The sequence below is a fragment of the Candidatus Defluviilinea gracilis genome, from assembly GCF_057138825.1.
On the sequence record NZ_DBNHEF010000018.1, the window covers coordinates 1 to 49,061 of the forward strand.

The window sequence follows — 49,061 nt, forward strand, 5'->3', positions numbered from 1 at the left end:
CTTTTTTTCAAACACAAAGGACACGACGGTCACAAAGGAAAACCCAAGGAATCTAGGCTCTTTTTTTGCCTTTGTGTACTTTGTGCCCTTCGTGGTGAAGCTCTTTCCCGTTAATTACGGGAGACCCGTTTTTTCTCTCAGTGTCTCCGTGACTCCGTGGTTCAAAACTTGCACAAGAGGATTAATTTTTTGAATCATCAAAAAGAATTCGAGCTCGCGCAATCCATCCTTGCAAAATCTCTTCAACGCGCGAGCGAGTCCAACACGAAGCAAATCACAACACTTCACATTGCCATCGGCGAGATCGCCGAACTCGATCGCGATCTGATCCAATCACACTGGCGCGAGATCGGCAAAGGCACGCTTGCTGAACAGGCGGAATTGCGCTTCCGCTTCATCACTGCCGAAGTTCAGTGTATGGCATGCTTCCAAAAATATCATCCTGAAGGCGGAGAGATTCATTGCCCCTATTGCGGAAGTTTCGGCGCGAAAATTTTATCGGGCGAGGAGTTTACTCTTGAAGAGGTTGAATAAAAAACAACATGGGACTGCGAGGGCTATCGCCTTCGCAATGACATTCATTCTATTTTCTGGATGTAACCTCCCCGCCGCTTCAACCCCGACGGCAGACCTGTTTGCCACTCTTCAAGCGTCTACGCCCTCCAACTTTACTCCTCCTCCCGCGACCGAATCCATTGCAACGCCTGATTTCAATTTTGCGACTCCCACGTTTACCGCGCTACCTCAAAATTCGATTCCATCCCCGTCGCCTTCCGATCAATTGACCGGGAAGATCGTCTTCACATGCCAGGTCAATAAAGTTCAATCCTCCGACCAGATCTGCATCATCAACGCGGACGGATCGGGATTCCGCCAATTGACCAGCGACAACGCGCGTCATTTTTACGCGTCCCTTTCACCGGATGGGGGAAGCGTGTTGTATTCGGCATTCCGCGAGAAAAATGTCTACGAGATTTATGAATTGAGTCTCACCGCGGGCAATACAAATCGGCTGACAGACCGACTCGGCGTGTCTAACGCGCCTGAAGTTTCGCCGAATGGCGAGAGTATCGTATTCATGCGCGGAAACCCAAACACCCAACAGAATCAAATCTGGGTCATGGATCGAAACGGCGATAACCCCGCGAATGTTCCGCAAGCGTTGGGCTGGGACCCGACCTGGTCACCGGATGGGAAATCGATTCTGTTCGCCTCCGACCGCGATGGAGGCGTTCAACTCTTCACGGTCAGCCTGAAGGGAAGCGCGATCAAGAGGATCACGAATCTGCCGTCCATCCGCGGAAGAAGCGATTGGTCGTCCGATGGGACGTTCATCGTCACGTACTCCGGCGAGCCGTGGAATCGCGAGGTCTACATCATGAGCGCGGACGGGTCGAACACGCGCCAGCTCACGCCGACGGGCGGCAACAGCCAGGGACCATCCATTTCACCGGACGGACAGTGGGTGGTCTTCACCGCGTACTTCGATCATTACGGCGACGATCATGGATGCGAGATCTATGTGATCCGCGCCAACGGCACAGACTTGCGGCGGTTGACGAACAACAGTTATTGCGATTACCAGCCGCGCTGGGGACCTTGATCAGTTTGTAATGTGATAATTCTCAACGAATATCATGTTGAGTGGCGCAGGTCGCCACTCAGCGTCCCCATCAGGTCGAGCGAGACCCTTCGGTCGCAGCGAGCGCTCCCTCAGGGTGACATATTGACACAGGAGTCTCTCATGGATCCAAAGGGCAAAGTTGTGATCGTGACCGGGGCATCGTCGGGGATTGGCGAGGCAACCGCCCGTCAGTTTGGACGCGAGGGGTCGAGGGTTGTCCTCGCCGCGCGGCGCGTGGATAAACTCGAAGCGTTGGCGAATGAGATCAAAGGTATGGGCGCGGGAGCAGATGTGTTGGTCGTGCAGGCAGACCTTTCCAAACTCGAAGATATTCAATCACTGATTCAAAAGACGCTGGAAAAATTCGGTCGCATTGACGTGTTGGTCAACAACGCAGGTTTCGGGCGATTGGATTGGCTGGAGAAACTCGATCCCGTGAAAGATATTCAAGGTCAATTCGATGTCAATGTGATGGGGGTGGTTCAGACCACGCGGCAGGCGTTGCCGGTGATGATCCAACAGCGGTCAGGTCACATCATTCAAATGTGTTCGATGGCGGGACTTGTCGGCACGCCGACTTACACAATCTATTCAGCATGCAAACACGCCGTGCATGGATTCTCCGAAGCGTTGCGCCGCGAAGTGAAGCCATGGGGCATTGACGTTTCGATGGTCTACCCCGGCGGCGTTTCAACAGAATTTGGTTCACACGCGGGCATCAAACGTAAAACAAAAGCCACAACCCCCAAGTTTATGTTGCTCACGGCTGAACAAGTTGCTGACGCGGTGGTGAGTCTCGTGCGCCGCCCGCGCGCCATGTGGATCATCCCCTGGCTGTGGACATTCACGATGTGGATGAACCGCAATTTCAATTGGTTTGTGGATTACACAACGATTAATCGGTTTACGATACCTGAACGGGAAGAAGAGTTAAGGGCGAAGTAGAGAGCGAACGTATACACGGAAACACGTACACACGTAGACAAGTACACAGGTTGTATCCCGTATCTCGTAACGTGTCTACTTGTTTACCTATGTACCTGTGTACATCCTCCCTAATCCGCCACCCCCGCCTCTTTTACATCTTTCAAATTCAATTGCAGAGATACCCGTCCGTTGTATTCGTTTGCTTCGAGCGTGTACATCACATCCACGCGCGGCGGCAGTGACTTTGCCACGTCGCCCATGCGGAAACCGATCGCATCGTATTTCAACGCGGGACCGTCTTCGAGTGTGAGTTTCAAGTGCCTGCCCTCCGAACCAACCGCGCGAAACGATTTCACTTTCACATTCCGCGAAACAAAGATGGCGTCGGGATTTCCGTAACCCGTCGGTTCGAGGAACGCGATGTGTTTCAAAATGCCGAAGTTCATATCCGCGAGGGAAACTTCCATATCGGCGGATAGTGTTTGGCGCAGGTCCTTCCCGTCCAATTTTTCTTTTGCAATTGTTTTGAGCCGCGCCACCAACTCGGTCAAATTTTCATTTTTCACCGTGAAGCCAGCCGCCGCGGCGTGACCTCCATGACGGACGAGCAAGTCTTTGCATTGATCGAGCGCGTCGGTGATGTGGAATTCGGGGATCGAACGGCACGAGCCGCGCGTTTCCTCGGCTCCCTTTGCCGCGACAACAGACGGGCGATAATACTTTTCCGTAAGCCGCGATGATGCCAAGCCGACCACACCCGAATTGAAACTTTCATGCGCGGCAAATAACAGAAACGCATTGGGGTCATCCTGCATGGCGATCTCTTCCGCTTGCTGTTGCATCGTCTTGGTGATCGTTTGTCGCTGGCGGTTCTGCACATCGAGTTGCTGCGCGAGTTGACCCGCGCGCATGAAGTCGGTGGTGGTGAGCAATTCAAACGACGCGAGCGCGGACTCGAGTCGCCCCGACGCGTTCAAACGCGGACCGAGCATGAATCCGATGTTGCCTGCGGTGATCTTGTCAATTTTGATCTGTGCCACGCCCGCGAGTGAAAATAATCCCTGCCGCTTCGTTTCGCGCAGTTGTTTGAGTCCATTGCGGACGAGTGAACGATTCTCGCCGACGAGGGGAGCGAGGTCGGCGACGGTTCCCAAGGCGACCAAATCGAGGAAAGAGGAAAGAGGAAAGATTTCGTCTTCTTTCGTCTTTCCTCTTTCTTGCGCTAGCGCCTCAACAATTTTATAAGCAATACCCACTCCCGCTAAATCTTTATCGGGATACGGATCGCCATGTTGTTTTGGATTGATGACTGCAAACGCGGGCGGCAGGTTTTCGCCGTCGGGGTGGTGGTGGTCGCTGATGATGAGGTCCAGCCCGATGGTCTGCGCGTGAAGCGATTCGTCTGGCGAGCGGATTCCGCAATCCACGGTGATGACCAACTTCACGCCGTCCGCTTTCAACGAATCCAACGCGTCTTTGTTGAGTCCGTAGCCCTCTTCGAATCGATTCGGGATGTAGCCGCGAACATCGGCTCCAAATTTTTGCAATGCTTCCACGAGCAAGGCGGTCGCGGTCACGCCGTCCACGTCGTAATCGCCATACACCGCGATGGGTTCGTGATGTTCAAGCGCAAAATTAATTCGATCCACCGCGGCTTGCATGCCGATCATCTGAAACGGATTCGTGTCTGCCAACGTTTTCGCGGCAACGAACGCGCGCGCTTGCTCCTCCGTGCCGATGCCGCGATTGAACAACACCTGCCGCAAAATCGGCGGCACAACCGTCAATGCTTCGGAGGCTTGTTGCGTGATGGTCTTTGCGATAACCCAGCGTTTGTTGTGTGTCATTTTGTGCATTCTAGATTTCGTGGCAGTTGCACTGCCGCGAAACTCGACGCAGTGCAACTGCGTCGAGAACTTAAACATGTTATTTTCTATTGATTCGATACAGCGTGTCGTTAATTTTTGTTACTTGATACAACTCGGAAAGTTCAGGAACATCAATGGCAAAATAAATCGGGCGCGTGTCAATGTTCGCGTCAATGTATTTCATCAGCGTCGTCGGCAAAATTTGATCTCCTTCATCGAGAACCTCGTGAAAAGAAATATCCATCTTGCCTTCCTCGATCTGCGCGGTGTATATGTACGAATACAGTTTATCCCAATTCGTAAAAACAATTGCGTTGTCTTCAACATTGTTGATAATTCGTTTCGCCTCACGGATGGCTTTATCAGGCGCGAACACGGGATAGATATGATTATCGCGGATGAACGATGTAAAACCTTTTTGGATCGCGAGACTCAAATCTTGCCGCGCATTCCAGATGGGCAAAATAATTAATACGATGGAGATGAGAACCCGCGTCATTCGCAGGGACGGCTGGTTCAGTTTCGTCAACCTCTCCCACGCGGACAGCGCCGCGCCTGCCCCCGCGCCGAACCACACCGACGTGACGACCGCCGCCGGCACATAAAACTCGCGATAGATCGAAAATGAAACCGTGATAGCGAGTCCCCAAATGAGAATGAACGCAATCAGTGGATACAGTCCCTCGCGCCATCTGCCGCCGAAAAACAACCAAACGATTCCGATGATGGTGAGAGTCAACTGCCACCATGGAAAATACGAAACATATTCGATCAGTCTATCGCGCATGTCTGTAGATGTGGCGGTGAAGTAGTACGACGATGCGCGGTTGGCAGGGAAGATGAACTTGAAACGATCCCAAGCAGAATCGTATTCGTCTTCGGTCAATCCCACCGCGCTCAAGTTGACTCGGAAGACCGCATTGTGAACGCTCGAAGGCGGGTCGTTGTAATCGAGGAAGAAAAAGAATCCGAGGAAGAGCGCCACGCCCAGGGTCGCTCCCGCCGCCGCGCTGAACCACTCCGCGCGTTTACGGGCGGTGAACGCCATCACTGCCAGCACGGACGCGCCTGTCATCACGACCGTACTATGAATACCTAAACTTAATCCGCCTGCCAAACCCGACAAGAAAAGATATTGCGGTTTACCTGTGCTTCTCCACAAAAGAAATAACAGCCACACCGTTGCCAGCATCCCTGCGGCGGGAGCGTAGGATTCGGCGACGAGCGCGCGCCACCAGAATCCGTCGGTGAGGGCGAGGACGAGCGAGGCGGAAGTCGCGGCGGTGCGTGAACCAGTCAACAAGCGGACGATGAGGAACGTGTTTGCCACCGCCAACGCGCCGAAAAACGCAGACATCAAGTTGACGCGCCATGCGATGCCGTTGATGGGAATCAGGGTAAAGATTTTTCCGAAGATGATCTGAGTCGCGTAGCCCGTGTGGTGAGTCATGCCGAGGGTGTAGGAAAGAGTCTGGAATTCGGCGGAATCTCCCCATAATAACGAAGGCGCGAGGGTGCGGATGTATAAGGCGAGGGCAGCGAGTCCGATGAGGAGGGCGAGGCAGATGTCAATGGGGGAAAGAGGCGAGGGTCGCCCGTTGCGGTCATCCATAAGGGTCAATCCGAGTATACGCCGGGATTGGAGGGGCGGGCAAGTGTATAATCCAATAAACTCGGAGGCGCCATGTATATTTTAAGACCCGATGAAAAATCGGCCCCTGTGATGCTATATTCGAACATGTCGTTCATTCGGGGGGATGTGGTGACAAAGCAAAGCGTGCGCGTGAATATCTGGTTGCGCACCGATGGCGCGCCGAAACATATCCATGTGTTGAAGCCGCAGACTTTGGTGTTCGGCGGAAGCCCAGCCAAAATGATGTCATTCGAGGAGATTTATTTTCCCGTGTCTGAGTTGGCGGCGTTCCATCCGCTGCCGCCATCCGATGAGCCGCTGGATTATGACGCTTCGGAAATAAACCGCCAGATGCAGGATATTGTGGTGATGGCGGGCACGTTTTTGATGAAGGGGAAGATTCGCATTTCGACTCAGACTGAAATGTCGCAAAGCCTTGAAGTGTCGCGCGTGTCGTGGATGTCGCTGTACGAGGCGGAGATTTCAAACCCGTTCCTGCCGCAGATGACCCCGCTGCATGTGCCGCTGGTATTGGTGAACCCTTCGCATGTGGCATTCGCCTTGCAATGATCGAGTGGCGCAAGGGTTCATGCGCAATATAAACACGGCGAGCGCAACTATACTGAAATCCTTGTATGAATCCTATTGACACCATCCTACATCATCATCCCGTTCTCGTCATCGACGGCGCGCTTGCCACCGAGTTGGAACGGCGCGGGCACGACTTGAAGAACGATCTGTGGTCGGCAACAATTTTGCTCGAACACCCCGAGGCGATTCAACAAGTGCATTACGATTATTTCAACGCGGGCGCAGATTGCGCCATCACCGCCAGTTATCAGGCAACCGTGGAGGGATTCAAGCGGCGCGGTTTGAATGAAAAAGAAGCCATCGCGTTGATTCAAAAGTCTGTGCGGATCGCAACAGCGGCGCGGGATGAATTTTGGGCGAAAGAATCGAATCGCGCGGGCAGGTCAAAGCCGTTCGTTGCCGCGTCGGTGGGACCGTACGGCGCGTTCCTTGCCAATGGCGAGGAATACGTCGGCAACTATGGGTTGAGCGAAACCGAGTTGATGGATTTCCATCGCGGGCGCATGCAAGCGCTGGTCGAAGCGGGCGCCGAACTGCTGGCGTGTGAAACCATCCCTTCCCTGACCGAAGCGCGGGCAATCGTAAAACTTCTCGATGAATTTCCGAACATCGCCGCATGGCTCAGTTTTTCCGCGCGGGATGAGGTGCGCATTTCCGAAGGTCAATCCTTTGCCGATTGTGTGAAACTGCTTGAGGGACATCCGCAGATCGCGGCCTTGGGCATTAACTGCACATCGCCAAAGTATGTTTCGTCACTGCTCCGCGAGGGCAAGCGGTTCACCAGCAAACCTATGTTGGTCTACCCTAACCTGGGCGAAGGATACGATGCGGCCAAAAACGATTGGGATGGGCATGCGGCTGTCGAATCGTTTGGAGAAGAGGCGCGGGTTTGGTATGAAGCGGGCGCGCGCATGATCGGCGGTTGTTGCCGCACCACACCGGAGGATATCCGTGTGATTGCGGGATGGGCGAGGGGATAAGTGAACTATGGGAAAATTAGTAATTGGCAATTTGGTGGTCTGAGGCTGGAGAAACGGAGGGGAGGAAAGTGGAGACTGGAGACTGGAGATTAATGTGAAAGTTGCGATGATGAAGGCAGTGCGGATGGTGGAAACTGGCAAACCGCTCGAGTTGCAGGAGATTCCCATCCCGAACATCAGCGAACGCGAAATTCTCACGCGCGTGCGCGCGGCGGGGATCTGTCACTCCGACGCGCATTATCGCGCCGGGCGTTCTGCCATGGGATTCATGCCGATCACACTTGGGCATGAGGTTGCGGGAGTGGTGGAAAAGATCGGCTCGCAAGTGACGAACGTCAAAGTGGGCGAGCGCGTCTGTTTGCATTACAACATCACATGCGGCGATTGTTATTCTTGCAGTACGGGCAACGAGCAATTCTGCGACTCGGTGAAGATGCTCGGTCATCATGTGGATGGCGGCTACGCGGAGTACATCGCCGTCCCTGCGCGGAACGCGATTCACTTGCCCGACGAGATTCCTTTCGAGGCAGGCGCGACGTTAATGTGCGCCTCAGCCACCGCCCTGCACGCGTTAACCAAAAGCAGGATCAAGGCTGGGGAAACTGTGGCAGTTTTCGGCGTGGGAGGACTCGGTCTGTCTGCCATCCAGTTGGCAAAAGCGATGGGAGCGGTCGAAGTCTACGCGGTGGACATCCAGCGCGACAAACTCGAACTCGCCTCTGAATACGACGCGATTCCCATCGACGCGAGCCGCGCCGACGCGGTGGAGGAGATCCGCAAGTTGACGAAGGGCAGGGGCGTGAATGTTGCGGTGGAGATGATCGGTTTGCGGAAGACGATGGAGCAGGCGATTGACTCTGTGGGCAATCTGGGACGCGCCGTGATGGTGGGATTGAATCAACAACCGATCTCGATCAACACGTACGCGCAGGTGCTCGGCAAAGAAGCGGAGATCATCGGCTCGAACGATCATCTGCTGAGCGAGTTGCCTCTGCTCGTGGAGTGGGCGCGGCGAGGGATTCTGGATACCTCGCGCGTGGTGTCGCAAGTGATACCGCTCGATGCGGGAAAGATCAATCAGCGACTCGATGATCTGGAAAAATTCACCGGCGATGTGCGCGTGGTGATCACCCCATAAGTTTCCGAACGCCGTCCAATTCGCGCGCCGCCCCCATCGCCTCAAAGAGTCGCTGCGCCCGCGCCAGATGTTCGGCTCGCGCGGCTGGGTCCGCGTCCAAGTGTTGCGCTAATTTCACCCGCACGATTCCCTCCTCGTATTGCAAATGAAATTTCTCCGCCGCCTCCAGCGCTTTGAACCACGATCGCATCGCGACGTTTGGTTTCGCGATCAATGATTCGCGCCAGCCTTTGAAATATCCAAAATATGCCTGACCGATCGGAAGAACATTTTTGTAGGAATGCAACAGGGTCAGCGCTTCTTCGGCGGAAGCCCTCAAGTCGGCGGCGTCAACCATTCCGTCGCGCGCGCGAAGCGTTTCATCCCACAACGTGAAATAGACTTCCGCCGCGGCGGAAAACCCGATGAGCATAGCGTAATTGGTCGGCGAACTTCCCCTCGCCAGCCTGAGCGCTTCCGCCGCGTGCAATTTCGCCTTTCGCGTATCGCCGGTCTTCAAGAGCGCCAGGGCAAATTGGGCATTCGTATTAATGGAGGAAGCGCGGTTCGGAATCTTCTCAAGGATCTGCAACGCCTCCTCCAGCATCGGGATGGCTTCCGCTTCGTTCCCCAACCTCACGCTGTTTGCCGCAACCCCAGCCAGCCCCCATTCGATATGAAGCGGGCTGTTGCGTTTCCGCGCATCGTCCAGCAACACTTTTTGGAGGTTCAGTCCAAAGTCGATGTCGCCGGCAAGATACGCGCTCTCTGCCAGCAAGACCGTGCTATCGCCCCACTGGCGAGAATCGCCAAGTTCCTCGCACAGCATTTTAGAGGCGGTCACCTGTTTGCGAATTTCATCCCACTGCCCCACGCTCACGCGGTACACGCTGGTCACCACGCCGACCGTAATGAGGTTCGACGGCTGGTTGACCTCATTTGCCACGGTCAACGCGCGATGCACGTATCGCTCCGCCTGCGGGTGCAAGCGGGCAAACCCGGACAGCACCGCCATCCCCGAATACGCGTTCGCCAGTTCGGGTGAAGCGCCGGCTTTCTCTGCCGAGTTGAGGAACTGCAAGATCGAGTACATGATCGGCAGGGTTTCGTTCGCATAAAAATACATTCTGCCGATCAATTCATATAACCGCGCCAATTCCAGGGATGCGCCCCGTTCGCTTCCGCGCGCCGAACCGATCCGCGATGGGACATACCAGTGAAAAATCTGGCGGATGACCGGCACGATCAACCCCAGGGCAAACTGCCACGGCGACTTCGGCAATGGCTTGCCCAGCGTGCGAAACGCCTCGCGGATATTTTTCTCGCAATCCGGCAACAGCCCCAAACCGTAATACGCCAGCCCGATCTGCCCGTACCAACGCGCCCGTTTCACTTTGCGGTCGCGGGTTTCGTTCGCGCCGGCAGGTTTGGGAAGGCGCGAGTCCCAGGTGAGCGCGTCTTTGAAGAATTGGATCGCCTCGCGGTTGGCATTATTTTCCACTGCCTGCGCGCCGGCTTTATCCAAATATTTCACCGCTTTCTCGATGATCTGATGATTCCGCGAGGTTTCAGGCGTTTCAGCCGCTTGCGACCAGTGATAAGCAAGCAGGGGATAATACGAATCAAGGTTGCCTTCATTGCTGGTTTCGATCCACTCCGCCACCGATTGATGCAGTTGCCGGCGTTGGGAGAACAACATCAAGTTGTATGCCACCTCTTGTGTGACCGCATGCTTGAAAATATACGCCAGGTCGGGCGTTTCCGATTCGACCAGCGTGAGGCTCAAGCGCGTCAGCGATTCCATATATTCGCGCAAAGCGGGCTTGTCCGAATCGATCGGGTACACGGCTTGAAGCACGCGGAAGGCGAATATGCGACCGATCACGCTCGCCACTTTGAGGGCAAGTTGTTGCGAGGGGTCGAGGCTGTCGATACGGTTGGTGATGGCGGCTTGGAGCGTATCGGGCAGGGTTAATTCGGAGAAGTTCGTGAACGATTCGTTGATCGTCGCCTCATGCTCACGGACGATTAAGAAGCCGCTCTCGCGCAAAGCATACGCCAGTTCCTCGGCAAAGAAAGGATGCCCCTCCGACTTTTCGCGGATCAAACTCCCAATGGCGGGCGGTATGGATCGCACGCCCAGCCGCTGGCAGACCAGCGCCTCCACGTCATCGAGCGGCATGGCTTCGAGCCGAATCAAGCGCGCGCCCGGCGCCGCGAGGATCTGTTTGAAAATTTCAGGCAGGGGTTCCGCAAGCGGGCGGGTATTCAACGTCAGCAAAAGCGGGCGCACTTTTTGTTGCGCATCGACGAGCAACGCCCAGGATGCCGAATCGAACCAATGCAGGTCCTCTATCACGATCAAGAGCGGGGCATCGCTCGCCACCTGGTTGAGCAGGCGCGTCAACAATTCGCGCGTGTTGCTCGCGCGAATTTCGCCCGCCATGGCGGAGGTGAGTTCGTTATCCGGGATGGGAACAGGCAACAGCACGTCGAGAAGCGGAGCGTAACGCGCCAGATCGGGGTCGACGCGGGTGAGCGTCTCGACTACTTTTGTATGAATCAGCGAACGGTCATCGTCGCTGAATTCCTGTTGTATGGTGATCTCATCCACGCCGAGGATGCGGTGAAAGATGGGCCTCCAGGCGTGATAGGGGCTGTTTTTTTCGATGGCATCGCCCTCGCCGCGAAACAGATTTACGCGCAGGGTTTCAGCCTGGCGAATCAAATCCTCGAACAAGCGCGATTTGCCGATTCCCGCCTCGCCTTGAAACACGATCGTCTGGCGCGGCGCGCCGCGCGATAGTTCTTGCAGGGCGTTGCCGAGCAGAATCTTTTCATCCTGACGCCCGATCAGTTCGGTCTTCGAGCGGATGATACTGCGCTTCACGTCCAACGGGTGGAAGACTTCCACCGGCTCCACGCGACCTTTGACCTGTTGGGGCCTGATCGTTTGGAATTCGATCGCGTCTTTTGCGCTGTCGTAGGTGGCGCGGTCGCATAGGATGGGTATCTTGTGCTCGCCAATGATCTCATCCTGAAGCCTCGCCGCGCCCATTAACCGCGCCGACATATTCACCGCATTGCCGATGGTCGTATATTCGCGGCGTTCTTCATTGCCCACCGAACCGCAAAAAATACGCCCCGTAGCAACGCCAATGGAACTGCGCACGCCGAGCGCGTTGAGCTCTTTACGGATCATGAGGGCGGCTTGCACTCCGCGCGCGGGATCGTCTTCGTGCGAGAACGGCGGCAAGCCCAGGGCGGCAACCAGCGTGATCCCTTTATCGTCTACGTTAATTTTGTTGATACTACCCTCGTAGCGATACACCGAACGCTGGAGCAGGCGGGCAATCTCCTGAGCAAATTCCAGTTTGGAAGTTTGATCGAGGTCGGGCAGGTTGATGAACAGCACGGTTACGCGCCGCAGTTCGGCGATCCACGCAGTTTGACCGGCGGCGAGACGGTTGATGATCGCGCCGGGGATATAAGGACGCAGGGAATTTTCCACGCCGCCGGGAATGGTCGGTTTTTCTGGGATGTTGAAGATCGAAGATGGTTTGTTCAGCCCATCCAGCCGCCCGCCCTGGGCTATTGTCTCTTTCAATTCAAATTCGATAGGTCCGCCAATGCTGTCATTGCGAATCAACTTCCATGCGGAGGGTGTGATGAGTATCTCGCCGGCTTGGGCGAGGTTGTTGGCGATGCCCACTTCCACGAGCGGGTTGCCGGTGAGCAGGAATTCCCAGCGGTTGAACACGCCCCCCACGTGGGAGGTGGTGATGTTCCCCATACTGACCGCAAGTTTGAGGTAGAGGTTTTGGTCTTCAGCTTTGTAGTTGGTGAGCTTCTCACGGACTTTGAGCGCGCATTCGGCGGCGCGCATCGTCCACTGCCACTGGTCGGCGCGGGTGGGCGAGCCAGCCGTCCCGTCGTCTGAGGCGATATTCCAGACGGCAATCACCGCGTCGCCGGCAAACTTCACCACATCTCCGCCATATTCGTGGATGATGTCGATCAGTTGCCCGAAATATTCGTTGAGAATGCGCGCCAGACTCTCGACGCCGGTCGGCCCTTTTTCGGCGAGGCGTTCGGTCAGCAGGGTAAAACCGGAAATATCGGCGAATAAAACTGCCGCTTGAAACTCCTCCGTCGCCGGCGAGTCGATGGGAACAGAGTCGGCAACGATGCGTTTTTGAATCAGTTTTGGGACGTAACTTGCGAGAACTTCCGCGAGCGCGGGATTAGACATGCGGAAATGATACCGCCGCATCACCCGTTTGCACAGGGAAACATGCCGGCAGGAATGTTATGTTGTGATGAAAGCGCCCGCCTCCTCGTGAGCGCGAGAAGGCGGGAATTTTTCGAATGGGTTTAGTTATCCGGATAGAATGCGTGGATGTTTGTCATTTCACAGCGAGTGCCGAAATCCTTATTCGTGCCGGAAAGCAGTGTAAGGCCGAGATTGCCGTTCAGGTTCTTGCTTTGCGAGAGAGTGTATTTGCCGATCATGGCATCATCGACAAGCACGTAGGCGATACCATCGTTGACTACCAGCGTGAAATCAGCTTCGACGGGCTGGTCGGCGGGATTATCGAACTTCACGCGCCCAGTGCCGCTGGTTACACCGACACGGCGGGAGAATCCGGCAGCAAGGTCGGCATAGAGCATAAGCACTTGTGTGCGGTCAAGAAAAACCGCGTAGTGATCGCCATTGTCCTGCGCGGCGAACACAAAACCGCACCCTGAGATATCCGCATTTCGATACGCGCTCGACCATTTCAAGTGCGCGCTCAGGGAAAAGTTCTGTGCCTTTTCACTAAAGTGCCAGCGCTGATACCACCCAAGTTGCGCCCATTCTTCGCGGAAATCATCGTATTCTTTGAAACTTCCCTCCGCGCTGGAGAGATAGCCCTCTTCCACATATTTCTGCGCTTCCGCGAGGATCTCCTCCGCTTTTTGGGTCGCCGCCAAATTGGGAGTGCGGGTAGGGCGAGGGGTGTTGGTCGCCGTGGCGGTGGCTGTTGGAACGAGCGTTTGGGTGGCTGTAGGATTTGGCGTGCTGGTAGCTGTTGGATCGGCGAGAGCCCCTCCGCAGGCATACGCCGTCACGCTTAGGATAAAAATGAAGAGTAGAAAAGGATTCGATTTGAAGGGTCTCATTGAATTCTCCGTTTGGAACAAATATGATGTGCCTACAGTACTTCTCCTGACTGCCTAAGAAAAGTTTTGCGCCGTCACAAACTGCCAAAATCACTCAGTATGAATGAACTGTTCGATAATTTCTTGATTTGCAACACGGGCATTGTCTTCGATCTGTACCTCCCGATCGGGTTTTTAACATAATATGACACGTTCGATAAAATTTCAAGAGGAGGGTCGTTAATAAAGAGTTACAAGCCTAGATGCAACACTGCCCACCCTTATATATGGCTACATATGATCCGTTATAAAATGGCTTACAATACAAACACAGCCTCAAGGAGACGACCATGCAACTTTCTGCAGACGTGCAACAAAAAATATTGGATTTTCAACGCGCCGAGATCACCGAATATCACATTTATAGCAGGCTTGCGAAACGGATCAAGTCGCCTGAAAACGCAAGGCTACTGGAAAAAATCTCGCAGGACGAACTGCGTCATTACAATGAATGGAAACAGCACAGCGGCGCTGATGTCCAGCCACAATGGCTCAAAGTGTGGTGGTATTACTTCGTCAGCCGCGTGTTCGGGTACACGTTTGGCGTCAAACTCATGGAACGCGGCGAGGAGAAGGCGCAAAAGAATTACGCATCCGTCGCGGAGGTCATCCCAGACGCGGCGCGGATTCAACACGAGGAAGACGAACACGAGGAACAGTTGATCGCCATGTTGAGCGAGGAGCGACTCGAATACGCAGGCTCGGTGGTGCTGGGACTCAACGACGCGCTCGTGGAACTCACCGGCGCTCTCGCGGGACTTACGCTTGCCCTGCAAAACGTGAAGTTGATCGCCCTTTCGGGTTTGATCACGGGCATCGCGGCGGCGATGTCTATGGCGGCGAGCGAATATCTCTCCACGCGTTCGGAGAACACAAACAAGAATCCCGCCCGCGCTGCGCTCTACACGGGTATCGCCTACATCTGCACAGTCTTCCTGCTTATCCTCCCATATCTTTTGTTCGAAAATTATTTTTTCGATCTGGCATGGGCATTGACCACCGCCGTGATCATCATCGCCGCGTTCAATTACTACATCTCAGTGGCGAAAGATGAATCATTCCGCGCGCGGTTTTTGGAGATGGCGGGGCTGAGTCTCGGCGTGGCGTTGTTCTCATTCATCATCGGGTATTTCATTCGGATGTGGTTGGGAATCGAGGTGTAACGACAAACTGAAGTTTGTCTTACGGGCAATATGAAAATTCTCACAGTAGACATCGGCACAGGCACGCAGGATATTTTCCTCTACGATTCGAATCTCGACCTCGAGAACGGATTCAAACTCGTCCTGCCTTCGCCGACCATGATGGTTCATCGCCGCCTCAAGCAGTCGCTTCTTTCGCGGACCCCGATCCTGCTCACCGGGCATCAAATGGGAGGCGGTCCTTCGGCGTGGGCAATCGAAGAATACGCGCGGGCAGGGATTCCCGTGTACATGACCCCGTCTGCGGCGACGACGATCAATGATGAGTTGGAGAAGGTGGAGGCGTTGGGGATAAAGATAGTTGGAGAAGATGAGGTTGAAGGTTTAAAGTGGAAAGTGGAAAGTTTGGAGTTGAGGGATTTTGATTTTGAGTTGATTTCCAAGACGTTCAGGGATTATGGTGTTTCACTTGATGACTTATCTGCAATCGCGGTGGCGGTGTTCGATCATGGCAATGCGCCTGCGGGGGTTTCGGATCGGCAGTTTCGGTTTGATTATTTGGATGAAAGAATAAAAGCCAAGAACTCACTTTCTGCGTTTGCTTATTTATCACACGATGTTCCAAAAATAATGACGCGCTTGCAATCGGTTGTCGATTCGGCGGGAGAGTTGCCATGTCCGCTGGTGGTGATGGATACGGCTCCCGCGGCGGTGTTTGGAGCAAACTTTGATCCTCAAGTGACTGCGCGGAAAAAGAAAATCATTTGCAACGTGGGCAACTTCCACACGCTGGCGTTTCGTCTGGGCAAAAAGGGGATCGAGGGAGTCTTTGAGCATCACACGGGCGAGATTGATTTGCAGAAACTCGAACAGTTGATTCATAAACTTGCAGATGGTTCCTTGAAACACGAAGATGTCTTCAATGACATGGGTCATGGCGCGTTGATGTACACCGATGAGGTGTTTGAGTTTGGGAAGGATGAATTCGATGTGGTGGTGACGGGACCGAGGCGGAGCATGTTCTCCCTCACCCCTACCCTCTCCCACAGGGAGAGGGGGAGTCTGCGACCGTATTTTTCTGTCCCGTTCGGGGATATGATGATCGCGGGGTGCTTCGGTCTGCTGGCGGCAACAGGGGAGGTCCTGCCAGGGTTGGGCGAGGCAATTCAAAGGTCGTTGAGAGGCGAGGGCAGGCGCGGAGTCGCTCCGTGGGACGCGGGATAAAACAGTTGTATAATTCACAGCATCAGGAGTATTGACATGGAAACTGTCACGCTTGAAGTCCCCGAACCTCAACTCGTTGAATGGGTGCGGCGTTTATCACCCGCCGTCAAACAGTCCCTTTTGCGCGTCTTGATTCCCGAAATGGACTCGCTGGAGCAATTGCTTGAATACGGCGATGACCGAATTCGAGAGATTGCCTTGCAACGCGGCATGGACTGGGATCGTTTGAACGAAGAGCAACGCGAAAAATTGGTCGGCGATATTTTGCATGAGGCTTGATGGCGGATCGCGTTGTTTTCGACACAAGCGCAATGATTTCGGGTCTATTGTGGAAAGGAAAATCCTATCATTGCCTGCTGTTGGCGCGGACTGGGGTAATTCGATCTGTGTATTGCAATCCGATGCTGGCTGAGCTCACTGAAAAGTTACGCGAAAAATTCAAGTATACAGAAAATCAAATCCACACGGTCGTTGCCGATATTCGTAAATATGGGGAACAGGTTGAAATACCCGGAGAGTTGAAAATGGTTCACGCAGATGCTGATGATGATAAATTTATCGAATGCGCGATTGCAGGGAATGCATCCTTTATCATATCAAGCGACAACCATTTGCTGACGATTGGCGAATATCAAAAAATCAAGATTCTTTCGCCTGGCGAATTTATTTCTCACTTTGCATAAAGCAACAAGCGGGCAAGCGTGGCATCGCGCCGTGGGATAATCCAGCATCGAGGAGTCAGGTCATGAAACAACGTTTACATCTTGTCACTTTGGGCGTGAGGGATTTCGAGAAGTCGAAAAAATTTTACGAGGAAACTCTCGGCTGGAAGCCAGCCAGCGCGAGCAGTGACGATGTCGCTTTTTTTCAGGCGGGAGGCGTTGTGTTTACGATTTATCCGCGCGAGAAGTTGGCAGAAGATGCGTTGACATCCGCAAAAGGGAGCGGCTTTGCAGGGTTCACATTGGCATACAACGCAAGAAGCGAAACGGAAGTGGACGAGATCATCGCGGACTTGAAATCAAAAGGCGTGAAGATCGTGAAAGAACCGCAGAAGGTCTTTTGGGGCGGGTACAGTTCTTATTTTGCCGACCCCGATGGGTTTCTGTGGGAGGTGGCGTACAATCCGTATTTTTCATTCGATCAAAGTGGAAATTTGCTGCCTACCTGATAGTTCTAAAAATAGGACCCAGACACTTGCGCCGAGCGCCAGTGCGGCGTGAACGCTGAAAACGCTGATCAATGTTTGCTTGTTTTTTTGAAACCTCCGCGTTCATCTGTGTTTCTCAGCGCCCAAAAAAAGAAAAGTGTCAGGTGGCTAGGAAATTTGACGTTGGAATAAAACATACAGGAGTGACACTCTCATGATTGCCAGGCGAATTACATTTTGTTTCGTTTATATTGCGTTCGCGTTGCACCTTATTGTTGCATGTTCCTCCCCTGCTCAGAATTTACAGGGCGAACACTGGACGATCTTTCCTGAACAACAAGCAAGAAAATTAGGCGTCGCTGGTTGGGTAACAACGAGTGGTCATACCGCTGACTATTGGACGCCTGCTCAAGAGAGCGTCTTTGCCCTTGAAGATGGCGTAGCCGTTTTCCTGCAAGAAAATTCAGATCGCTTTTATGAGCAAGGAACGCCTGTTTGGGAAAGACTCGATGAGTACAACCGCCAATACATCGGCATCGTTCTGGATGAAAAGCGAATCGTCTACGCCAATTTCTTTTGCAGTAGTTTTGATATCGATTGGCGAGAGGAGTTTGTTATGGTGCTCGATGGCGGCGATTGTTTTTTTCAATTCAAGTATGATGTCGATTCGGATACCTTGTTTGATCTGCAAGTCAACGGAATAGGATAAACAAGCCGACGCCATCGTCAACGCTGGCAGTACCGCATAGCCCGTGTTTATGAACACGTGCGCGGCCGCAACCTTACAGTGGCGATGGAATATAATGCGAGAGTCTGCGCAATCGGCAGGCAGAAACGAGCGCAACATGGCTTCTCGGGCAAATCGCATGTTGACGGTGGCGATCATTTGGATTGTGATCGTATTCGGTTGTTACTTCTTCACTGTGGCGTTCCCCGGACTGGGGACGAAATGGGAGCGACTCTCACCTCTCCCCGAACGAGCCATCACCATCGAATTGACCGATTTCGGGTTGATCCTTGCCGCCACGGAAAGCAGTAACGTGTATAGAAGAGGTCTGTGGGCTAATGAGCCATGGAAGTTATATGACGAGGTAACCGAAGACATGAATGCCACACCCTGCCAACTCGACGATCAGAGCCGATTCAGCGTCTCTTCGCCGCCAGGGAAAGTCGTTGCGCGCTCAAGCAGGAACTGCGTCGTGTCTGCGGAGAATTCGGCGCATGTGGAAGTGGCGCTGCTCGAAAACGGCGAGGTCTGGCTGTGGACGTATCTGTATGGCGGAATTGGCGGAGCATTCACACCGTTGCTTCTGCTTGCGGGAGGCGCTTTGGGGGTGATCCTTTTGGGGCTCGGTGGGATCATGAAGTTTTGGGAATCATAAGACGACGAGATGTTTGAACTATTCACTGCTATTACGCGCCATCCCGATGGTTTGGATAAAACCAGACTTGATTAACGAGAACCTTCGGGACGTTCTGCGTACGGCGAGCTGTTCATTGAGATTCTCATTGCCTTTGATTGCAGATTTACGCCAGACCGAAGCGGCATCAACTCTTCGATAAGAACAATGGTGATCGATCATCGCCACCTTGCTCTTATGCCGGATACGCCAAGACCCGATCAACGATAAAATCTCCTACTGAACTTGTCGAAAATATTGAGATGTGGATTGATGCGACCGATTTTTCCCTATGCGCTCCGCCTGCTGGGTATTCTTCTTGCGCCGCCTCTGCTGACGCTGATCGTTTTAACCTGTAGACTGCCGATAACAAGTTCGGGAGCGCTGTATCTGCTCGTCGGCTCACTGCTTGTGCTTGGATTGATCGCTGTCCCTCTGTCATACAAACAATCCCTGAAATTGATCTTCGCCGGTGCGCTCGGATTCTGTCTAGTCATCGCCGCCCGATCGATTCTCATGGGGCAGAATCAGTCATCCGAAATTCGCATGGTCACACTGCCCGAAGGGCACGGTCCGCGCTGGCTGGGTTCTATCATTGACGAACAGGACGCTCTCATTTTTGGCGAGGAGTTGTTTCATTTCATTGGAGGCGATTCCACTCGCGAGCATGAGGGTCTTGTCCCTGCTTTCGAGGCGGCATACTCCGAGATGAGAACTCAAGGCATGTACCCATCTCCTATCATCAGCACGTATCTGAACCTTCAACAACCAGACGCCTTCGATGCGGTCATTATTCAGCCGCGGGAACAGCCGACATTTGGAGTGATCTTTCTCCACGGCTTCATGGGAAACGTCACAGCGCAGTGTTGGGAAATTGCGCAAGCCGTAAAAGACATCGGCGGCATGACCGTTTGCCCATCCACAGAATGGACAGGTCAATGGTGGAAACCGCGCGGTCATCAGATCCTGAAACGTACTTTTGAGTATCTTAGAAGGCAAGGTATAACAAGATTCTATCTCGGCGGTTTTTCCAATGGGGGCTTCAGTATGGGGCGTTTGGCTTCCGAATTGGGGAACGAAAGCGGACTTGTCGGCTTGTTCTTTATTGACGGCTTCACGAACGGGACCGGTGTCAGAGGGATGGGTTTGCCTGTTCTCATCATTGAAGGCGCGCGCGATGAACGAGTCCCACCTGCGATGGCGCGTCAATTTGCGGCGGAGGTTGGAGAGTTGGGAACCTACGTGGAAATAGATAGCGATCATTTTCTGATCGTGAAAAAGCCCGAGGAAATAGAGAACGCCATCCATACATGGCTGAACGGGCAAATGAATCCTTGATTGGCACATGAGATCATATTACAAGTAAATGGTTCGGTTCTCCAAGGAATTGGTCCACGAAGCCGACTGTAGACCAGGGCGGAATTCTGCATGTTCGGTAGCGCCTTGACAAATAGACAAACTTCCATATAATGTCATATAGAAGATTGTCTATGTTTCATTGGAGTTGGATTTAATCAAGTTTTCAGTTCAATTGCACGGGAAGATTCTGCAAAATTTTTAGAAAAGGAGGAACCATGGAAAGAGGGTTGCTTTTTCTATTAACCCGCGGCGCATCGCTTTGCGGGTTCTGCAAATGCAGGCGCAAATCCGAAACGCCGCGAACGACGGACCACTTCTGAACGCGCTTTGCCTTTCCTGCCTGACACGCAAGGCTCAGAGGCGCGTGTCGGGCTATTTTTTTGCCATTACACATAGACATACATCTATATAAAGGACTTCACCCATGAACCTGTTCGAAACATCTCAGTTTGCCTTCAGTAAAGCCACAGAGACCTTTTTCGGTCTTTGGCCCCTTCTCTTATTGAGCGTTGTCATCAGTGTGGCGCTCAAACTCTTCATAGACCAAGACCGCGTGGCGGCCTTCCTCAAACGCAACCAACGTAACAGTGTCGTTATGTCCACCGCGCTCGCTGTGGCTACCCCATTTTGTTCGTGCGGCACCACAGCTGTGGTTCTCGGCATGATGGCTTCCACCATTCCATGGGCGCCCATTGTGGCGTTCCTTGTCGCATCTCCGCTGACCTCTCCTCAACAAATGATCTATAGCGCTGGGTTGTTTGGCTGGCCATTCGCCATTGCCTTCATGGCATCCTCCATCATTTTGGGATTGACTGGCGGAGCATTCGCCGGATTTGTCGAATCGCGCGGCTGGCTGAAGGATCAAGCCCGCCTCTCTTCCCAACGTGAAACTGCCTCGCCAGCGCTTGAGCCACTTCCCCGCCCCGGCAAACCAAAGGTCACTGTTCGGGCGACTTTGCGTGAATTTTTTGAGGTGTCGTGGAAATTAGCATTGATGTTCTTTGGCTTCTCCTTCATTGGCTATTTTCTGAACGAGTTGATTCCGCAAGACTGGATTCAAAATGTTTTCGGTTCCGGAGAGACCTTCAGCATTCCACTCGCGGCATTACTCGGAATTCCTTTCTATCTCAATACCGAGGCTTCCATGCCAATCGTCCGCGCCTTCATGGATTCGGGCATGAGCGAGGGGGCAGCGCTGGCATTCCTGATCACGGGCGCAGGCACGTCCATAGGCGCGCTGACCGGCGCGCTCACCATTGCCCGCTGGCGTGTGATCGCCATCGTGCTCGGGACATTAGTCGCCGGCGCGATCATCATCGGGATGGTATACGATCTGCTTACCCCACTCATCATGATCTAGGAAATCACAATGCAAAATATGAAAGTGAAACGCGCGATTATCGTCGGCGCTTCCAGCGGTATCGGCGCGGAACTGGCGCTCACACTCGCCCGCGAGGGATATCAACTCGTTTTGCTGGCGAGGCGCGAAGAGAAACTCAAAACGCTTTGTCAGCGCATTCGATCCGAGATTCGGGAAGGACTTGCTCGCTTCATCGTTCACGATGTTACCGATTTCGATTCCGTTCCGATGGACTTTCTACAAGCCATCGAACTCCTCGGCGGATTGGATTTGATCGTCTTCAACTCGGGAGTTCTAATCCCCACAGGAAAACACGAGTTCAATTTTTCGAAAGATATGGAGGTCATGCAAACCAACATTCTCGGCGCGATGGCATGGCTCAATCAGGCGGCCGCCTATTTTCAATCGCAAGGCCGCGGGCAGATCGTAGGCATCAGCTCGGTCGGCGGCGAGCGCGGACGAAGCGGCGCGCCTGCCTACAACACATCGAAAGCTGCGTTCAACACCTATCTCGAATCGCTTCGGAATCGCCTGTCCCGATATGGCGTGCATATCTTGACCGTAAAACCGGGTTTTATTTCCACCGACATGCTTCAAAATGCCGGCGCAAGTTTCTGGGTTGCGCCGGTAGAGACCGCAGTGTCGGATATCTGGCGCGGAATCCGTCAACGGCGGCAGGAGATATACACGCCCGGTCGTTGGAGATGGATCGCATGGTTTTTGCGCCATGCGCCATCCTCCCTGATGAGGCGGCTGGCGGTCTAGTACTGCCACAAGCCCAACAGAGCATCATCCAACATGATCGAGACCATCAATCAGCCTGTGGAACTCGGATACTACAACATCCATAATGAGAATGAAGAGTCAGCAAAAATCCTCATCTTTCGGTTGAAAAAAAGATTCTTTTCGAGTATTCTTGAAGCATCGACGCGCGAGAAGAGCCGCGCTCGAGCCAACCAAGGAGAAGATGCAATGACCAAGAGAATCGTTCAAATCGCGCTGGTTTTCATGCTCCTGATCGCGTCCTTCGCTTCGGCGGGAGGAGCGCGGGCATGGGCGCAATGTCCCGCCTACGTCACCGTCCAATGGGGCGACACGCTCGGCGGCATCGCGCTGACGTGCGATACCACCGTGGACGCCATCCGCGCCGCCAACCCCGGGCTGGGATGGTGGCTCTACGCCGGGCAGACGCTCTACATCCCCACTGGATATTCCCAGCCGCCCGTTTCACAACCGACGTATGGCGGCACCTACACCGTGCAATGGGGCGACACCATCGGCATTATCTCCCAAAAGACCGGGGCAAGCGTAGCCGCGTTGCTTGCGGTGAATCCGCAGATCACGAATCCAGGTCTCATTTACGCGGGACAAGTGATCTACCTGCCTGTCGGCGCTGGCACGCCTCCGCCGAATTATCCCCCGCCGCCTCCGCCATCCTCCCCCACCCAGCCTCCAAGCGCGGACTTCTTCAAGCTGGTGAAGATCACGTACAAAGACGGGTTATACATCCGCAATGCGCCCGGCGGGACGAAGATCCTTTCCTCCGCCATGCCGAACACGTATTGGTACGTCAACACTAGCAAGGTACAACGCCTCGCAGACGGCTCGGTATGGATCGAGGTCAAACTCGGCGAACAGATCGACGGCTGTTGGACCGGCTGGATGCTGGTGAAAGATTTCCTCGGCAGATACTTTACCTCGCCAAAAATCGAGTGACGTTTCAGGATTTGTAACTCACCTTACGCGCCGTCCCGTCAAACCTGCGGGACGGCGCGTAACATCAGGCACGAGGACAGGGAGAATCAACTACTTGCATGATTCGCGAGAGATTCTTATAATTTGATCCAAGCGAAAGAGAGACCCAATGGAAAAGTTAATCACTGAAACCGTGGGGAACGAACCGTATCAATACTATCCGCTTGGAGAATACGTTGTCCGCGCGCCTGGGGTTTGTAATGGGCGTCCCACGTTCAAGTACACACGGATCGAGATCACTGGAACATTAGACCGTTTAGCCGCAGGCGAGAACATGGACCAAATCGTTGCGGGGTACCGCAATACAATTTCGCGCGAGGCGGTCATTGAAGCAATCCAACTGATCGCCAGTCAATTCGTCAAGTCATTGCCTCAATTGGAAACAGCCTGATGATCGTCCTCGACGAACAACTGTTGGGTCGAAATATCGAAGAACAGATCGCTCGCTGGTATCAGGGAGCGATTTGTTTCATTACGGACTTGCGTCCTAACACGGTCATCAAAGATGACGCCATACCAAAACTCCTTCAACAGGAAAATCAACCCACCTTCGTCACGATCAACGAACAGGATTTTTGGCGAAAGACTGCAATCAGCGGGCAATTTTGCATGGTCTGCTTTGCCCTATCCGATTCGCGCGCGCGTGAAATCCCGCAACGGCTGAGGAATTTGTTCGACCATTCGTTATTAGATTCAAAACAGAAACATATGGGCAAAATGATTCGAGTTGCAGAAAAAGAAATTAGCTACTATAGCGCAAATGATATGACCGTGAGAAATTTATCACCTCATTGAAAAACACAAAGGAGACCCATCATGCCTGCCCCCCTACCCCGCGCAAAAGTGAAGAGGAACCAAACGTGGAACGCTGAAAGCGTGTTTGCATCCTCAAGTCAATTCGATGCTGAGGTGAAAAGTATCCTCGACGCGCTGCCTTCGATCCAGAAATACAAAGGACATCTCGGCGATAGCGTGGATATGTTCCTCGAAGCGATGAACGCGATGGACGCGCTCGAACAACGCTCGATGAAAGTCCGCGTGTATGCGACGATGTCGAGTTCGGTGGATGCGAACGATGAACAGGGCGCGGCGATGAACGGGAAGGCGATGTCTGCGCTGGCTCAGGTGGGCGCGGCGGCGTCCTATGTGGAACCAGAACTCCTGTCGGTGGGTGAAGCGAAGTTGCATCAGTGGATCCAATCCGAGGCGCGGATGAAAGTCTACGAGCATTTTGTCAACGATCTCTTTCGCAAGCAGGCGCACGTCCGCAGTGCTGAGGTGGAGGAGTTGATGGGCATGTTGCGCGATCCTTTTGGCACAGTGCGCAACACGGCGAGTTTGTTGGCGAATGCCGATTTCAAATTCAAGCCCGCGAAAAATAGCAAAGGCAAAAAAGTGGAGTTGACCCAAAGTACGTTCGACGCGATCCTCAATGAGCCAGATCGCAAGGCGCGTCAATCGGCGTGGGAAAATTACAACGATAAATATCTTGAAGCAAAGAACACGCTGGCGAGCAATCTCACCGCGTCGATCAAAGCCAACGTGTTCAACATGAAGGCGCGTAAATTTAACTCCGCGCTCGAAGCCACGCTCTTCAACGGCAATGTGCCAATCGAGATGTTCCATAATCTCATCAACATCTTCAAAAAGAATTTACCGCTCTGGCACAAGTATTGGAAAATTCGCCGCAAAGCATTGGGCGTGAAGACGTTGAATCCATATGATGTGTGGGCGCCGCTCACAACGAAGACTCACAAAGTCTCATTTGAAAAAGCAGTGGATTGGATCTGCGAGGGACTCGCGCCGATGGGAGAGGAATACGTCCGCGTCATGCGACGGGGATGCCTGAATGACCGATGGGTAGATTGGTCGCCCAACGCGGGCAAACGACAAGGCGCCTTCTCGACGCGCGTGCCAAGCGACACGCATCCGTTCATTATGATGAGTTACACCGACGATGTGGGCAGTATGAGCACGCTCGCGCATGAACTCGGTCACTCGATGCACGCATATTATGCGAGCCGCGCTCAACCGATGATCTATTACACCTACCCTTCGATCATTTCGGAGACCGCGTCGAATTTCAACCAAGCGATGACGCGCGCGCATCTGCTCAAGACGAATCAAAACAAATATTTTCAAACCGCCCTGCTCGAAGAAGCCATGGACAATTTCCATCGTTACTTCTTCATCATGCCCACGCTCGCGCGCTTCGAGTTGGAAACGCATCAGCGCGTGGAAAAGGGTCAGCCGCTCACGGCAGACTCGATGATCGAACTCATGGCGGACTTGTTCAGCGAAGGCTATGGCAATGAAATGAATCTGGACCGTCAACGGGTCGGCATCACGTGGGGAACTTTCACCACGCATCTCTACATTGACTTCTATTCGTTCCAATACGCCATCGGCATCTCTGCCGCGAACGCCATCGCCAAACGGATTCTCGACGGAGTCCCGAACGCCGCGCAAGATCACATCAACTTCCTCAAGGCAGGTTCATCGAAATCGCCAATGGATGTGTATCGCGTCGCTGGGATTGATATGACCACTACTCAACCCATCGAGGACGCCTTCGCCGTGCTGGAGGAGTATGTGGATCGGCTGGGAGTGTTGACAAGCAAGTAAGCGATCAGACCTCCGAGGTTTTGAAAACCTCGGAGGTCTTTTATCACTTGACAAATAGACAACCTTCGATATAATCTCGCGCAGAGAGAGTTCTCATCATGAAATTCGATCCCGTCCTGTTTGCCAAAGCCATCGCCGACGATACGCGCCAGAAGATCATGAGCGCGTGTTGTTGTCGCGAACTCTCGGTCAATGAGATCGTTGAAAAAATCGGCTTCACTCAACCCACCATCTCTCATCATCTCGCCATCCTGCGCGATGCCGGTCTCGTCAACGTCCGCGAGGAAGGCAAGCAAACATTCTATACACTCTATCAGGAACGTATCGCCGTGTGCTGTGGTCAGATCATGCTCAAGTTCGCGCCCGAATCGGAGACCACGCTGACCGTTAAACAGACCATTCAAAGCTAAACGCGGGATGCCATCCCAGGCGGCATCCCGTTTATTATGCAAAAACATATAGATAGGCTTCGATACAAGGAGACAAAATGACTACGAATACTTCCATTCACGATGCCGTCCGCGAGCATTACGCGGAACGGATCAAGAGCAACGCTTCCTGTTGCGGAGGCGGCTCGGCTTGCTGTTCCACATCCGAGAGCGCCCTCTACCCCGCCGAATTGCTCACGACCCTTCCCGAAGGCGAAACGGCTGTCAGTTACGGATGCGGCGACCCAATCACGCTCGCGTCTCTGCAAGCGGGACAGGTCGTCCTCGATCTCGGCTCCGGCGCGGGGCTGGATTGTTTTTTTGCGGCGAAGAAAGTCGGCGAGACCGGTCATGTGATCGGCGTGGACATGACGCCTGAAATGATCGAACGCGCCAAATCCAGTGCGCAGCGGATGAACCTCACCAACGTTGAATTCCGACAGGGATACATCGAAGACTTGCCCGTCGAATCGAACACGGTGGATGTCATCATCTCGAATTGCGTGATCAATCTTTCACCGGACAAGTCGAAAGTTTTCGCCGAAACGTTCCGCGTACTCAAGCCCGGCGGCAAACTGGCGGTTTCAGATATTGTCACCGAGGGTCTATTACCTGAGGCGGTAAAACAAAGCCTGAGCGCGTGGGCGGGATGCGTGGCAGGCGCCGTGCAAGCGGGCGAATATATCGGCATGATGGAAGCCGTCGGCTTCACGGATGTTTCGGTTACGCCGGTGTTCTTCGATAAAGAAACTGTGGATTCCGCGCTCGATGAAATGAAATTGGACGTGAATCAATATCCGCGCGAGGCAGTGTATCGGGCGGTCTACAGCGCGAAGATTACCGCTTACAAGCCCAAGTGATTTCCCTTGGAAAAATCATCCACGAAAGGAGGTGAACGATATGGAACTGGACGTGATCTGTGACGAAACCTGTTGCGGCGGTAGTGGCTGTGGCGGCGGGTGTTGCTAACTCGCACATGAAAAATAACAGGCTGAGGAGTCTAGAGTCTTCAGCCTGTTTGATTTTATGCTGTTCATCCATCAAGGTGTGGTGGTCTCGAGAAAGAGCGACATGAATGTCGCGTTACGGAAATCAAATCAGCATTATTTTTTCGGGCGGGGTTTTGCGGCGCGTTTCTTTTTAGCGGGGATTTCAGGCTGAACAGGGTTTGGGATCTTCGGCAGGGTATCGAAATCGGGCAGGATCACATCCACATCGCGGATGGCGCGAACGAAGTAACCGGAGAGTCCCACTAGCGTGCCAGCCATGCCACAGAGGAAGATCATCAAGCCGAAGCCGGAACCGGGCCCCGTGCCGACGATCCAGCCGAAGTAGCGCGCGAGTTGTCCGCCCGCTTGCATGGCGGGTTCAAAGATTCCTTCGCCTAAAAAACCAGCCACAAGGGGCGTAAGAGGTATCATGGCTTGCGCTAAAAATTCACTGGCAGCAAAGACGCGTCCTTGCACGTCGGGGGGAACTTTCGCTTGCAGGAAAGAATCTAGCGAAACATTGACCATCGGTTCGAATGCCGCATCGACAACGGCGGCGATTACCCAGAAGACCAATATTTTTCCGATGCCCAGAAGCGACAGCCCGAACAGGCTCGACAACACCCAGCCCAAAATAATAGCGCGCACCGGGCGTCGAATCCCGCCGAGGGTGGTGAGGACAATTCCTACAGCCAGCGCGGCAAATGCCGCGGCAGATTGCGCCGTGCCCGCCGAACTGGGGTCGCCGCCTGTGCGGAGCGAGACCATGGTGAATAGGGATGTGACCGAAAGCGCAACCCCGGAGAAAAAGTTTCCAAAGAAGAAAATGAGCATTACACCCAACAAGCCCGGGCGTTGAAAAATATAACGGATGCCGTACATCGCTTCTTTGAGGAAACCGTGTTGCGCGCGCTCCCCTTCCTCGGTGTGCGGGGTTAGCGGAACGTCGACGCTTAACAACGCTGTGATGGAAACGGCGTACGAGAGCAGGTTGACGACCAGGATGCCCGCCAACCCAATGGACCGAAACAGGAACACGGCGAGCAAGGGCCCAATAATGCCGGGCGCGCTATCGAGCAGGGCAAGGAAACCGTTGGCGCGCACAAAATATTTTTTCGATACCATTGTGGTGATCGCCGCAGAGTAGGATGGCGATTGGAAAGCATAGCCGATCCCTTGTAACATCCCCGCCAGATACAGATGCCAGATGGAAAGAGTCCCCGCTCGCTCAAAGACCAACAAAAGCACTGCCGCAATGAGCGAGAGCACATCGTACACCAGCATCATAGCTTTACGCGGATAGCGGTCAACAAATACGCCGGCAAAAAGGATGACAACAAGGTAGGAGGCGAAGTACAACGACTCCCACGAGCCGAGAGCGTTGCCGCTCGATTCGGTGTTGCTCAAGATCCACGCGGGGAGCGCAAAAAAAGCGATGGCGGAGGCGGTTCCGGAAACCATCTGCCCAAACCAGATGATGAAGATCCCTCGCAGTCCCCGCGGACGCTGGAAGGGCAAAGCCCAATTCGATAATGACATCTGAGCGGGAGAATAACACAGCCCAAAAAAGAAAACAACCCTTGACCAGGGTTGTTCGTTGTAAATTCCTTGTAAAATTTAACTGGCGTCAAGCCATCTGCCCGTCTGTCCTTGCAAGGCTGTCGTGGTCAGGCAAAATGGTTTCGGCGTTGCGGATGGAATTGAAAAAGTAACCAGCCAGACCGGTCAATGCGGAAGCCAGCCCGCAGAAAACGATCAAAGTTCCCATCCCGGCTCCCGCTCCCGCGCCAACGAGGTCGGATAACGCGGAAGGCAAACCGGTCCCCGCCATTGCGGCGGGTTCAAGCACAAAGTCTGCAAGCGCGCCGCCGATGAGCGGAGAGATGGGATTGGTAAGCCATGCAATTAAACGGCGGGCAGAGAAAACGCGCCCTTGCAGGTCGGATGAAACTTTCGATTGCCAGATGGCTTGGTTGGATGCGTTCACCAGCGGGCTAAAAAGCGACGCCAGCGCAATACCCACGATCCAAACGGGCAACCCTCCGGCAAACCCAGCGATTGCCATGCCCACCCCGCAGAGAATCCAACCGAAGAGCACGCCATGCACGCGGCGTTTGAATCCGCCCCACGCGCTCATGAGAACGCCTCCCGCCACAGCGGCAATGGCTCCCGCCGATTGAACCGTTCCGAACGCCAGGCTATCGCCGCCCGCGCGCGTCAGGATCATGGGCGCGAGAACGGTAAAGCCGATGCCCGCGAAGAGATTCCCAAAGAAAAAAACCATCTGCAAACCCAACAGGCTGGGGCGGGCAAAGATATATTTGAACCCATACGCGGCTTCGCTGAGAATTCCTCCAGCCTGCGATTTCATCCCTTCTTCCGACCGCGCTGGTTGCGGAATATGGACAACCATCAACGCGCCTATAGCAAACAAAAAAGTGATCACATCCAGAAACAAGACGCCCGTGAGCGTAATCATGGGCAATAACGCGCCAGCCAAAATTGGCGCAATCACCTGGGGTCCCGCTTCGATCAGCGACATCATGCCGTTTGCCTTGCCCAGTTGTTCCTTCGATATCATTGTGGAAATTGCGGCGGAATAGGCGGGCCATTGGAATGCCATGCTCAACCCATAAATAATAGACGCGCCATACAAGTGCCAATATTCAAGGATTCCCAGCGCTTGCAACACCAAGATGATCATTGTGGCAATGCCTGCGCCAACGTCGCTGACCATCATCATCATCTTGCGGTTGTAGCGGTCCACCCACACACCGGCGAGCGGTGAGATCAATAAAAATGGCGTGATGAAGAACACCTGCATCGTCCCCATCGCGAGCGCGCTGCCGGTCTCATTGAACATGTAGATGGTCAACGCAAACTGACTCATCGAACTGGCAAGCACCGAGACGATCTGCCCGATCCAGACGATGGTAAAACCGAACATGCCGCTTGGGCGGTTGGATGTGTTCGCCATGCGCGTTTCTCCTCGATTGAAGTTGCTCCGGCTACTCGACGTAAATCTCCACGTGTTCGCCGTCTTCTCCGTCGGTCACGTCGATGATCTTGCCGGTCATGCCCGAGCGGATGGCTTCCATCACGTTGGACATATCGACGCCTTCCACCTCGGGGGCAAAATGCGCGCCGATCTTCAGACCCGCGTCTACCAACGCGAGCGGGATCTGCACCGAAGCCTTCGACCTGCCCGTGCGCGTGTCGGTGACGCGGATCCTCAGCCACTTGGCGCCGCCAGGCATCCCCGGCGCGCGAGGCGCAAGCGGACGTTTGGCGCTCAACGCCGCGAGCAGTTTCGTCCCTTCCTCCGCGCTGAGTTTGCCTTCCTCGATCATTTTCAAAATTTTCATTCGTTCTTCTGTCGATGCCATGACGACCTCCGTTACGACCCCAGTTCAGGGGTGAGGGTAGATTCTTTGACAGGTTCTTCCGCTGTAGTTGCCGACGTCTCCAATTTTGGAAGTTTGAACTTCAACCAGATCGGAACGACCGTCAACAACAGGGCGATCGCGGTGATTGTAAACGGGAATTGCGGGCTGACACGATCCCATAATTGCGCGCCGATCCACGGGGCGGGGAGCGAAACGATGCCCAAGCTGGTGCTGAACAATCCAAACGCCGTTCCGCGCAAATGTTGCGGCACAGATTTGCTGATCAACGATTGATAGGCGGGAGACATGAGACCGACTCCCGTTCCTGCCATGCCCCAACCTATGAAATACAATGCCGAATTTCCCTGCGGGATGTTGATCAAAAGAAACAACGCGGCCGCCATCAGAATCATACCAGAGGCAATCCCCACGCGCTCGCCTACTTTATCCGAAAGCCAGCCGCCGGGAATCATGGTCAACATCATACTCAAGCCGAATAATGAATTGACCCAGCCGATCTGCTGAATACTCAAGCGGCCGAAATCCTGCATGTAGACCGGGAACAAGTTCCCTGAGAGTTGAAACGAGACATCGCGGAAACCATCGGTGATCAAAATCCATGTCATGAGTCCGCCAGAGAAGATCAAGCCGAACATTGCGCCGAGGTTCGATTTCAACCCGGCGAGAGACAGCGTCGGCTTGGAGGTCTGTCCCTTCGCGGCTTCGCGCGCCATCCCGATTCTCATCACCGCGCCGATCAAGTAAAAGATACCCGCAGTGAGCAACATGAATTTGAATCCATAAGAACCAGCCAACCACGCGCCCACCGGCGGACCGACAACCATCACAATCATAAAGATCGCCTGCGAAACGCCATATACTTTGCCGCGATTCTCCTCTGTGGAATGTTCCGCAATGAACGCGTCGAAACTCGGTCCCACCAGCGCGCGCGCTACCGAACCGACAGCCGCCGCCAGCAACAGCCAGTGCCAGGTATCTGCCAACACCAGCGGAATGAAACCGATCACGCCGAACACGCTTCCGATGGCGATGGCGCGCAAGCGCCCGAGCGAATCAGAGACCCATCCGCCGAGGATTTGCAACAACAGCGGCACAACTTGTGAAAGCGTGAAGAACAAACCGATCTGAGGAATCGACGCCTTCAAATCCTTCAAGTACAACGGCAACAAGCCATCATACATGTTCCCACCGATGTTCGCAAAGATCATCGCGGTGAGGAACAAAATTAGCAAGCCGCTCAACAACGGTTGTTTTTTTACAACATCTGTCATTTCAACTCCTAGCCAATATAAACCTGCACATGCGTATCGTCATCGTCCACGTTGACCATCAACGGCTCGTCGGAGGTCATGGCGGCTTCCATCAGATGCGCAATTGCCCTGCCTTTGCCTTCACCCATGCCTTCGATGTTCTGACCAAACGTGCTGAAGAACCAACCCAACAAGCCCAGCGGCGCGGGAAGACCCAACGTGATACGCCGCGGTCCATCACCGGGCTTCGCGTCGCGGCGATCCACATCAACATAAATCCAGCGCGCAGAGCGCCCGCCCGAACCGAGCGCGATCAACAACACGCCCAACATCAATGGAAGAATCATGCAGTAAAACCAAAAATTTACGCCGGCATTTTGCTGAATAGCATAAATCGCCCATGCGCTAAACACAGTGACAACAACACCCACCCACAACGGGATCAACGCGAAGCGACGCGCCCGCATTTTGATCTGATCGAACTCGGGAGCCGCGGTTCGCCTCGTCTCGCCCGACGCGTCGTTCTCCCAGCCTGAGCTTGGTTCGGGCTGGATGACTTCCATCTCAGCCCCGGCGTCTTCCGCGTCCTCATCGAGGGCGCGCATCAGGCTCGCGGCATCTTCGGCAGAGATCTTCCCCTCTTCCACCATTTGCAAAATCTTCTGGCGTTCTTCCGATGACATTATTTACCTCCATCGAGGGCGTTCAACAGTTCCTCGGCTTGCTGGGCGGTGATCTTTTTCTCGGCGAGCATTTTCAAAATCGCCATGCGTTCCTCCTCTGAAACCGGTTCAGAGGGAGGTTCGGGAGGAACCGGCGGTTTCGGCGCGCCTTTGAAATCCCAATTCCAACGACCGATGACCAACCCTCTTTTTGCATGACCAGCCTGCCGCGCCGCGTGACGCTCCGCCCGGCGCACCGCTTCATCTGCCCGTTTGGTTGCGCGCGCCGTAGCCTGCTCCACCTTGCGTGAAATGCGTTCGCCAAAATCGGACCAGTCGAAGTTCAGGCCCGCAAAGTTGCCCCACTCGTCGGCTGATTCGCCGGCGTCGGCGCGGTTCGAAACCCGCACCTCCCCGCCCGCATTGAGCAAGAGCTTTGCCGCGCCATTGCCAAGCACAACCACGCGCTCGGTCGAATCATCGTTTTGGAAGCCGTTCCAATCCATGTAAATTTCATCGGCGCGGATATCGAGCGTGGCGTTCGTATTCTTCGGCAGCACCACTAGAATATCCTCCCCGGCATTAATGGAGTACTCAGCCTCCGACTGCGGGTCAAGGTAGACGACCACATCCTCCCCCACATTGACCCGCACATCGCCGCGCGTACCGCGCAAGGCAAGATCGTCCGCCACCGAATCGAGAACGACACTGCCGTCCACGCCATGGATGGAGGCGTCGCCGTGCAAGTTGATGACGCGCAAGTTGCCTCGCACCCCGCGCAGGGAGAGATCGTCAGCCAGCATTTCAATCGTCACATCGCCATCCACTTCGCGCAGAGACGCGTCGCCGTGAATGTTTTTGACGAACACGTTTCCCCGCGCATTCGATAGTGAAATATCGCCCTGAATCGTATCGATCGAGATCGAACCGACATCACGGACCGACAGATCGCCGCTCACTTCTTTGAGTTCGCATCCCCCGGCGACACCTCGCAGCGACACATCCCCGCCAACTTTGACGAATTCGATGTACGCTGAGCGGGGAACGCGTAAGGATAGATCGTCGGTGGAGGAAACGGTAACAGCCTCACCCGTCGATTCGACGCGGACTTCTTTATCGTCCCCTTTAACCAACAGCTCGTTCCCCTCCCAGCCGACAACGCTGAGATCGCCGCCAGCCAACTCCACTCGTATTTTTGTATTGCCAGAAATGGGGTATGAACGCGACATGGTTTATTGCTCCTCTCCACGCAACATACGCATGGCTTCATCCGCTGAGATTTTGCCGGATTCCAGATCTTCGAGCACAGTGTTCCGTTTTTCCGGGGTGATTTCGACAGGCTCATCCTTGCCCGGTTCATACCCGAGCGCGCGGATCACCTCGTGCAGTCGGTTGCGGATGGTCGGGTAGGATAGGTCAAGTTCTTGTTCCATGCGGTTGATCTTGCCTTCGCAACGGACAAACGTGATGATGAAATCGAGATGTTCGGGCGTAAGGTGAGCGATCGGTCCGCCGCTGAAACGACCCTCGATGGAGGTATCGCATGTGGAACAGTGCAGACGGGCGATCTCTAGTTCAGATTGGCAGACCGGGCATCGAGTGGGCGCAGAATACATTTTGAACCTCCAGATTTTTTCTATACCGTATCAGGGATGACCTGCGATTGTGCTTGATCGCCCCGGCGGCGCGCAATTGCGCGGTTGAGATTGAGGAAACCAAACGCGGAGAGTACGCCGATGAAACCGGCGATGTACCATAATTGTTCCGGGCGCGGTCCGTCGATGATCAGGCCAGCCAGGTAAGGTCCAATCATAAAAGGGATGCCCCACGCCAAACCGGCAACCGCCATGTAGCGTCCGCGCATCTCTTCGGGCGCGAACTTGGCGGTGATGGCTTGTTGCACCGGCGCGGTGATCATTTCGCCGATCGTAATGACAACCATTGCGACAATGAACATTGTATAACTGGAAACGTATCCATACATGCTAAAACCAATCGCATACAAGAAGGTTCCCAACGCCATCATCAGCATGGGCGGATATTTCTCCACACGGCGCGTGATCGCAAATTGAAAGAGTACGACCATTGCGGCGTTGATGCTAAGGAGCAATCCGTATTTGGTGGGGGGTGTGCCAAATTGATCCCGCAAGTAGACGCCTAATGTGGTGTTCATGTTCATGTAAGCCAATACCTGCAAGACCACAAATCCGAGGAAGAGCATGAAAGCCAGGTCACGAAACACTTTGCCGTAGCCGGCAAACGTCTTGGCAACAGTTTCTTGAGGAGCGTCAGCATGGCGCTGCGGCTTGGTTTCCGGCAAAAGAGTGGCGACCAGCACAACCGTAAGCAGGGAAATGACTGCATCCGAGATGAATAACAGCAGATAGGAAACACCCGCAAGCAAACCGCCGATGGCTGGTCCGATCGTAATCGAGAGGTTGAAGGCAATCCGCAGGATGCCATACCCCGCGGCGCGTTTTTCTTCCGGAAGAATATCGGCGACCATGGCGTCGCGCGCGGGTCCAGCCACATCCGTGAAAATTCCGATGAAGAGGGCGAGCGCGAAAAAGGTCTGAAATGAAGCGGCAAAGCCCATGGCAACCAGGCTGAACGAGGAGGCAATCAGCCCAAAGATAATGATTTTCTTCCGTCCGAAGCGGTCTGTCAATGCGCCGCCGATGGCATTCCCGGCGAAACTGGAGAGGGAGAAGGTGGCAAATAAAATGCCCACATCTGCCATGCCAACGTTGAATTTGCTGGTAAGATACAACGCAAAGAACGGAAAGATCAACGCGCCGCCGACTCGGTCAATAAAGGTGATGAAAACCACCTTCCAGAATGTCCGCGGGTATTCGTTGAACGTGTCGATCGCTTTCTGTATTTGTGTTTGAAACATGATCAATCTTTCTGAAGTTGGAGCGGTTCGGCGTCAAAAGAAAACCACACATCTTGATTCTTTTGAAAACCGGGTGAAAATATCAATATTTTTATCCTGATCTTCATAATTCATAACTGCATTTTACCCATTATTCATAAATTGTCAAGGATAAATCAATAAAATGAAACAATGTTTTGAAATATTGAATTTGTCGTAAAAATATGAAAATTCTGGAGAAAACATGATCCGTTCGCTATATTACTCACCAGGAAAGCCTATACGCAAGGATATTCCCCCTCAGGAATTTACAAAACTTATCCGTGATCGCCGCTCGTTGCTTTGGGTGGATTTCGTCAACGAGCCGGATGAAAACTCCCTCCCCATTTTGCAGGGCTTCGGCTTTCACTCGTTATCCATCGAAGATGCTCTGCAACAAACCCACTCGCCCAAACTGGACGACTGGGGAAATTACCTCTACATCGTCATGAATTACATGGACGTGAAAGAGAACGGCAAACTGTGGGAAAGCGATGTGGACGAACTGGATATTTTCCTCGGACCCAACTATATCGTTACCCATCACGAATTTCCAATCCCCGCCATCGATGAAACTTGGGCGTCGTGCGACCGCGATGTCCGTAACGTGCAAGAGGGTGCCGATCACCTGCTCTACAAGATCATGGATTTCCTCGTGGCAGGGTACATGCCCACCGTCGAGCGGATCGACTCCGCGATCGACGAACTCGAAGACCACATCTTCGATAAACCCTCGCCTCGAACGCTGGAGAGGCTGTTTGCCCTCAAACGCGTGTTACTCGCCATGAGGCGGATTCTCCTCCCACAGCGCGAGGTCTTGAACAAGCTCGCCCGCGACGATTATCGCGTGATCGATCCCAAGGACCGCATCTTCTTCCGCGATATTTACGACCATCTCGTCCGCCTACACGATCTGAATGAAAACCTGCGCGACCTCGTCGGCGGCGCGTTGGATACGTATCTCTCCGTGGTCAACAACCGCATGAACGATATTATGAAGACCCTGACCATCATCACCACCATTTTCATGCCGCTAGCATTCGTCACAGGCTTCTTTGGAATGAACTTCTTCGAACCCCAGGGAAGATTGACCAACTGGACAACCAACCCCATTTTCTATATCACGCTGGCGATCAATGTGCTTTTACCCATCGGCATGTATCTCTGGATGCGCCGCCGCACGTGGATCTAGCCTGTAACCTTGCGCCTTCAAAATCGGGCTTGACACAGAACAGGCGTTCGGGTATTATTCATAGCACAAATGAGCGAAGAATGCCCTCAATTGGGCTGGAGGTTGCTATGATGATGGTTCGAAAAAGCAAAGGTTTAGGCGAACGCCACCAACGGATTTTGGATTTCCTTGCGTCGTATCAGCGTGAAAATCGCTATCCGCCTTCCATCCGCGAAATCGGCGAGAAGACCGGCATTACATCCACGTCGGTTGTGAACTACTACCTCGACCAACTCGAGAAAATGGGAAAGATCGAGCGCGACCGCAAGATCTCGCGCGGCGTGCGCGTCTCCGGATACCACGCTTCGGCAGACACACTACGGGTACCGATTCTCGGACCAATTGCGGCTGGCATCCCCCTCCCCGAACTTGACCCCAACGTCAGCTTCATCTCCGACAACGAAGCCAATGCCGTAGATATTGCGCGGACTCTCCTCCCTTCCAAAGAAAAGGGCGACAATCTCTTCGCCCTCGAGGTCAAGGGAGATTCCATGATCGACGCCATGATCAACGACGGCGATATCGTCGTGATGAAGCCCGCCAGTGAGGCGCGCAACGGTGAAATGGTCGCTGTGTGGCTTCCCCGCGATAACGAGGCAACTTTGAAATACTTCTTCAAAGAGAAGGAACGCTTCCGCCTGCAACCAGCCAACCCCACCATGAAGCCGATCTTCATCAAAAAGTCTGAGCCACTGGAGATCAAAGGCAAGGTGGTCATGGTCATCCGCAAAATGGAACGACCGCTCGCTGCGTAACATAACCCGCTACCATCAAAAGAGGCGACTCAACCGAGCCGCCTCTTTTGAATTGCCTCTCCAAGAAAACGACTGGTTTTTTATGCCAGTCGTTTTTTTACATTATTAGGACTTTCGCTCACAGGCGGTCTTAGAGCAGTAAAAGCGAAAGTCCTGATTATTTGAGTTTGATTCGTCCGCTTGCTGGTTTGGCTTGTTGTTTGCCAAGCCCGAATCCTGAGCCTTGTTTCCTTCCGCCTGCCAGGTTGGCGATGCCGCCAATGAGTCCGGGCAGGAATAGCAGAGCCAGCAAGCCCGCAAGAATGGACAGGAACAGCGGTAATGAACTAGCGGTAACTTCCGGCAACACGCCGCCGGGGTTGTAGGTCCCTTCCGCAACTGTAGGCGCTCCAGTCAGCGCAACTGAGAGGTTGCGGTTAACGCCATCGCGCAAAGTAAACGGAGATACATATGTGACCGCATATTCGCTTTGATATGCCTTGCCGGTTTGTTGGTACAGCGCGGTCAAGGTGGCGGCATCCGTAACATAGGCATATTGGCCACCGGTGCGACTCGTCAAGGACTGTAGCCCGGCTTCGTCGATGCCAGCCTGCCCGGTGCCCGATGGATCGCCGAAGCCGATCGCGGAGACGGTCAATCCGCTGGGTCCAACATTGCTGACGATGCTCTCTTCCGTGGCGACGCTTTGATTATCCAAACCATCCGAAAGAACGAGGATCGCTTTACGGCCCGAGATACCTTCGAGCGCTTTGGTGGCTTCCATGATGCCTTCATACATGGCGGTATCACTGCCGGTGCGCAGACCATCGATGGCGGCGGTCAGCGCGGATTTGTCTGACGTGACTTCTTGAATTCGATACACTTGCGTATCGAAGGCGATCACGCCTGCCTGGTCAACAGCGCGCATTCCGCTGATGTAGGTCTTTGCCGCGTCTTTGGCGGCGCCGATCTTATTTCCCTTATCCATACTGCCTGAGATGTCGATCACCAGCATGGTGGTGATGGGAATAGCCTCGCCACCCAGCGCTTCCCCACCGCCCCTCACGTCTGTCAACTGCATCAGTTGTCCGTCTTCATGAATCTGGATGGTCGACGGGTCTATGCCGACGGGTTCGCCTGCCGCATTCGTGGCAGAGAGGTACACGGTGACGTTGGGGAAGTTGGAATTGTCCACTTGCGTGATGCGCACTTGCGGGGTTTCAGGCTCCTGCGCGTACACCGTCAGGGCGGGAATAAAAATCAGGGTGAGAATCAGGCTCACATTGAGAGAGAAACGAACGATCCTACTCATGTTATCTCCTTTCGTGGTAGACCAGGTCGGTATTGCCCATGCGAATCTTCTGTCCATTTGTCAATTGCGCGATTTCGATCTTTCGGTTGTTGATAAACGTGCCGGCGAGACTCATATCTTTGAGCGAGAAAGCCGCGCCGTTTCCGGTGAGCATGGCATGTTGCGGGGCTACATCGGGGTCGGGCAAAACGATTTCCGATTTGAGGGGCGAACTTCCGATGGCGACGGCGGGACCGCCTGCGCGCATGAATTTGTCGAGGATGAACTCGGTTCCTTTGAGTTTGCCCGATGCCACCTCAAGCCAGGCGCGCGAGAGCAGGACGACGATCAACGAGATGAAGGCGCCTACCGATGCGCCGAGCAAAACCAAACCGACGGCTTTGCCGGTTAACGGGTCTTGCAGGCGGCTGTGTACTACCTCCAGCAAGATGCCGCCCAACACGCCGCCCAACGAGCCGCCCAGCATGCCTTTCCAAGCTTGTGATTTGCCAACGATGCCTTCGGCGAGACCGATCAATAGACCGAACACGCCCCAACCCAGCGCGCGACCAGCAATGCCCGCGCCGACCGATTGGAAGAGAAACTCGCTCAACGGTAAACCAAGGGCGCCGGCGCCCGAGCCGAGTAATCCGCTAAATACTCCGGATTTGATGGCTTGCACCGGGTTGCGTGTGACCGCGCCTTCGGTGAGACCGATGAACAGCCCCACGCACAAGCCAACCAGCGCGCCGACAACCGCTTCGCTGAGATATAGGTTCGAGGAGAACGAAAGACCGATCTGATCGCTCACCTGCCAGCCGAACAATCCGCCCAATGCTCCGAGTAACGCATAGTAATAGGAACGCATTCGTCTATTCATAGGGGGTACCTCCTTGGTCTTCATTTTCAGGTTTATGCAAGTTCTGCCAGTGGACGACGCTCCTGCGCCCATTGGCTCCATCCATTTCGTAAAACCCAAAGTAACGGGTGGGGTCGAGCGAACCGTCGTTCTGGCGGATGAAAAACCCAGCCACCGAGGAAAACGGCTCTACAACCAATGCCACCTGCCACGGGTCGGGGAAAAAATTATTGTGCAGGAAGGTATCGTAGTGCGAGAGGAAAACTCCCATGCGCGGGTGGGTGTGATACCACCCCACAATTTTTTCGCCGGGGTAAAGGTTTTCAATTTGATCATGAACATCGAGCAGTGTGTCTTTGGTAAAGGTCAGGTAGACCGCGCCTTGCCGGGTATGGCGGGCGGGGATCATGTGATTGATCACAATAAATTGACTGCCACCGGGTGTTTCTTCACACCACTGACCGATCAACACGCCGCCCACTTCCACCTCCGCGCTCTCTGCATGAGCCGTGATACGGAAATATGCGAGCCGGTTCAAAAAGACGGCTACGGTTGGCTGAAGGTCGCCGCGGTCGAAGGGAGAGTCCCAGCGTCGGGCAAACTCCATTGGCGGCGGTGTGGTGTCGGGCTTTCCAACTTCGGGCGGGGCAATTCGAATAAGGGCTGGCATAGGTGTTCTCTTCATGAAGGTAATCAGTGGAAGGTTGCGCGGACCGCTCCGTTTGTGGCGAAGCGGTCCGCGCGCAGGGAAATTACCCCGCGGTGACATCGGCGGTCATCATCAGACGGTCGCCTTCAGGGATTCCTGCCTGGGACAGGGTCTCTTCTTCTTTCAATTCGCGACCCAGCGCTTTGCTATCCAGGCGATAGGACATGGGGCGACCATCCGGACCAGTGACGGGGAGTTCGAGCGAGGTCGTCAACTCGGGGATCAACTCCTTGACCGCCACCTCAGAGGGTACCTCCGCATTGCGGCTACCTCCGGAGGGAAGCACGATCGTAACGGGAATGTCTGCCATTGTTTATCTCCTTTCTTGCTAAGTATGGTTTAGGCTGAACCACAGCCACGTCAATGTTCCGCTATTGCGAGGCAGTGCGCACTGTCAACGCAATTTAATTTTGGGTTTGTCGATCGCTTTCGGCGCGGCAGGCTGAAGTTTCACCTGTACGGCTGGTTTGCTCTTCGCCGGTTCGGATAGATTCAGTTTCACGCGCTCCGGTCGCAACAATTCACGATGGTCCACCGGGAAATCGTTGGGATGTTTCTTGCGATATTCACGGCTCCAGCGCGCCGCTTCGGCGTCCCAAGGGAAGGGCGGTTTGGTCGGGTCGTCGTGGAAGTTCTTCCACTGGAGCATTTCGCCAAGCATCAATACGAGCCTGTCAAGCGAGCGGCTTGCCGCCCACCATGCGGCGTCGATACACACGCTGCCGTTGACGTGGTTGATATTCGGATGCCAGATCGGGGTCAACCACTTCATGCCGGGCCAGCGTTGCGGGTATTGATTGTGCAGGTAAATTTCCACTTGATGATGCTCGGAAAATTTCGGGTTGCCCTGCCGGTCCACATTCGAGATGCTCTTACACTTGAAGGTGACGATGTAGCGCTCCGGCGGCAAGTTCGGGTTCGGAGAGGAAGCGACGAAGGAAATCAAATCACTGCGAGAGGACAGTTCCATCATCAATTCATAGTCGCCGCGCAACCGCCGCATCCGCGGGGTTTCAGCCACCGACATCGCGCCGGCGGTAATATCCGCCGTCAACATCAAGCGATCATGATCCGGGATACCGGCCTCCGTGAGCGTTTCGTCTTCTTTGAGTTCGCGCCCAAGAGCCTTGCTATCTGCGCGATAGGTCATCGGGCGCCCATCGGGACCAACGATTGGGAGGCTTAATACCGATACAAGCTCGGTCATTAGGTCTCGCATTTTCACATCGGCGGGCACCTCGGCGGCGCGCGCGCCTCCGCTCGGCATAACAAGAGTTACATTCAGATCAGCCATAATTCAACCTTCCAATTCAAGAATTTAGATGCGGCACCTGGCAAAAGCCGGTGATCGCCCAACAATCCGCGTGATGAAGTGTGTGACACACGTCGCATTCCTGCACGCCGCGCGCATCGTTTCGAATGACAGGGTCGAGACAATACGGACAGCGATGCTCCTCCACCACCGCCAACTGGATGTTCGGTCGACGCCGCGAACGGCTCTTTCGTGGAGAACTTGCCTTCGCCGCCTTCCGCACCTCGGTCCTGCTTCTGTTCTTCGTGCGGATGCGGGGCCTCGGCGGCGCGCTCGGCGCAGGACTGCGAAACCAGGTGACAGGCTGGTGGACGCGCGGCTCGCGCGATTCCACCGGCGAAATACTCACGCCGATGTTTCGCGGCTCCACCTCGATCTGCGCATGACCCAGCGGCTCCACCTCGATCACCTGCCGCGACGACTGCCTCCAAGCCTGCAAAGACAGCAGGGTCAACAACAAACTCACGGCAAGGTGCGCCGCATCGCTCGCCTCCATTTTGCTAACATCAAACAAGGTCAGCGGGTCGAGGTCCAAGTTGCGCAGTTGAGTTGATAACGTGCTGTCAAAACTGAGCCCGCGAATCTGTGTGGAGGCGTCGCGCCCAAACCTCAGGGGACCAATGCCCAACACCGATTTTGTCAACGATCCGATTAAGATCATTCCAACGAGCATTGCAAGGATGGCAGTGATATACTGCGCCGCCAAGTTCCAATTGCGATAGACGATGCGCGAGCCATACCCGGCGACCAGACCAATGCACGCATCTGCAAAAAACGTGGGGAGAAGCAACGGCAGGTTACGACCAAGGCGGAACCACAGCACAATACCCAGCGAAACGTTGACGACCAGCAAGATCAAGATCGTCAGCTTGCGCATGAACGAATCGGATTCTCTTGCATACATAGGAGCATGAATGGAACTCATCGTCGCGGCATGGGTCGCCATCGGCTATTCCTTCGCGGGCTTCGGCGCATCATCTGTTTTGGCTAAAACGATCTTCTTCGATGAATGTCCTTCGCCTTTCGCCTGAGCCCTGGCGGGTTGGGCATCGGCAAGTTTGACGAGGCTCTTCTTGCGGATATGAACCGGCTCGGAGGTCACGGGTCGGATAGAAACAACTTCTTGCGCCGCATGATCCTTGAACCGAATTCGGTCCCGAACCGCGCCGCTTACCGGGTCCATACTTCGAATCTCATCCTTCAACCGCACGCGCCCGCCGATCTTCAAAGAATCTGCGCCAGCCAGTTTGATCGTCTGTTCGAAGTGACGGAAGTGAAGCGCCTCCGGCAGATCGCCGGTCAACTCGTAGAAGCGGTATTCCATCCCGTTTTGCGCGCGGATGATATGCAAAGACGGGATGCCCACGCTTGCCAGAGTCCGATGCAGGAAATTTTCCTCGCCGGTGATCATGTGCGTAAAGCTCGCTTCGCGCAGGGTGCCGCAGGTTGGGCAGTGCCCCGCCTCGAAGGTGATATCGCTCAGCGGTTTCAGCACATCTTCTTTCGTTTGGCATTTTGGGCATTCCAGCGAGGTGACCAGTTCCTGATCGAGTTCAATAAAGGCATTCTGTCCCAGGTCGGCGCGGGCAATTCGAAGCAGGTCATGAAGCGTGGCGCGTTCGGCGCGCGCAGGGAGTTCGGTAATATCGCCATACGTCCAGTGGCTTTCGCAATCTTCGCGCGGCACGTAGGCGGTCGTGTGCATGTGATTGGTGAGACCGTTGAAATGCGTAACTTTGCCCGGCTCCACTGGCATGCTGTGAATCAACTTTAATCCTTCCTGCGATTGCATGCCGCCGATGATCGAAGCGATCGTCGGCGTCGTTGGCACTTTGCCAAGCAAAACATTCTGCCGCGCCAACAATTGGCAGGAATAGCGCAAAGACAGATCGCGCAAAGCGGCTTCAGTGAGCGTGCATTCGTAGCACGCGCCTTCGCCGGGGACGAACACGCGCATCAGCCCAAGCAGTTCTTGAATCGCGCCGTCCACCCAGGATTTGTTCATCCAATAACAGAAGCGGTTGACCGCCAGCCGCGCTTCGCGGTTATCGAGACAGCCGATGATCACATCCATGCGGCGGATGACCCCCAACCCCAGACCGGTCGTCACATCGGCGTTCAAATATTGCACCCGCACATCCGGGTTCACCGACTTCGCGCGCGCCGCCGCCACTTCGGCTTTACTGCGATTGTTATCTGTTTCGCGGAACAACACCGAACGGCTAAGGTTGGCGGCTTCGATCTTGTCGAAGTCGATGATAAAGAGATTGCCCACGCCCATCAGCGACAGGTTCTTGATCACTTCATTACCGAGCGCGCCAGCGCCGATCACCAACACCTTCGCATTCTTCACTTTCTCGCGCTCCCACCACGAGATGAACTCAAACGTGCCAAGCCGATCTTTTTGAAGGTTGGGAATACGGATCGGCTTCTCCGGCGAGACCGGGATTCGGCGCGGGCCCGTCAACGGCTCGCTCGCCGCAGGATTCGACGCTTTCATATCCGCGCCTCCAGCCAGTTCTTTTGCCTGCATAATGTTCGACTCCTCGATCGTTCGCGCAAACCACCCCACATGCGGGCGCGACTCAACCAAACGACTTTCTTCCATCATCTTCAACGCTTCGCGCAACGTAGTGCGGCTGATTCCCAACTGACTCATCAACTCGCGTTCAGGAGGGAGTTGCGCGCCCTGCGGCAGTGTGCCATCCAGCAGGGATGCGGCAAGCCTGCCCGCCGCAGTTTTGACAAGTGACTTCTGTGAAATTTTTTGTATTTTCATATTTTTTTCTCGTGGTCTTGTGGTCAGACCAATTGCAGCCATTATAGGAATCGCAAGATCGAAAATCAACCAATTTCGTAGGACATGTGTCGTGGCAACGCGCTTGCAGAAATGAAAAGACGACCCGATGGTACTGGGTCGTCTTTCCTTGGTCCTTCTTATGAAGAAGGGATTTTCTTACTCGAGCACAACGTTCGCGCCGGCTTCTTCCAGTTTCTTCTTGGCTTCGTTGGCGGCATCCTTGCCCACGCCGGCAAGCACTTTCGAGCCCGCGGTTTCCGCCATGGTCTTGGCTTCGCCGAGACCGAGGTTGGTCAATTGACGGATCACTTTGATCACGTCGATCTTCTTCGCGCCGGCATCCTTGATGACCACATCGAATTCAGTCTTCTCTTCGACAGGTTCAGCGGCAGCGGCGGCGCCGCCAGCCACAGCGGCAACAGCCACCGGAGCGGCGGCAGAAACGCCCCACTTCTCCTCGAGTTTCTTGACGAGGTCAGCGGCATCGAGCACAGACAGTGTGGAGAGTTCTTCCACGAGTTTATCGAGCTTTTCAGACATTTCTTAATACTCCATTACTATGAGATAGATTTAGTTTTATTGCGCAATAAACTTGCCGATTACGCCGCGGCAGATGCCTTCTCGGAGAAAGCCTTAATGACAGCCGCCAAACCGCGAGCGGGTTCAGCGATCGTGCGGACCAGTTTGCCAGCGGGCGCCTGCAACACACCCAGCAATTGGGCGCGGACAACAGGCAACGGCGGCATATCCGACAGGGCTTTCACCTGCGCGGCATTGAGCGATTTACCGCTCATGAATCCGCCTTTGACCTTGATAAAATCCTTGCCTTTCATCGCGTCGGTCAGGGCTTTCGCGGTGGAAGCCGGGTCGGTAAAAGCAAAGGAAATTGCCGTGCTTTTAATAAGATAATCGGCCGGGAGTTCCATTCCGCTTGCGGCAAAAGCGCGACGGGCGAGAGTATTCTTCACCACGTGGAATTCACCGCCGGCTTCACGCACCTTGGCGCGAATACCGTCCAGATCTTTCATCTTGGCGCCGGTATATTCCACAAGGATCACCGCCTGGCTCTTCTTCAACCACTCATCGTAGGTTGCCAGCACTTCCCCTTTACGTTCTTTTGATACTGCCAAAGGACATTCACCTCCTTTCAAAAAAGTCTTTGCCACGCGCGCGGCAAAGACTTCAGCAAACCCCAACAGGAGGGATGATATGCTTGTCGTCTTCACCTGGGCAGGACATTAAGCGGCGCTCGATAGATGAGCAAAGCGGAACTTTCCCGCTCGCGTCGAAACCGAACGCCACACCCGCCGTCTTTGGCGAAGTGGCTTATAGGATTAACGAGTATAGTCTACTCGGATACCTCGATCTTATGCGTGTCGCTGGCGTTCACCTTGATGCCAGGTCCCATCGTGGTGGTCAGGGTGATGCGTTTGATGTAGTCGCCCTTCGCCCCAGACGGACGCGCCTTGTGCACGGCGTTCATCAACGCGCCGAAGTTTTCATACAGCTGATCGGCGGAGAACGATGCTTTGCCAACCGAAACGTGGATATTGGATGTTTTATCAAGACGGAACTCAACACGCCCCGCCTTCGCTTCTTTGATGGCGCGCGGCAGATCATCGGCATGGACGACGGTTCCAGCCTTGGGGTTCGGCATCAGCCCGCGCGGACCAAGCACGCGTCCGAGACGACCGACCTTGCCCATCGCATCCGGCGTGGCAATCGCAACATCGAAATCCAGCATGCCGCCTTCGATCTTCTTCAAGGTTTCGTCATCGTCGGCAACCAAATCCGCGCCCGAAGAACGGGCATTCGCGGCGCCTTCACCTTGCGCAAAGACCAATACGCGGACGGTCTTGCCCAACCCATGCGGCAGGACGACCACATCGCGCACCTGCTGGTCCGATTGACGCGGATCGAGCCCGGTGCGGATGTGCACTTCAACCGTCGAATCGAATTTCGTCGTGGTAGTTTCCTTCGCAAGCGCAACCGCGTCGCGAACGGAATATTCCTTGTCTAAATCCACCTTAGCCAATGCGGCTTTGTATTTCTTACCGTGTTTTGTAGCCATAGTTTCCTCCGTGGTGCAAGCGAGTCTGTGTTGTCTAATAGTCCAATCGTCTGGTAGTCAGATCGTCGTATGCACGAGACCAAGAGACTATGCGACCAAGCGACTAAGAGACTAGACTCTCCCACAAAATTAATCGGTCACCGTAATGCCCATCGAGCGGGCGGTGCCTTCGATCTGTTTCATCGCGCCTTCGAGATCGATCGCGTTCAAGTCTTTCAACTTTGTTTCCGCGATCTCACGAATTTGCTTGCGCGTCACTTTGCCGACCTTGTCTTTGTTCGGCACGCCTGAGCCCTTCGCCACGTTTGCGGCTTTGCGCAACAGCACAGCCGCGGGCGAGGTCTTCAACACAAACGTGAACGAGCCGTCGGTAAATACCGTAATCTCGGCGGGCAGAACCTCGCCGGGCCTGTTCGACGTGCGCGCGTTGTACTCCTTGCAAAACGCCATGATGTTGATACCATGGCCCGCCAACGCCGGACCCACCGGGGGCGCGGGGTTGGCTTTCCCAGCCTCAAGCTGGAGACGAACGATTGCTTTGAACTTCTTTGCCATTTCTACTCCTATGTGGTTTTAGCGGGCGATTTCTTGTGCGGGACGCCCTCCCACTGCATCAGGCTGACGATTCGGATTCACGCTTCGTTCCGACCTTCAACCTGTTCCTGCCTGTATACTTTTTTCAACCTTCGAGTTTTTCTACATTCGCAATACGAAGTAATTACGCTTTTTCTACCTGTAAAAAGTCTAACTCCACCGGCGTTTCGCGCCCAAAGAAGTTGACCAATACGCGGACTTTTGTGCGTTCGAGGTCGATCTCCGACACGTTGCCGCGGAAATCGTTGAACGGACCATCCACAATGCGCACGCGCTCGCCAACCTTGAACGAGACCTTGACCATCGGCGCTTCGGCTTCCATGCGCTTGACGATCTGCGAGACCTCTTCCGGGCGCAGAGCGGTGGGCGTGTTGCCCATGCCGACGAACCCGGTCACCCCGGGCGTGTTCCGAACCACATACCATGACTCTTCGCTCAACGCCATGTTCACAAGCACATACCCGGGGAAGATGTGTCGCTCCACGGTACGGCGTTTGCCTTCTTTGACTTCGACTTCTTCCTGGGTCGGGATGATCACATCGAAGATCCTGTCTTTCATGCCCATCGTTTCGATGCGTTGCTCGAGGTTATGGCGCACCTTGTTCTCGTAACCGGAATAGCAGTGAATAACATACCAAGCCGGTCCCTCCACCTCCCCAAGGTGAGGCGACGCGTCTGAAGCCGGGGCAGATTTCCCCGGAGAATGAGGCGCCGGTTCGGCATCCTGTCCTATCTCCGTCGATTCTTCAACAGGGGCGGGCGTTTCATCTACAGGAACGTCAACAGGCTCAGGCTCGCTGATTTGCGCCTGAGAGTCCGATTCGACAAGCGTAGAATCTATTGTAGTCAACTCTTCGGTTGACTCAACGGATTTACCCTCAAATTCTTCCTGCGGATCCAACAACGACATGATTCCTCAAATCTTCATTAAACGCCAAAGATCAGATTCAACAACTCGCGAGCGCCGCCATCTGTGAGGCCGAGGACGATGCCCATCACCACCATGACCAATAGCACAAGCCCGGTTAACTGTCTGACTTCGGGCCAGGTGGGCCAAGATACTTTGCGAAGTTCTCCGGCGGTTTCTTTGAAGAACGCGGTGAAGGCGTTCGGTTTGCTGACTTTCGCTTTCCTATCTGCCAAGGTGTTGCTCCTTCGTTTTTTACGGCTAAAACGCCGCCCTTCTCACAGCGGCGTCGCTTTTTTTCAGGCAGGCCAGGCAGGACTTGAACCCACAACCGCTCGTTTTGGAGACGAGTGCTCTACCAATTGAGCTACTGGCCTTCGGTGTTGTCGGATAGTTTCTTAGTTGGCTAGTCTCATAGTCTTTTCTGTCCATGTCAACAATGAGACTAACGAACTATCCAACTACATCGCTATTTCGTTTCGCGGTGCATGGTATGTTTTTTGCAACGCGGGCAAAACTTGCTAAACTCGAGCCGATTCGGATCGTTACGTCGATTCTTTTCGGTGGTGTAATTCCGCTCTTTACAATCACTGCACTGAAGCGTGATTACGGGGCGAACGTCTTTCTTTTTAGAAGCCATGCTAACTACCTAACTTTCTACATCGATTTGTGTCACCCTGAGCGGAGCGAAGGGTCTCTGCAATCACGAGGAGATTCTTCGCTACGCTCAGAATGACATTACTTAAGAATTATTCAATGATCTTAGTAACGACGCCGGCGCCGACGGTGAGGCCGCCTTCGCGGATGGCGAACTTGGAACCTTGCTCCAACGCCACAGGCACGATCAGTTCCACGGTCAGGTTCACGTTGTCGCCCGGCATCACCATCTCGACGCCTTGCGGCAGTTCAATGTTGCCCGTCACATCCATCGTGCGGATGTAGAACT

Annotated in this window: 51 protein-coding genes and 1 tRNA gene; 24 read left to right on the plus strand and 28 right to left on the minus strand. The window is 54.3% G+C overall.

Going from position 1 to position 49,061, the window contains the following annotated elements; translation table 11 throughout:
- The first annotated feature begins 189 nt into the window (after window positions 1-189).
- The 3 genes from AC16KF_RS01705 to AC16KF_RS01715 all read left to right on the plus strand — a co-directional run bounded on the left by AC16KF_RS01705 (window position 190) and on the right by AC16KF_RS01715 (window position 2,569).
- Window positions 190-534, plus strand: a complete 345-nt coding sequence (locus tag AC16KF_RS01705) for a hydrogenase maturation nickel metallochaperone HypA (protein WP_484035554.1) — start codon at window positions 190-192, stop codon at window positions 532-534.
- 37 nt (window positions 535-571) lie between these two features.
- Complete coding sequence (locus AC16KF_RS01710; RefSeq protein ID WP_484035555.1) at window positions 572-1,603, plus strand: TolB family protein; 1,032 nt, start codon at window positions 572-574, stop codon at window positions 1,601-1,603.
- Window positions 1,604-1,744: 141 nt separating this feature from the next.
- Window positions 1,745-2,569, plus strand: coding sequence for an SDR family NAD(P)-dependent oxidoreductase (locus AC16KF_RS01715; RefSeq protein ID WP_484035556.1), 825 nt, complete (start codon window positions 1,745-1,747; stop codon window positions 2,567-2,569).
- 110 nt (window positions 2,570-2,679) lie between these two features.
- On the opposite strand, the gene recJ is transcribed toward AC16KF_RS01715, so the two are convergent.
- Both recJ and AC16KF_RS01725 read right to left on the minus strand, forming a co-directional pair.
- Window positions 2,680-4,398 carry a single-stranded-DNA-specific exonuclease RecJ gene (recJ, locus tag AC16KF_RS01720; RefSeq protein ID WP_484035557.1) on the minus strand — a complete coding sequence of 573 codons (1,719 nt, stop codon included), beginning with the start codon at window positions 4,396-4,398 and terminating at the stop codon, window positions 2,680-2,682.
- Window positions 4,399-4,477: 79 nt separating this feature from the next.
- On the minus strand, window positions 4,478-6,031 hold the full coding sequence (locus AC16KF_RS01725) for a glycosyltransferase family 117 protein (protein WP_484035558.1): 1,554 nt from the start codon (window positions 6,029-6,031) through the stop codon (window positions 4,478-4,480).
- Window positions 6,032-6,103: 72 nt separating this feature from the next.
- On the opposite strand from AC16KF_RS01725, the gene AC16KF_RS01730 reads away from it, so the two are divergent.
- The 3 genes from AC16KF_RS01730 (at window position 6,104) to AC16KF_RS01740 (ending at window position 8,761) form a co-directional block, all read left to right on the plus strand.
- A complete protein-coding gene (locus tag AC16KF_RS01730; protein WP_484035559.1) occupies window positions 6,104-6,622 on the plus strand; it encodes a hypothetical protein in 519 nt (172 codons plus the stop codon).
- 65 nt (window positions 6,623-6,687) lie between these two features.
- The gene (gene mmuM, locus AC16KF_RS01735) at window positions 6,688-7,623 is read left to right on the plus strand and encodes a homocysteine S-methyltransferase (protein WP_484035560.1); all 936 of its coding nucleotides are present in this window, start codon (window positions 6,688-6,690) and stop codon (window positions 7,621-7,623) included.
- A gap of 94 nt (window positions 7,624-7,717) precedes the next feature.
- Window positions 7,718-8,761, plus strand: coding sequence for an alcohol dehydrogenase catalytic domain-containing protein (locus AC16KF_RS01740; RefSeq protein WP_484035561.1), 1,044 nt, complete (start codon window positions 7,718-7,720; stop codon window positions 8,759-8,761).
- Here AC16KF_RS01740 and AC16KF_RS01745 read toward each other — a convergent pair.
- Complete coding sequence (locus tag AC16KF_RS01745; RefSeq protein WP_484035562.1) at window positions 8,751-12,992, minus strand: AAA family ATPase; 4,242 nt, start codon at window positions 12,990-12,992, stop codon at window positions 8,751-8,753. The genes AC16KF_RS01740 and AC16KF_RS01745 overlap by 11 nt on opposite strands.
- A 122-nt stretch (window positions 12,993-13,114) precedes the next feature.
- Window positions 13,115-13,903 carry a hypothetical protein gene (locus AC16KF_RS01750; RefSeq protein WP_484035563.1) on the minus strand — a complete coding sequence of 263 codons (789 nt, stop codon included), beginning with the start codon at window positions 13,901-13,903 and terminating at the stop codon, window positions 13,115-13,117.
- Between the two features lie 329 nt (window positions 13,904-14,232).
- Here AC16KF_RS01750 and AC16KF_RS01755 point away from each other — a divergent pair, with 329 nt between their 5' ends.
- The 16 genes from AC16KF_RS01755 to arsM all read left to right on the plus strand — a co-directional run bounded on the left by AC16KF_RS01755 (window position 14,233) and on the right by arsM (window position 27,245).
- Window positions 14,233-15,105, plus strand: a complete 873-nt coding sequence (locus AC16KF_RS01755; RefSeq protein WP_484035564.1) for a VIT1/CCC1 transporter family protein — start codon at window positions 14,233-14,235, stop codon at window positions 15,103-15,105.
- Between the two features lie 30 nt (window positions 15,106-15,135).
- On the plus strand, window positions 15,136-16,308 hold the full coding sequence (locus AC16KF_RS01760) for a DUF1786 domain-containing protein (RefSeq protein WP_484035565.1): 1,173 nt from the start codon (window positions 15,136-15,138) through the stop codon (window positions 16,306-16,308).
- 36 nt (window positions 16,309-16,344) lie between these two features.
- The gene (locus AC16KF_RS01765) at window positions 16,345-16,587 is read left to right on the plus strand and encodes a hypothetical protein (protein WP_484035566.1); all 243 of its coding nucleotides are present in this window, start codon (window positions 16,345-16,347) and stop codon (window positions 16,585-16,587) included.
- A complete protein-coding gene (locus AC16KF_RS01770) occupies window positions 16,587-16,991 on the plus strand; it encodes a putative toxin-antitoxin system toxin component, PIN family (protein WP_484035567.1) in 405 nt (134 codons plus the stop codon). Before AC16KF_RS01765 ends, AC16KF_RS01770 begins: the two co-directional genes overlap by 1 nt.
- 62 nt (window positions 16,992-17,053) lie before the next feature.
- Window positions 17,054-17,479 (plus strand): VOC family protein, encoded by a 426-nt coding sequence (locus AC16KF_RS01775; RefSeq protein WP_484035568.1) that lies wholly within the window; start codon window positions 17,054-17,056, stop codon window positions 17,477-17,479.
- A 193-nt stretch (window positions 17,480-17,672) separates the two neighbouring features.
- On the plus strand, window positions 17,673-18,167 hold the full coding sequence (locus AC16KF_RS01780) for a hypothetical protein (RefSeq protein WP_484035569.1): 495 nt from the start codon (window positions 17,673-17,675) through the stop codon (window positions 18,165-18,167).
- Window positions 18,168-18,303: 136 nt separating this feature from the next.
- Window positions 18,304-18,840 carry a hypothetical protein gene (locus AC16KF_RS01785; RefSeq protein WP_484035570.1) on the plus strand — a complete coding sequence of 179 codons (537 nt, stop codon included), beginning with the start codon at window positions 18,304-18,306 and terminating at the stop codon, window positions 18,838-18,840.
- Window positions 18,841-19,131: 291 nt separating this feature from the next.
- Window positions 19,132-20,196 carry an alpha/beta hydrolase gene (locus AC16KF_RS01790; RefSeq protein WP_484035571.1) on the plus strand — a complete coding sequence of 355 codons (1,065 nt, stop codon included), beginning with the start codon at window positions 19,132-19,134 and terminating at the stop codon, window positions 20,194-20,196.
- Between the two features lie 445 nt (window positions 20,197-20,641).
- Window positions 20,642-21,577, plus strand: a complete 936-nt coding sequence (locus tag AC16KF_RS01795; protein ID WP_484035572.1) for a permease — start codon at window positions 20,642-20,644, stop codon at window positions 21,575-21,577.
- A 9-nt stretch (window positions 21,578-21,586) separates the two neighbouring features.
- Window positions 21,587-22,342, plus strand: a complete 756-nt coding sequence (locus tag AC16KF_RS01800; protein ID WP_484035573.1) for an SDR family NAD(P)-dependent oxidoreductase — start codon at window positions 21,587-21,589, stop codon at window positions 22,340-22,342.
- A gap of 207 nt (window positions 22,343-22,549) precedes the next feature.
- A complete protein-coding gene (locus AC16KF_RS01805) occupies window positions 22,550-23,293 on the plus strand; it encodes a LysM peptidoglycan-binding domain-containing protein (RefSeq protein ID WP_484035574.1) in 744 nt (247 codons plus the stop codon).
- A gap of 148 nt (window positions 23,294-23,441) precedes the next feature.
- Window positions 23,442-23,723 (plus strand): DUF433 domain-containing protein, encoded by a 282-nt coding sequence (locus AC16KF_RS01810; RefSeq protein WP_484035575.1) that lies wholly within the window; start codon window positions 23,442-23,444, stop codon window positions 23,721-23,723.
- The gene (locus AC16KF_RS01815) at window positions 23,723-24,127 is read left to right on the plus strand and encodes a hypothetical protein (RefSeq protein ID WP_484035576.1); all 405 of its coding nucleotides are present in this window, start codon (window positions 23,723-23,725) and stop codon (window positions 24,125-24,127) included. The genes AC16KF_RS01810 and AC16KF_RS01815 overlap by 1 nt, the downstream gene beginning before the upstream one ends.
- A gap of 21 nt (window positions 24,128-24,148) precedes the next feature.
- Window positions 24,149-25,957, plus strand: a complete 1,809-nt coding sequence (pepF, locus tag AC16KF_RS01820; RefSeq protein ID WP_484035577.1) for an oligoendopeptidase F — start codon at window positions 24,149-24,151, stop codon at window positions 25,955-25,957.
- A gap of 98 nt (window positions 25,958-26,055) precedes the next feature.
- Window positions 26,056-26,367 (plus strand): ArsR/SmtB family transcription factor, encoded by a 312-nt coding sequence (locus tag AC16KF_RS01825; RefSeq protein ID WP_484035578.1) that lies wholly within the window; start codon window positions 26,056-26,058, stop codon window positions 26,365-26,367.
- 77 nt (window positions 26,368-26,444) lie between these two features.
- Window positions 26,445-27,245 (plus strand): arsenite methyltransferase, encoded by an 801-nt coding sequence (gene arsM / locus AC16KF_RS01830; RefSeq protein WP_484035579.1) that lies wholly within the window; start codon window positions 26,445-26,447, stop codon window positions 27,243-27,245.
- A 243-nt stretch (window positions 27,246-27,488) separates the two neighbouring features.
- Here the strand turns inward: arsM and AC16KF_RS01835 are convergent, their stop codons facing one another.
- The 8 genes from AC16KF_RS01835 to AC16KF_RS01870 form a co-directional block, all read right to left on the minus strand.
- Window positions 27,489-28,913, minus strand: a complete 1,425-nt coding sequence (locus AC16KF_RS01835) for an MFS transporter (RefSeq protein ID WP_484035580.1) — start codon at window positions 28,911-28,913, stop codon at window positions 27,489-27,491.
- Window positions 28,914-29,001: 88 nt separating this feature from the next.
- Window positions 29,002-30,351, minus strand: coding sequence for an MFS transporter (locus AC16KF_RS01840; protein ID WP_484035581.1), 1,350 nt, complete (start codon window positions 30,349-30,351; stop codon window positions 29,002-29,004).
- 31 nt (window positions 30,352-30,382) lie between these two features.
- Complete coding sequence (locus AC16KF_RS01845; RefSeq protein WP_484035582.1) at window positions 30,383-30,739, minus strand: SHOCT-like domain-containing protein; 357 nt, start codon at window positions 30,737-30,739, stop codon at window positions 30,383-30,385.
- A 32-nt stretch (window positions 30,740-30,771) separates the two neighbouring features.
- Window positions 30,772-32,052, minus strand: coding sequence for an MFS transporter (locus AC16KF_RS01850; RefSeq protein WP_484035583.1), 1,281 nt, complete (start codon window positions 32,050-32,052; stop codon window positions 30,772-30,774).
- Between the two features lie 8 nt (window positions 32,053-32,060).
- Window positions 32,061-32,714, minus strand: coding sequence for an SHOCT-like domain-containing protein (locus AC16KF_RS01855; protein ID WP_484035584.1), 654 nt, complete (start codon window positions 32,712-32,714; stop codon window positions 32,061-32,063).
- The gene (locus tag AC16KF_RS01860) at window positions 32,714-33,922 is read right to left on the minus strand and encodes an SHOCT-like domain-containing protein (RefSeq protein WP_484035585.1); all 1,209 of its coding nucleotides are present in this window, start codon (window positions 33,920-33,922) and stop codon (window positions 32,714-32,716) included. Before AC16KF_RS01860 ends, AC16KF_RS01855 begins: the two co-directional genes overlap by 1 nt.
- 3 nt (window positions 33,923-33,925) lie before the next feature.
- Window positions 33,926-34,309 (minus strand): DUF2089 family protein, encoded by a 384-nt coding sequence (locus AC16KF_RS01865; protein ID WP_484035586.1) that lies wholly within the window; start codon window positions 34,307-34,309, stop codon window positions 33,926-33,928.
- 20 nt (window positions 34,310-34,329) lie between these two features.
- Window positions 34,330-35,589 (minus strand): MDR family MFS transporter, encoded by a 1,260-nt coding sequence (locus AC16KF_RS01870; protein WP_484035587.1) that lies wholly within the window; start codon window positions 35,587-35,589, stop codon window positions 34,330-34,332.
- 223 nt (window positions 35,590-35,812) lie between these two features.
- Between AC16KF_RS01870 and corA the strand changes: the two genes are divergently transcribed.
- On the plus strand, window positions 35,813-36,799 hold the full coding sequence (corA, locus tag AC16KF_RS01875) for a magnesium/cobalt transporter CorA (RefSeq protein ID WP_484035588.1): 987 nt from the start codon (window positions 35,813-35,815) through the stop codon (window positions 36,797-36,799).
- Between the two features lie 107 nt (window positions 36,800-36,906).
- On the plus strand, window positions 36,907-37,593 hold the full coding sequence (gene lexA / locus AC16KF_RS01880; RefSeq protein WP_484035589.1) for a transcriptional repressor LexA: 687 nt from the start codon (window positions 36,907-36,909) through the stop codon (window positions 37,591-37,593).
- 157 nt (window positions 37,594-37,750) lie between these two features.
- Here the strand turns inward: lexA and AC16KF_RS01885 are convergent, their stop codons facing one another.
- The 16 genes from AC16KF_RS01885 to AC16KF_RS01960 all read right to left on the minus strand — a co-directional run.
- Entirely contained in the window at window positions 37,751-38,884 is a 1,134-nt protein-coding gene (locus AC16KF_RS01885; protein ID WP_484035590.1) for a vWA domain-containing protein, read from the minus strand.
- 1 nt (window position 38,885) lies between these two features.
- Window positions 38,886-39,743, minus strand: coding sequence for an FHA domain-containing protein (locus AC16KF_RS01890; protein ID WP_484035591.1), 858 nt, complete (start codon window positions 39,741-39,743; stop codon window positions 38,886-38,888).
- Window positions 39,736-40,392, minus strand: coding sequence for a M67 family metallopeptidase (locus tag AC16KF_RS01895; protein ID WP_484035592.1), 657 nt, complete (start codon window positions 40,390-40,392; stop codon window positions 39,736-39,738). Before AC16KF_RS01895 ends, AC16KF_RS01890 begins: the two co-directional genes overlap by 8 nt.
- Window positions 40,393-40,474: 82 nt before the next feature.
- On the minus strand, window positions 40,475-40,741 hold the full coding sequence (locus tag AC16KF_RS01900; protein WP_484035593.1) for an EsaB/YukD family protein: 267 nt from the start codon (window positions 40,739-40,741) through the stop codon (window positions 40,475-40,477).
- An 84-nt stretch (window positions 40,742-40,825) separates the two neighbouring features.
- Entirely contained in the window at window positions 40,826-41,725 is a 900-nt protein-coding gene (locus AC16KF_RS01905; protein ID WP_484035594.1) for a ubiquitin-conjugating enzyme E2, read from the minus strand.
- Between the two features lie 16 nt (window positions 41,726-41,741).
- Window positions 41,742-42,689, minus strand: a complete 948-nt coding sequence (locus AC16KF_RS01910) for a hypothetical protein (RefSeq protein WP_484035595.1) — start codon at window positions 42,687-42,689, stop codon at window positions 41,742-41,744.
- A 3-nt stretch (window positions 42,690-42,692) separates the two neighbouring features.
- The gene (locus AC16KF_RS01915; RefSeq protein ID WP_484035596.1) at window positions 42,693-44,522 is read right to left on the minus strand and encodes a ThiF family adenylyltransferase; all 1,830 of its coding nucleotides are present in this window, start codon (window positions 44,520-44,522) and stop codon (window positions 42,693-42,695) included.
- A gap of 177 nt (window positions 44,523-44,699) precedes the next feature.
- The gene (rplL, locus tag AC16KF_RS01920) at window positions 44,700-45,083 is read right to left on the minus strand and encodes a 50S ribosomal protein L7/L12 (protein WP_484035597.1); all 384 of its coding nucleotides are present in this window, start codon (window positions 45,081-45,083) and stop codon (window positions 44,700-44,702) included.
- A 59-nt stretch (window positions 45,084-45,142) separates the two neighbouring features.
- Window positions 45,143-45,673: a 50S ribosomal protein L10 gene (rplJ, locus tag AC16KF_RS01925; RefSeq protein ID WP_484035598.1), complete on the minus strand. Its 531-nt coding sequence runs from the start codon at window positions 45,671-45,673 to the stop codon at window positions 45,143-45,145.
- 218 nt (window positions 45,674-45,891) lie between these two features.
- On the minus strand, window positions 45,892-46,614 hold the full coding sequence (rplA, locus tag AC16KF_RS01930; RefSeq protein ID WP_484035599.1) for a 50S ribosomal protein L1: 723 nt from the start codon (window positions 46,612-46,614) through the stop codon (window positions 45,892-45,894).
- A gap of 129 nt (window positions 46,615-46,743) precedes the next feature.
- Entirely contained in the window at window positions 46,744-47,169 is a 426-nt protein-coding gene (rplK, locus tag AC16KF_RS01935) for a 50S ribosomal protein L11 (protein ID WP_484035600.1), read from the minus strand.
- Window positions 47,170-47,332: 163 nt separating this feature from the next.
- Window positions 47,333-47,860 carry a transcription termination/antitermination protein NusG gene (gene nusG, locus AC16KF_RS01940; RefSeq protein ID WP_484035604.1) on the minus strand — a complete coding sequence of 176 codons (528 nt, stop codon included), beginning with the start codon at window positions 47,858-47,860 and terminating at the stop codon, window positions 47,333-47,335.
- Window positions 47,861-48,135: 275 nt separating this feature from the next.
- Window positions 48,136-48,351, minus strand: a complete 216-nt coding sequence (secE, locus tag AC16KF_RS01945) for a preprotein translocase subunit SecE (RefSeq protein ID WP_484035601.1) — start codon at window positions 48,349-48,351, stop codon at window positions 48,136-48,138.
- A gap of 68 nt (window positions 48,352-48,419) precedes the next feature.
- Window positions 48,420-48,492, minus strand: a tRNA-Trp gene (locus AC16KF_RS01950).
- 92 nt (window positions 48,493-48,584) lie between these two features.
- A complete protein-coding gene (rpmG, locus tag AC16KF_RS01955; protein ID WP_484035602.1) occupies window positions 48,585-48,755 on the minus strand; it encodes a 50S ribosomal protein L33 in 171 nt (56 codons plus the stop codon).
- Window positions 48,756-48,864: 109 nt separating this feature from the next.
- Window positions 48,865-49,061: EF-Tu C-terminal domain-related protein (locus AC16KF_RS01960; protein WP_484035603.1), on the minus strand; the 197-nt coding region annotated here is incomplete at its 5' end.

Coding starts and splice junctions, on each gene's coding strand:
- AC16KF_RS01710 (WP_484035555.1), top strand. CDS start 572: ATGACATTCATTCTATTTTCTGGATGTAACCTCCCCGCCGCTTCAACC.
- AC16KF_RS01715 (WP_484035556.1), top strand. CDS start 1,745: ATGGATCCAAAGGGCAAAGTTGTGATCGTGACCGGGGCATCGTCGGGG.
- recJ (WP_484035557.1), bottom strand. CDS start 4,398: ATGACACACAACAAACGCTGGGTTATCGCAAAGACCATCACGCAACAA.
- AC16KF_RS01725 (WP_484035558.1), bottom strand. CDS start 6,031: ATGGATGACCGCAACGGGCGACCCTCGCCTCTTTCCCCCATTGACATC.
- AC16KF_RS01730 (WP_484035559.1), top strand. CDS start 6,104: ATGTATATTTTAAGACCCGATGAAAAATCGGCCCCTGTGATGCTATAT.
- mmuM (WP_484035560.1), top strand. CDS start 6,688: ATGAATCCTATTGACACCATCCTACATCATCATCCCGTTCTCGTCATC.
- AC16KF_RS01745 (WP_484035562.1), bottom strand. CDS start 12,992: ATGTCTAATCCCGCGCTCGCGGAAGTTCTCGCAAGTTACGTCCCAAAA.
- AC16KF_RS01750 (WP_484035563.1), bottom strand. CDS start 13,903: ATGAGACCCTTCAAATCGAATCCTTTTCTACTCTTCATTTTTATCCTA.
- AC16KF_RS01755 (WP_484035564.1), top strand. CDS start 14,233: ATGCAACTTTCTGCAGACGTGCAACAAAAAATATTGGATTTTCAACGC.
- AC16KF_RS01760 (WP_484035565.1), top strand. CDS start 15,136: ATGAAAATTCTCACAGTAGACATCGGCACAGGCACGCAGGATATTTTC.
- AC16KF_RS01765 (WP_484035566.1), top strand. CDS start 16,345: ATGGAAACTGTCACGCTTGAAGTCCCCGAACCTCAACTCGTTGAATGG.
- AC16KF_RS01770 (WP_484035567.1), top strand. CDS start 16,587: ATGGCGGATCGCGTTGTTTTCGACACAAGCGCAATGATTTCGGGTCTA.
- AC16KF_RS01775 (WP_484035568.1), top strand. CDS start 17,054: ATGAAACAACGTTTACATCTTGTCACTTTGGGCGTGAGGGATTTCGAG.
- AC16KF_RS01780 (WP_484035569.1), top strand. CDS start 17,673: ATGATTGCCAGGCGAATTACATTTTGTTTCGTTTATATTGCGTTCGCG.
- AC16KF_RS01785 (WP_484035570.1), top strand. CDS start 18,304: ATGGCTTCTCGGGCAAATCGCATGTTGACGGTGGCGATCATTTGGATT.
- AC16KF_RS01790 (WP_484035571.1), top strand. CDS start 19,132: ATGCGACCGATTTTTCCCTATGCGCTCCGCCTGCTGGGTATTCTTCTT.
- AC16KF_RS01795 (WP_484035572.1), top strand. CDS start 20,642: ATGAACCTGTTCGAAACATCTCAGTTTGCCTTCAGTAAAGCCACAGAG.
- AC16KF_RS01800 (WP_484035573.1), top strand. CDS start 21,587: ATGCAAAATATGAAAGTGAAACGCGCGATTATCGTCGGCGCTTCCAGC.
- AC16KF_RS01805 (WP_484035574.1), top strand. CDS start 22,550: ATGACCAAGAGAATCGTTCAAATCGCGCTGGTTTTCATGCTCCTGATC.
- AC16KF_RS01810 (WP_484035575.1), top strand. CDS start 23,442: ATGGAAAAGTTAATCACTGAAACCGTGGGGAACGAACCGTATCAATAC.
- AC16KF_RS01815 (WP_484035576.1), top strand. CDS start 23,723: ATGATCGTCCTCGACGAACAACTGTTGGGTCGAAATATCGAAGAACAG.
- pepF (WP_484035577.1), top strand. CDS start 24,149: ATGCCTGCCCCCCTACCCCGCGCAAAAGTGAAGAGGAACCAAACGTGG.
- AC16KF_RS01825 (WP_484035578.1), top strand. CDS start 26,056: ATGAAATTCGATCCCGTCCTGTTTGCCAAAGCCATCGCCGACGATACG.
- arsM (WP_484035579.1), top strand. CDS start 26,445: ATGACTACGAATACTTCCATTCACGATGCCGTCCGCGAGCATTACGCG.
- AC16KF_RS01835 (WP_484035580.1), bottom strand. CDS start 28,913: ATGTCATTATCGAATTGGGCTTTGCCCTTCCAGCGTCCGCGGGGACTG.
- AC16KF_RS01840 (WP_484035581.1), bottom strand. CDS start 30,351: ATGGCGAACACATCCAACCGCCCAAGCGGCATGTTCGGTTTTACCATC.
- AC16KF_RS01845 (WP_484035582.1), bottom strand. CDS start 30,739: ATGAAAATTTTGAAAATGATCGAGGAAGGCAAACTCAGCGCGGAGGAA.
- AC16KF_RS01850 (WP_484035583.1), bottom strand. CDS start 32,052: ATGACAGATGTTGTAAAAAAACAACCGTTGTTGAGCGGCTTGCTAATT.
- AC16KF_RS01855 (WP_484035584.1), bottom strand. CDS start 32,714: ATGTCATCGGAAGAACGCCAGAAGATTTTGCAAATGGTGGAAGAGGGG.
- AC16KF_RS01860 (WP_484035585.1), bottom strand. CDS start 33,922: ATGTCGCGTTCATACCCCATTTCTGGCAATACAAAAATACGAGTGGAG.
- AC16KF_RS01865 (WP_484035586.1), bottom strand. CDS start 34,309: ATGTATTCTGCGCCCACTCGATGCCCGGTCTGCCAATCTGAACTAGAG.
- AC16KF_RS01870 (WP_484035587.1), bottom strand. CDS start 35,589: ATGTTTCAAACACAAATACAGAAAGCGATCGACACGTTCAACGAATAC.
- corA (WP_484035588.1), top strand. CDS start 35,813: ATGATCCGTTCGCTATATTACTCACCAGGAAAGCCTATACGCAAGGAT.
- lexA (WP_484035589.1), top strand. CDS start 36,907: ATGATGATGGTTCGAAAAAGCAAAGGTTTAGGCGAACGCCACCAACGG.
- AC16KF_RS01885 (WP_484035590.1), bottom strand. CDS start 38,884: ATGAGTAGGATCGTTCGTTTCTCTCTCAATGTGAGCCTGATTCTCACC.
- AC16KF_RS01890 (WP_484035591.1), bottom strand. CDS start 39,743: ATGAATAGACGAATGCGTTCCTATTACTATGCGTTACTCGGAGCATTG.
- AC16KF_RS01895 (WP_484035592.1), bottom strand. CDS start 40,392: ATGCCAGCCCTTATTCGAATTGCCCCGCCCGAAGTTGGAAAGCCCGAC.
- AC16KF_RS01900 (WP_484035593.1), bottom strand. CDS start 40,741: ATGGCAGACATTCCCGTTACGATCGTGCTTCCCTCCGGAGGTAGCCGC.
- AC16KF_RS01905 (WP_484035594.1), bottom strand. CDS start 41,725: ATGGCTGATCTGAATGTAACTCTTGTTATGCCGAGCGGAGGCGCGCGC.
- AC16KF_RS01910 (WP_484035595.1), bottom strand. CDS start 42,689: ATGGCGACCCATGCCGCGACGATGAGTTCCATTCATGCTCCTATGTAT.
- AC16KF_RS01915 (WP_484035596.1), bottom strand. CDS start 44,522: ATGAAAATACAAAAAATTTCACAGAAGTCACTTGTCAAAACTGCGGCG.
- rplL (WP_484035597.1), bottom strand. CDS start 45,083: ATGTCTGAAAAGCTCGATAAACTCGTGGAAGAACTCTCCACACTGTCT.
- rplA (WP_484035599.1), bottom strand. CDS start 46,614: ATGGCTACAAAACACGGTAAGAAATACAAAGCCGCATTGGCTAAGGTG.
- rplK (WP_484035600.1), bottom strand. CDS start 47,169: ATGGCAAAGAAGTTCAAAGCAATCGTTCGTCTCCAGCTTGAGGCTGGG.
- rpmG (WP_484035602.1), bottom strand. CDS start 48,755: ATGGCTTCTAAAAAGAAAGACGTTCGCCCCGTAATCACGCTTCAGTGC.